At 73.6% G+C, this 56230-nt stretch carries 53 protein-coding genes and 1 pseudogene (1 of these 54 running past the window's edge); 12 read left to right on the forward strand and 42 right to left on the reverse strand.

Features of this window, described 5'->3' with window-relative positions:
- Window positions 1–18: 18 nt before the first annotated feature.
- From ACIQVD_RS20150 to ACIQVD_RS20160, 3 genes are all read left to right on the forward strand, one after another.
- On the forward strand, window positions 19–393 hold the full coding sequence (locus ACIQVD_RS20150) for a hypothetical protein (protein WP_400679656.1): 375 nt from the start codon (window positions 19–21) through the stop codon (window positions 391–393).
- A gap of 273 nt (window positions 394–666) precedes the next feature.
- Window positions 667–2121: an aminopeptidase P family protein gene (locus tag ACIQVD_RS20155; protein ID WP_402290874.1), complete on the forward strand. Its 1455-nt coding sequence runs from the start codon at window positions 667–669 to the stop codon at window positions 2119–2121.
- Between the two features lie 36 nt (window positions 2122–2157).
- Entirely contained in the window at window positions 2158–2790 is a 633-nt protein-coding gene (locus tag ACIQVD_RS20160; RefSeq protein WP_402290876.1) for an AAA family ATPase, read from the forward strand.
- A gap of 27 nt (window positions 2791–2817) precedes the next feature.
- Here ACIQVD_RS20160 and ACIQVD_RS20165 read toward each other — a convergent pair whose 3' ends face one another.
- A complete protein-coding gene (locus ACIQVD_RS20165) occupies window positions 2818–3837 on the reverse strand; it encodes a nitronate monooxygenase (RefSeq protein WP_400679649.1) in 1020 nt (339 codons plus the stop codon).
- Between the two features lie 104 nt (window positions 3838–3941).
- On the opposite strand from ACIQVD_RS20165, the gene ACIQVD_RS20170 reads away from it, so the two are divergent.
- A complete protein-coding gene (locus ACIQVD_RS20170; protein ID WP_402290878.1) occupies window positions 3942–4484 on the forward strand; it encodes a hypothetical protein in 543 nt (180 codons plus the stop codon).
- A 97-nt stretch (window positions 4485–4581) separates the two neighbouring features.
- Window positions 4582–5055, forward strand: coding sequence for a carboxymuconolactone decarboxylase family protein (locus ACIQVD_RS20175; protein ID WP_400679645.1), 474 nt, complete (start codon window positions 4582–4584; stop codon window positions 5053–5055).
- 280 nt (window positions 5056–5335) lie between these two features.
- Here the strand turns inward: ACIQVD_RS20175 and ACIQVD_RS20180 are convergent, their stop codons facing one another.
- The 3 genes from ACIQVD_RS20180 to ACIQVD_RS20190 form a co-directional block, all read right to left on the reverse strand.
- Window positions 5336–6235, reverse strand: a complete 900-nt coding sequence (locus ACIQVD_RS20180) for a helix-turn-helix domain-containing protein (RefSeq protein ID WP_400679642.1) — start codon at window positions 6233–6235, stop codon at window positions 5336–5338.
- Between the two features lie 137 nt (window positions 6236–6372).
- On the reverse strand, window positions 6373–7017 hold the full coding sequence (locus tag ACIQVD_RS20185; protein ID WP_400679640.1) for a response regulator: 645 nt from the start codon (window positions 7015–7017) through the stop codon (window positions 6373–6375).
- The gene (locus ACIQVD_RS20190) at window positions 7014–8399 is read right to left on the reverse strand and encodes a sensor histidine kinase (RefSeq protein ID WP_402290882.1); all 1386 of its coding nucleotides are present in this window, start codon (window positions 8397–8399) and stop codon (window positions 7014–7016) included. Before ACIQVD_RS20190 ends, ACIQVD_RS20185 begins: the two co-directional genes overlap by 4 nt.
- Before the next feature lie 178 nt (window positions 8400–8577).
- Here ACIQVD_RS20190 and ACIQVD_RS20195 point away from each other — a divergent pair, with 178 nt between their 5' ends.
- Together ACIQVD_RS20195 and ACIQVD_RS20200 are read left to right on the forward strand one after the other, a co-directional pair.
- On the forward strand, window positions 8578–9630 hold the full coding sequence (locus ACIQVD_RS20195; protein WP_402290884.1) for an FtsX-like permease family protein: 1053 nt from the start codon (window positions 8578–8580) through the stop codon (window positions 9628–9630).
- Window positions 9631–9665: 35 nt separating this feature from the next.
- Window positions 9666–10415 (forward strand): ABC transporter ATP-binding protein, encoded by a 750-nt coding sequence (locus ACIQVD_RS20200; protein WP_402290886.1) that lies wholly within the window; start codon window positions 9666–9668, stop codon window positions 10413–10415.
- Between the two features lie 63 nt (window positions 10416–10478).
- On the opposite strand, the gene ACIQVD_RS20205 is transcribed toward ACIQVD_RS20200, so the two are convergent.
- A complete protein-coding gene (locus tag ACIQVD_RS20205) occupies window positions 10479–11174 on the reverse strand; it encodes a winged helix-turn-helix domain-containing protein (RefSeq protein WP_402290888.1) in 696 nt (231 codons plus the stop codon).
- Between the two features lie 65 nt (window positions 11175–11239).
- On the opposite strand from ACIQVD_RS20205, the gene ACIQVD_RS20210 reads away from it, so the two are divergent.
- Window positions 11240–11911, forward strand: a complete 672-nt coding sequence (locus ACIQVD_RS20210; protein ID WP_400679633.1) for a flavin reductase family protein — start codon at window positions 11240–11242, stop codon at window positions 11909–11911.
- Between the two features lie 7 nt (window positions 11912–11918).
- Here ACIQVD_RS20210 and ACIQVD_RS20215 read toward each other — a convergent pair whose 3' ends face one another.
- The 26 genes and pseudogenes from ACIQVD_RS20215 to arc form a co-directional block, all read right to left on the reverse strand.
- A complete protein-coding gene (locus ACIQVD_RS20215) occupies window positions 11919–12632 on the reverse strand; it encodes a GntR family transcriptional regulator (RefSeq protein WP_402291059.1) in 714 nt (237 codons plus the stop codon).
- Window positions 12633–12762: 130 nt separating this feature from the next.
- On the reverse strand, window positions 12763–13152 hold the full coding sequence (locus ACIQVD_RS20220; protein WP_402290892.1) for a hypothetical protein: 390 nt from the start codon (window positions 13150–13152) through the stop codon (window positions 12763–12765).
- A gap of 113 nt (window positions 13153–13265) precedes the next feature.
- Window positions 13266–13619, reverse strand: a pseudogene (locus ACIQVD_RS20225) (ornithine cyclodeaminase family protein); the annotation flags it as partial.
- Window positions 13538–13732: a hypothetical protein gene (locus tag ACIQVD_RS20230; RefSeq protein WP_402290895.1), complete on the reverse strand. Its 195-nt coding sequence runs from the start codon at window positions 13730–13732 to the stop codon at window positions 13538–13540. The pseudogene ACIQVD_RS20225 and the gene ACIQVD_RS20230, both read right to left, overlap by 82 nt.
- An 11-nt stretch (window positions 13733–13743) precedes the next feature.
- The gene (locus ACIQVD_RS20235; RefSeq protein WP_400679628.1) at window positions 13744–14754 is read right to left on the reverse strand and encodes a proline racemase family protein; all 1011 of its coding nucleotides are present in this window, start codon (window positions 14752–14754) and stop codon (window positions 13744–13746) included.
- On the reverse strand, window positions 14754–16133 hold the full coding sequence (locus ACIQVD_RS20240) for an aldehyde dehydrogenase family protein (protein ID WP_400679626.1): 1380 nt from the start codon (window positions 16131–16133) through the stop codon (window positions 14754–14756). The genes ACIQVD_RS20235 and ACIQVD_RS20240 overlap by 1 nt, the downstream gene beginning before the upstream one ends.
- A gap of 73 nt (window positions 16134–16206) precedes the next feature.
- Window positions 16207–17214 carry a proline racemase family protein gene (locus tag ACIQVD_RS20245; protein WP_400679624.1) on the reverse strand — a complete coding sequence of 336 codons (1008 nt, stop codon included), beginning with the start codon at window positions 17212–17214 and terminating at the stop codon, window positions 16207–16209.
- A gap of 98 nt (window positions 17215–17312) precedes the next feature.
- On the reverse strand, window positions 17313–18176 hold the full coding sequence (locus ACIQVD_RS20250) for a dihydrodipicolinate synthase family protein (protein WP_402291061.1): 864 nt from the start codon (window positions 18174–18176) through the stop codon (window positions 17313–17315).
- Between the two features lie 432 nt (window positions 18177–18608).
- Entirely contained in the window at window positions 18609–20042 is a 1434-nt protein-coding gene (locus ACIQVD_RS20255) for an NAD(P)/FAD-dependent oxidoreductase (protein ID WP_402290899.1), read from the reverse strand.
- Window positions 20023–20331 (reverse strand): (2Fe-2S)-binding protein, encoded by a 309-nt coding sequence (locus ACIQVD_RS20260; RefSeq protein WP_100839294.1) that lies wholly within the window; start codon window positions 20329–20331, stop codon window positions 20023–20025. Before ACIQVD_RS20260 ends, ACIQVD_RS20255 begins: the two co-directional genes overlap by 20 nt.
- Before the next feature lie 91 nt (window positions 20332–20422).
- Entirely contained in the window at window positions 20423–21589 is a 1167-nt protein-coding gene (locus tag ACIQVD_RS20265) for an NAD(P)/FAD-dependent oxidoreductase (RefSeq protein ID WP_402290901.1), read from the reverse strand.
- Window positions 21590–21733: 144 nt separating this feature from the next.
- Window positions 21734–22627 (reverse strand): twin-arginine translocase subunit TatC, encoded by an 894-nt coding sequence (tatC, locus tag ACIQVD_RS20270; RefSeq protein ID WP_400679927.1) that lies wholly within the window; start codon window positions 22625–22627, stop codon window positions 21734–21736.
- Window positions 22628–22729: 102 nt separating this feature from the next.
- Entirely contained in the window at window positions 22730–22999 is a 270-nt protein-coding gene (locus ACIQVD_RS20275; protein ID WP_400679615.1) for a twin-arginine translocase TatA/TatE family subunit, read from the reverse strand.
- 131 nt (window positions 23000–23130) lie between these two features.
- A complete protein-coding gene (locus tag ACIQVD_RS20280) occupies window positions 23131–23286 on the reverse strand; it encodes a hypothetical protein (protein WP_158585321.1) in 156 nt (51 codons plus the stop codon).
- Window positions 23287–23298: 12 nt separating this feature from the next.
- Window positions 23299–23529 carry a zinc ribbon domain-containing protein gene (locus ACIQVD_RS20285; RefSeq protein ID WP_100839298.1) on the reverse strand — a complete coding sequence of 77 codons (231 nt, stop codon included), beginning with the start codon at window positions 23527–23529 and terminating at the stop codon, window positions 23299–23301.
- Window positions 23526–24491, reverse strand: a complete 966-nt coding sequence (locus tag ACIQVD_RS20290) for a helix-turn-helix transcriptional regulator (protein ID WP_400679612.1) — start codon at window positions 24489–24491, stop codon at window positions 23526–23528. The genes ACIQVD_RS20285 and ACIQVD_RS20290 overlap by 4 nt, the downstream gene beginning before the upstream one ends.
- Window positions 24488–25462, reverse strand: coding sequence for a helix-turn-helix transcriptional regulator (locus ACIQVD_RS20295; RefSeq protein WP_400679610.1), 975 nt, complete (start codon window positions 25460–25462; stop codon window positions 24488–24490). Before ACIQVD_RS20295 ends, ACIQVD_RS20290 begins: the two co-directional genes overlap by 4 nt.
- A 117-nt stretch (window positions 25463–25579) precedes the next feature.
- Window positions 25580–25951, reverse strand: coding sequence for an FKBP-type peptidyl-prolyl cis-trans isomerase (locus ACIQVD_RS20300; protein ID WP_035868835.1), 372 nt, complete (start codon window positions 25949–25951; stop codon window positions 25580–25582).
- Between the two features lie 59 nt (window positions 25952–26010).
- Window positions 26011–27291: an FKBP-type peptidyl-prolyl cis-trans isomerase gene (locus ACIQVD_RS20305; RefSeq protein WP_400679608.1), complete on the reverse strand. Its 1281-nt coding sequence runs from the start codon at window positions 27289–27291 to the stop codon at window positions 26011–26013.
- 113 nt (window positions 27292–27404) lie between these two features.
- Window positions 27405–28400, reverse strand: a complete 996-nt coding sequence (locus tag ACIQVD_RS20310) for an FKBP-type peptidyl-prolyl cis-trans isomerase (protein ID WP_400679605.1) — start codon at window positions 28398–28400, stop codon at window positions 27405–27407.
- A gap of 78 nt (window positions 28401–28478) precedes the next feature.
- Window positions 28479–29840, reverse strand: coding sequence for a Pup--protein ligase (gene pafA, locus ACIQVD_RS20315; protein WP_033212823.1), 1362 nt, complete (start codon window positions 29838–29840; stop codon window positions 28479–28481).
- A gap of 96 nt (window positions 29841–29936) precedes the next feature.
- Window positions 29937–30698, reverse strand: a complete 762-nt coding sequence (prcA, locus tag ACIQVD_RS20320; RefSeq protein ID WP_100839303.1) for a proteasome subunit alpha — start codon at window positions 30696–30698, stop codon at window positions 29937–29939.
- A 32-nt stretch (window positions 30699–30730) separates the two neighbouring features.
- On the reverse strand, window positions 30731–31576 hold the full coding sequence (gene prcB / locus ACIQVD_RS20325; RefSeq protein WP_100839304.1) for a proteasome subunit beta: 846 nt from the start codon (window positions 31574–31576) through the stop codon (window positions 30731–30733).
- Between the two features lie 189 nt (window positions 31577–31765).
- Entirely contained in the window at window positions 31766–31984 is a 219-nt protein-coding gene (locus ACIQVD_RS20330; protein ID WP_100839305.1) for a ubiquitin-like protein Pup, read from the reverse strand.
- Between the two features lie 97 nt (window positions 31985–32081).
- Window positions 32082–33593, reverse strand: coding sequence for a depupylase/deamidase Dop (gene dop, locus ACIQVD_RS20335; protein WP_400679599.1), 1512 nt, complete (start codon window positions 33591–33593; stop codon window positions 32082–32084).
- A 115-nt stretch (window positions 33594–33708) separates the two neighbouring features.
- Complete coding sequence (arc, locus tag ACIQVD_RS20340) at window positions 33709–35475, reverse strand: proteasome ATPase (protein WP_400679597.1); 1767 nt, start codon at window positions 35473–35475, stop codon at window positions 33709–33711.
- Between the two features lie 227 nt (window positions 35476–35702).
- Between arc and ACIQVD_RS20345 the strand changes: the two genes are divergently transcribed.
- Window positions 35703–35990 (forward strand): ferredoxin, encoded by a 288-nt coding sequence (locus ACIQVD_RS20345; protein WP_033255313.1) that lies wholly within the window; start codon window positions 35703–35705, stop codon window positions 35988–35990.
- Between the two features lie 43 nt (window positions 35991–36033).
- On the opposite strand, the gene ACIQVD_RS20350 is transcribed toward ACIQVD_RS20345, so the two are convergent.
- The 3 genes from ACIQVD_RS20350 to ACIQVD_RS20360 all read right to left on the reverse strand — a co-directional run bounded on the left by ACIQVD_RS20350 (window position 36034) and on the right by ACIQVD_RS20360 (window position 38987).
- Entirely contained in the window at window positions 36034–36606 is a 573-nt protein-coding gene (locus ACIQVD_RS20350; protein WP_402290909.1) for a hypothetical protein, read from the reverse strand.
- 164 nt (window positions 36607–36770) lie between these two features.
- Complete coding sequence (locus ACIQVD_RS20355; RefSeq protein ID WP_400679592.1) at window positions 36771–37739, reverse strand: tRNA (adenine-N1)-methyltransferase; 969 nt, start codon at window positions 37737–37739, stop codon at window positions 36771–36773.
- 45 nt (window positions 37740–37784) lie between these two features.
- Window positions 37785–38987 carry a site-2 protease family protein gene (locus ACIQVD_RS20360; RefSeq protein ID WP_402290911.1) on the reverse strand — a complete coding sequence of 401 codons (1203 nt, stop codon included), beginning with the start codon at window positions 38985–38987 and terminating at the stop codon, window positions 37785–37787.
- Window positions 38988–39144: 157 nt separating this feature from the next.
- Between ACIQVD_RS20360 and ACIQVD_RS20365 the strand changes: the two genes are divergently transcribed.
- A complete protein-coding gene (locus ACIQVD_RS20365; protein ID WP_400679587.1) occupies window positions 39145–40008 on the forward strand; it encodes a RecB family exonuclease in 864 nt (287 codons plus the stop codon).
- Complete coding sequence (locus tag ACIQVD_RS20370) at window positions 40009–40680, forward strand: response regulator transcription factor (RefSeq protein WP_100839311.1); 672 nt, start codon at window positions 40009–40011, stop codon at window positions 40678–40680.
- Window positions 40681–40752: 72 nt separating this feature from the next.
- Here the strand turns inward: ACIQVD_RS20370 and ACIQVD_RS20375 are convergent, their stop codons facing one another.
- The 3 genes from ACIQVD_RS20375 to metH all read right to left on the reverse strand — a co-directional run bounded on the left by ACIQVD_RS20375 (window position 40753) and on the right by metH (window position 47084).
- On the reverse strand, window positions 40753–42345 hold the full coding sequence (locus ACIQVD_RS20375) for an ABC transporter substrate-binding protein (RefSeq protein ID WP_400679583.1): 1593 nt from the start codon (window positions 42343–42345) through the stop codon (window positions 40753–40755).
- A 341-nt stretch (window positions 42346–42686) separates the two neighbouring features.
- Complete coding sequence (locus ACIQVD_RS20380; RefSeq protein ID WP_400679580.1) at window positions 42687–43403, reverse strand: HAD family hydrolase; 717 nt, start codon at window positions 43401–43403, stop codon at window positions 42687–42689.
- A gap of 177 nt (window positions 43404–43580) precedes the next feature.
- Window positions 43581–47084 carry a methionine synthase gene (gene metH / locus ACIQVD_RS20385; RefSeq protein ID WP_400679578.1) on the reverse strand — a complete coding sequence of 1168 codons (3504 nt, stop codon included), beginning with the start codon at window positions 47082–47084 and terminating at the stop codon, window positions 43581–43583.
- A gap of 278 nt (window positions 47085–47362) precedes the next feature.
- Between metH and ACIQVD_RS20390 the strand changes: the two genes are divergently transcribed.
- A complete protein-coding gene (locus tag ACIQVD_RS20390; RefSeq protein ID WP_402290915.1) occupies window positions 47363–48343 on the forward strand; it encodes a hypothetical protein in 981 nt (326 codons plus the stop codon).
- A gap of 190 nt (window positions 48344–48533) precedes the next feature.
- On the opposite strand, the gene ACIQVD_RS20395 is transcribed toward ACIQVD_RS20390, so the two are convergent.
- The 5 genes from ACIQVD_RS20395 to ACIQVD_RS20415 all read right to left on the reverse strand — a co-directional run.
- On the reverse strand, window positions 48534–50117 hold the full coding sequence (locus ACIQVD_RS20395) for a glycoside hydrolase family 13 protein (RefSeq protein WP_402290918.1): 1584 nt from the start codon (window positions 50115–50117) through the stop codon (window positions 48534–48536).
- 32 nt (window positions 50118–50149) lie between these two features.
- Complete coding sequence (locus ACIQVD_RS20400; RefSeq protein ID WP_282203573.1) at window positions 50150–51019, reverse strand: carbohydrate ABC transporter permease; 870 nt, start codon at window positions 51017–51019, stop codon at window positions 50150–50152.
- A 9-nt stretch (window positions 51020–51028) separates the two neighbouring features.
- On the reverse strand, window positions 51029–51895 hold the full coding sequence (locus ACIQVD_RS20405) for a carbohydrate ABC transporter permease (RefSeq protein ID WP_100839318.1): 867 nt from the start codon (window positions 51893–51895) through the stop codon (window positions 51029–51031).
- A gap of 63 nt (window positions 51896–51958) precedes the next feature.
- The gene (locus ACIQVD_RS20410) at window positions 51959–53359 is read right to left on the reverse strand and encodes an extracellular solute-binding protein (protein ID WP_400679570.1); all 1401 of its coding nucleotides are present in this window, start codon (window positions 53357–53359) and stop codon (window positions 51959–51961) included.
- A gap of 325 nt (window positions 53360–53684) precedes the next feature.
- A protein-coding gene (locus ACIQVD_RS20415; protein WP_400679567.1) for a discoidin domain-containing protein crosses the window boundary here: on the reverse strand, window positions 53685–56230 show its 3' portion. The gene runs 1753 nt beyond the window's last position; only the last 2546 of its 4299 coding nucleotides appear in the window; its start codon lies beyond the right edge, outside the window; its stop codon occupies window positions 53685–53687.

Consider the following 56230-nt stretch of genomic DNA (forward strand, 5'->3'; position numbering starts at 1 on the left):
AAGAGGTACTTGGAAAAAATGGCTGCTGTGGAAACCGCCCTCAAGGACATCATGAGCGCGATCGAGGGCACCATCGGCGTCGCCCTGGTCGACTACAACAGCGGTATGGCGCTGGGCACCGTCGGCGGCAGCGCGGAGCTGGACCTCAACGTCGCGGCCGCGGGCAACACCGACGTGGTGCGGGCCAAGCTGCGCGCGATGGAGCTGCTCAACCTGAACGAGGCGATCGAGGACATCCTGATCAGCCTCTCCACCCAGTACCACCTGATCCGGCCGCTGACCTCGCGCACCGGCAAGGGCCTGTTCCTGTACCTGGCGCTGGACCGCAACCGGGCCAACCTGGCGATGGCCCGGCACCAGTTGAAGCGGATCGAGGCCGACCTGGAGGTGTGACCCGCGCAGGGCGAGCAGGCCCCCGGTGGGAACGCGGACGGACGGCTCCGTCCCGCCGACCGGGGCCAGCGCCCGGGGGCGGCGGGGCAGCGAGGCAGCGGACGGTCTGCCGTTAGGCGGGGATGCGTCCCGCCCGGAGGTCTGGCCCGGTATGAGGTGTGACAGGTAACGTGGCAATGTGAAATTTCACTGTGCGGCGAGTCGGCCGGCCCGTCACCACCGCACACCCGGACCGCCCGGACCGCCCGGACCACCTCGGAGGAGCCCCCGCCGATGACCGACCAGCCCGCCCTGAACACCGGCAGCCACGACCTCCCCGTCAGCCCCGCCCTGGCCGCCCACATGACCGGCCAGTGGGCCGCCACCCCGCTGCCCGCCGACGCGCGCGTCCCCGGGTACGCCCACTTCCCGGGCCGCCGCGCCCGGCTCGCCGCCGCCTTCCCCGGCGAGCGGCTGCTCGTCCCCGCCGGGCAGTTGAAGGTCCGCAGCAACGACTGCGACCACCGCTTCCGCCCGCACAGCGCCTACGCCCACCTCACCGGCCTGACCGGCGAGGAGCAGGTCGGCCACGTCCTGGTGGTCGAACCGGACGGCGAACCCGTCCTGTACCTGCGCCCCCGCTCCGACCGCTCCGGCGGCTCCGGCGGCTCCGGCGAGTTCTACCGCGACCGCCGCTACGGCGAGTTCTGGGTCGGCCGGCGCGCCGACCTGGGCGAGGCCGCCCGGCTCACCGGCCTGCGCACCGCCCACCTCGACGACCTGCCCGAGCTGTTCACCGGCAGCGTCCCCACCCGGGTGCTGTCCGGCGTCGACCCGGTGCTCGACGCCCTGGCCGGCCGCCCGGCCGCCGCACACGCCGCCCCCGACGGCCGGCTGGCCGCCGCGCTCTCCGAACTGCGCCTGGTCAAGGACGCCTGGGAGGTCGAGCAGCTCCAGCTCTCCGTCGACCACACCACCGCCGGGTTCGCCGACGTCGTCCGCGCCCTGCCCGCCGCCCTGCGCCACCACCGCGGCGAACGCGTGCTCGAAGGCGCCTTCAACGCCCGCGCCCGCGCCGAGGGCAACGGCACCGGCTACGAGACCATCGTCGCCTCCGGCGCGCACGCCTGCGTCCTGCACTGGATCCGCAACGACGGCCCGCTGGACGCCTCGAAGCTGCTGCTGCTCGACGCCGGCGTGGAGACAGACACCCTCTACACCGCCGACCTCACCCGCACCCTCCCGCTCTCCGGCACCTTCGCCCCCGCCCAGCGCGACGTCTACCAACTCGTCCTGGCCGCCCAGGACGCCGCCATCGCCACCCTGCGCCCCGGCGCCTCCTTCCGCGCGTTCCACCGGGCCGGCATGCGCGTCATCGCCGAGGGCCTGGCCGCCTGGGGCCTGCTGCCGGTCCCCGCCGAGGAGGCCCTCCGGGAGGACTCCGGCCTCTACCGGCGCTACACCCTCTGCGGCAGCGGCCACATGCTCGGCCTCGACGTGCACGACTGCGCGAAGGCCCGCGCCGGGACGTACCTGGACGGCGTCCTCGAGGAAGGCATGGTCCTCACCGTCGAACCCGGCCTCTACCTCCAGCCCGACGACCTCACCCTCCCGCCCGAACTGCGCGGCCTCGGCGTCCGCATCGAGGACGACCTCGTCATCACCGCCGACGGGGCCCGCCTGATGTCCCACGCCCTCCCCCGCGAACCCGACGCCGTCGAATCCTGGATGGGCGACCTGCTCGGCTGAGCCGCCTCCCCCGGGACCCGCAGTAGAGTCCGGGGCATGCTCCTGTGGATCAACGGGCCCTTCGGCGGCGGGAAGACGCAGACCGCGCACGAGCTCCGGCGGCGGCTGGCCGGCAGCGTCGTCTGCGACCCCGAGCACGTGGGCTTCGGCCTGCACCGGATGACGCCCCCCGCCCTGCGCGGGGACTTCCAGGACCTCCCCGCCTGGCGGCAGGGCGTGTACGAGGTGCTGGACCGCGCCCTCACCGGGCACGACGGGACGGTGATCGTGCCGATGACGGTCGTGGAGCCCGCGTACTTCCGCGAGACCGTCGGCCGGCTGCGCGAACGCGGCCACGACGTCCGGCACTTCGCGCTGCTGGCCGAGCGCGGGACGGTGCTCCGCCGACTGCGCGAGCGCGGCTTCGGGCACGCCGTGGGGCTCCTCGCCGGGAAGGACGCCCCGCTGCGCCGGGAGAGCTTCGCCGTGGCGAAGCTCGACCTGTGCCTGGAGCGCCTGCGCGGGGACGAGTTCGCCGCGCACCTGTGGACCGACCGCCTCGGCGTCCCGCAGGTCGCCGACCGGATCGCCGCCGCCTGCGGGCTGGCGCTCGCGCCGAACACCGACGGCGCGCTGCGCGGGCGCCTGCGCCGGGCCTGGACGGGGGCCCGACACATCCGGTTCGACTGAGCCGCCGACGCCCCGCCGCCCCCGCTCTCACCCCGCGCGCAGCGCGTCCCGCCACAGGTCGCGGGTGACGTCCGCCGCCCCGCCCGTGCGGGCCCGGCGGTGGGCGGTGCCCGCCCACAGGTGCATCGCCGCCAGGTCGCCGCGGCGGCCCGCGGCCGCCCTGAGCGGCTGGGTGAGGTGGTGCACCTCCGGGTACGCCGCCGGGGCGTGCCCCTCGTGGCGGTCGGTGAACGCGTTGCGCAGCCCGCGCGCCGGGCGGCCGGTGAAGGCCCGGGTGACGGTGGTGGCGTCCAGTTCGACCAGGGCCCGGCGGTGCGCGGCGGACGCCCCGGACTCCGCGGTGCGCAGGTACGCGGTGCCGAGCTGCACGGCCGCCGCACCGGCCCCGAGCGCCGCGGCGATCGCCGCCCCGTCCCCCAGCCCGCCCGCGGCGATCAGCGGCAGCGCGGTCACCTCCCGTACGGCGGCCAGGAGTTCGAGCAGCGGAAGCGTTCCGGGCGGGTCCTCGGCGCGGTGCGTACCGCGGTGCCCGCCGGCCTCCGGGCCCTGGACGACGAGCGCGTCGAGGCCGAGCGCGGTCGCGGCCCGGGCTTCCGCGGGGCTGGTCACGGTGCCGACCTGCCGGATGCCGGCGGCCCGGACGGCGGCGGCCTCGGCCGGTTCGGGCAGCCCGAAGGTGTACGACACCCAGTCGACCGGGTCGCGCAGCAGCAGTTCGACCTTGGCGTCCCAGTCGTCGCGGTCGGCCGGGATCTCGGCGGGCAGTTCGACCCCCCACCGCAGCGCCTCGGGCCGCAGCCGCTCCCGGTAGGCGTCCACCGCCCCGGACGGTGCGGGCGGCCCGGGGACGAACAGGTTCACGCCGATCGGCCGGTCCGTCAACTCCCGCGCCCTCTGCACCTGTTGGCGCACCCCCTCGGCACTGCGGTACCCCGCCGCGAGGAACCCGAGCCCCCCGGCCCCGTTCACGGCAGCCACCAACTCGGGGGTCCCCGCCCCACCCGCCATCGGCGCCACGACCACCGGCACCGCCCACTCCGCACCCATCCCGCGCTCCCTCCACCGCCCCCCGCCCGCCACCCTACGCCGCCCCGCACCACCCCCCGGCCTGCCACCACGGCGCGAATGTTCCGACAGGCGGGAGGCACGTGGTGGACACCGACCGGGGCGGGCGGGCGGCGCCTCCGACCGCCTACCGCCACGTCGGCCCGCCGGTCATCCGCGCCGCGGCCCGCGACGCGCCGCCGGGCACCCCGGTCGCCTCGGCCGCGCAACTGTCCGACCGGCTCGGGCGGCAGCCCGCCCCGGCCGGGCCGTTCACCTGCACGGTCGGGACGGACGGGGTGCTGCGGCCGGCGGACCGGCGCAGCGAGCACGTGGCGTGCGCGGGCGGCGGGGCGGTGCCGGGCGCGGGTGAGGCGGAGTTCGCGCGGGCGGCGGACGGCGGCCACCGCGCGGTGGAGGCGTCGAACCCGTCGACCGGCTACTGCCCGGACACCGCGTGCCGGCCGGCCGTCGCGGCGGCGCTGGAGCGGGCCGGGGTGCGGCACCCGGGCGGGTTCACGTACGCGGCGGTGTTCCGGCGTTGCCCGGAGTGCGGGGAGACCTCCCTGACGCGGAAAGGGTTCTTCGTGTGCGTCTTCTGTGAATCCGAGCCGCCTGCGCGGTGGAACGCGGGCCCGCCGATAGCGTGACGGGCGTCACACCCGAGGGCTGTCACATCGGGGACGGCCGCGGGGTCAGACCTTCGAAAGCACGCGACGACCGTTCGAAGAACAAGGAGCCACCACCATGGACGCACGCCTCGACTACTTCGCCAACCCGCTCGGCGCGAAGTTCCTGAAGTACATCAACTCGGCCGGCCACGCCCTGGGCCTGTCGGCGCTCCCGATGTCGACCCAGGAGCTGGTGAAGATCCGCGCCAGCCAGATCAACGGCTGCGGTTTCTGCACCGACATGCACACCAAGGACGCCGCGCACGCCGGGGAGACCCAGCAGCGGCTCAACCTGGTCGCCGCCTGGCGCGAGGCCAAGGTCTTCACCGAGGCCGAGCGCGCCGCGCTGGAACTCGCCGAGCAGGGCACCCGGATCGCGGACGCCGCAGGCGGGGTCAGCGACGACGCCTGGGCGGAGGCCGCCAAGCACTACGACGAGGAGCAGCTGGCCGCGCTGGTCGGCCTGATCGCCCTGATCAACACCTACAACCGGATCAACGTGATCATCCAGCAGCCCGCCGGCGACTACGTGCCCGGCCAGTTCGCCTGACCCACCCCGCCCTGGCCGCCCCCGCCCCACCGTCGGGGCAGGGTGCGGCCGGTCCGGGCGGCGGCCGCGCGGGCGGGACGGTCGCAGCCGCCGGGTCGGCGACGGCCGGTCCGGCCCCGGGACGGGCGAGCAGCACGGTGGCCGTCGGCAACGGGGGCTCGACGGTGGACTCCGGCAGGGTGGCGAGGATGTCCTCCTCGCGCGCGAGGCAGCGGCGCATCGACGCCTTCCCCACCCCGCCCCCCGCCCCCGTCTCCGCAGCCCGCTCCGCAGGGGCGGGTCAGCCGGGGGTCCGCGCCACCGGTATCCACAGCTGCGCGGAGGACTCCCCCGGACCGTCCGGCACCGGCCGGACCCGCAGGATCTCCGGGCCGGGCCGGTACTCGTACGGGTTGGACGGCATCCACCGGGCCGCCACCTCGGCCCACAGCTGCTGCAGCGCCTGCGGGAACGGCCCGGTGTTCTCGAACACCGCCCAGCTGCCGGCGGGGCAGTCCAGCACGTCGAGGTCGGCGGGCAGGTCGTCCGCGTCCGCGCCGCTGACCACCGCGTGGTAGTAGTCGAGCAGGCTGCCCTCCGCGAAGCCGTCCAGGCCGTCCGGGCCCTCCTCCGGCAGCCGCACGGTCGCCGCGACCAGGCCCTGCGGGTCCTGGTCGGACAGGGCGGTGATCCGCCGCACGGTCTCCGCCGGGATGCCCCGGACGTGCTCGGCGATGTGCGGGTTGACGCCCTCGTGGACCAACGGGACCCGGGCCTTGCGGCCCACCACCCGGAACGCTTCCTTCTCCACGATGCGGTACCGCATGGTGGCACTCCCTTCGACGACGAGACGGAAGGAGAGCCGGGGCTGCGCGTTCAGCACCGCCCCGGAGCGCCGGGCCTCCCCGGGGCCGACCCCGTGCAGGGCCCGGAACGCCCGGGCGAAGGACTCCCCGGAGCCGTAGCCGTAGCGCACCGCGACGTCCAGCAGCGACGGCTCCCCGGCCAGCACCTCGGCCGCCGCGACGGTCAGCCGCCGGCGCCGCACGTACTCCGACAGCGGCATCCCCGCCAGCGAGGAGAACAGCCGCCGGAAGTGGTACTCCGAGGTGGCGGTGATCCGGGCCAGCTCGGCCACCTCCAGCCGCCGGTCGAGGTGCTCCTCGACGTGGTCCATCGCCTGGTTCAACCGCTCCAGCAACCCCGTTCCCCTTCCCTTTCCTTGCCACCGACCCTAGGCGGGGCCCGCACCCCCGCACCCGACATTCCCGGCCCGCTCCGGTCGGGTCCCCACCCGGGTCGGCGCCCGGCCCGGCCCCTGCCCGGGTCGGCGCCCGCTCAGCGTTCCGCGGCGCGGATCAGCCCGGCCGCGAGGCCGGCCGCGACGGCGGAGGTGCGGGAGTCGACGCCGAGTTTGTCGTAGATGTGCACCAGGTGGGTCTTGACGGTGGCTTCGCTGATGAAGAGGCGCCGGGAGATCCGCCGGTTCGGCAGGCCCTCGGCGAGGAGTTGGAGGATCTCCGCCTCGCGCGGGGAGAGCGAGGGCCGGCCCGCCCGGACGCGGCCGAGCAGCCGGGCGGCGACGGGCGGGGCGAGGACGGTCTCGCCCCGGGCGGTGGCCCGGATGGCGGCGGCGAGGTCCTCGGGCGGGGCGTCCTTGAGCAGGTAGCCGGTGGCCCCGGCCTCGACGGCGGCGAGGATGTCGGCGTCGGTGGAGTAGGTGGTGAGGACCAGGACGGCGGGCGGGTCGGGCAGCGCGGTGATCCGGCGGGTGGCCTCGACGCCGTGCATGCCGGAGCCCATCTGGAGGTCCATCAGGACGACGTCGGGGCGCTGCCCGGCGGGCAGTTCGGCGAGCAGGGCGAGCGCGGCGGCGCCGTCCGCGGCCTCGCCGACGGCGGTGGCCTCCGGCAGGTCCTCGACCACGGCGCGCAGTCCGCGCCGGACCACCGGGTGGTCGTCCACCACCAGCACCCGGATCACCGCCGCACCCCCGCGGGCAGGAACCGCCCGGCCGCCCGCCGCGCGCTGCCCGGCGGGCGTTCGACGGCGGGGCCGCCGGGGCCGGGTGCGGGCCCGCCGAGGCCGGACGCGGGCGCCGCGGGCTGGTCGACGGCGCGCAGCGGGAGCGCAGCGGCGACGGCGGTGCCCTCGCCGGGGGCGGACTCGACGGTGAGGGTGCCGCCGAGGGCGGCGATGCGCTCGTGCATGCCGTGCAGGCCGAAGGAGTCGGGGGCGGGCGCGGTGGCGGGGTCGAAGCCGGTGCCGTCGTCGTAGACGTCGAGGGTGACGGCGTCGTCGAGGTAGCCGAGGGTGACGGCGACGTGCGCGGCGGCGGCGTGCCGGACGGCGTTGGCCAGGGCCTCCTGGGTGAGGCGCAGCAGGGCGACCTCGGCCTCGACCGGCAGCGGGTACGGGTCGCCGTCGCGGTGGAAGGCGGCTCCGGCGCCGTCGGCGAGGCGGCGCAGCGCGTCGGGGAGGGTGGTGCCGTCGAGCGCGGGCGGGGTGAGGGCGTGGACGAAGCGGCGGGCCTCGGCCAGGTTGGCGGAGGCGGTGCGTTCGATCTCGCCGAGCAGCGGGGCGGCGGCCGGGAGGTCGGCGGCGCCCCGGGCCTCGCGGGCCAGCAGCACGATGCCGGCCAGGCCCTGGGCCAGGGTGTCGTGGATCTCCCGGGCCAGGCGCTGGCGTTCGGCGAGGCGGCCGGCCTCGCGCTGGCTGGCGGCGAGTTCGTCGCGGGTGCGGACCAGGTCCTCGATCAGCCGCTGGCGGGCCCGGCTCTCCCGGTAGAGGGCGGCGTAGCCGTACGCGGTGAGCAGCGCGACGGCGGCGCCGGCCAGCGGGCCGAGCACCTTGGCGGTGGTGAGCCCGCCGGGGGTGGTGGCCTGGGCGGCGAGGACGGCGGCGGTGAGCGCGGCCACGGCGGGCAGGGCGAGGCGCGGCGGCAGCACGTGCAGGCAGCCGAAGTACAGCGGGAAGGCGAGGTAGCTGAACTCGGGGTGCCGCAGGGTCAGTCCGATCCACAGCAGGGCGACGGCCAGCAGCCAGGCGCCGCCCAGGACGCGCGAGGCGCGGACCGGCCGCACCGCCCCGCCCGCCGCGTACAGCGCCGCCAGCGTGCCGGCGGTGGCCCAGCCGCCCGCGCCGAGCGCGCCGTCGGCGGCGGCCCGGGCCAGCAGCACGGCGAGCAGGGCGAGGAACAGGCCGTGCACGGCGAGGTTGGCCAGCCGCAGCGCGGGCGTCGGGCCGGCCGGCGCGGCATGTGGCGCGGCGTGCGCTGCGGCATGTGGCGAGGCGTGCAGCCCGGCCGCCGGCTCGGCCTGCGACGGGGCCTGCGGCGGGGGCGGCGGCGGTTCGGTACGGGGCACGCCTTCCGAGGGTACGGGGCGGTGGCGGCCCCGGACCGCGCCGCGGCATCAACCGTTCGATGGATTTCCGGGTGCACCCCTCGGCGGGTGGCGGCTCCGTCCGTCTCCCCGATGGCGGCGGGGCCGCCGCGGACCAGTCTGGAGTGGTCCGCTCCTCCGTCCCTCCGAAAGGTCTCCCGTGTTCGTCGCTCTGCGTGACATCCGTTTCGCCCGTGGGCGGTTCGCCCTGATGGGCGCGGTGGTCACCCTGATCACCACCCTGGTGGTGTTCCTGTACGGCCTGACCGGCGGCCTGGCCTCGGCGGCGTCCTCGGCGATCGCCGAACTCCCGGCGGACGGCGTGGTGTTCGGCGCCCCGGCGGGCGGTCCGGCGGAGGCGTCGTTCGCGGCCAGCACGGTCTCGCCGGCCCAGCGGGACGCGGTGGCGGCGGCGGGGGCGGGCGTGGTGCACCCGCTGGGCGTGGCGATGAGCCGGCTGACGGCGGACGGCGGGGCGGCCGCGGTGAGCGTGCTGGGCACCGATCCGGCGCTGCTGCCGCCCCTGGTCGCGGGCGCCGCCCCGGCGGACGGCGAACTCGCGGTCGGCGCCGACACCGCCGCCGCGTACCACCTGGCCCCGGGCAGCCGGGTCACCGTGGGCGCGCGGCAGTTGACCGTCTCGGCGGTCACCGCGCAGCGCTCCCTGTCGCACGCGCCGAGCGTGTGGACCACCCCGGAGACCTGGCAGCAGGTCTCCGGCCAGCACCAGCCCACGGCGCTGGCGGTGCGCGGCACCCCGCACGGCCTGCCCGCCGACCTGCTGGCCGTCCCGCTGGGCGACGCGCTGTCCGGGATCGACGGGTACGCGGCCGAGCAGGGCAGCCTGCGGCTGATCCAGGGCTTCCTGTTCGCGGTGAGCGCCCTGGTGGTCGGCGCGTTCTTCACGGTGTGGACGGTGCAGCGCCGCCCGGACATCGCGGTGCTCAAGGCCGTCGGCGCCTCCAGCGGCTACCTGGTGCGCGACGCGCTGGCCCAGGCGGCGGCCGTCCTGCTGGCGGGCGCGCTGCTCGGCGGGGCGCTGGGCGCGACCGGCGGGGCGTTCGCCTCCGCGGCGGTGCCGTTCGACGTGGGCGTGTGGACGGTCGCCGTCCCGGTCGGCGCGATGGTGCTGCTGGGCCTGCTGGGCGCGGCCCTCGCGGTGCGCCGGATCACCGCCGTCGACCCGCTGGCCGCGCTGGGCGCCCACCGATGACCCCCCGTCCCGCCCCCGTCCCGCAGGAGCCCCCCGTGACCGTCCCCGCCACCCCCGCCTCCACCGCTGCCACCCCCGCCACCCCCGCCTCCACCGCTGCCGCCGCCGTCCGCACCGGCCTCGCGCTGCACGGCGTGACGCTCAGCTACCCGGACGGCGAGAGTCGGCTGACCGCCCTGGACGACGTCGAACTGGCCGTCGCCCCAGGCGAGTTCGCCGCCGTCGCGGGGCCCTCCGGCTCCGGCAAGTCCAGCCTGCTGGCGGTCGCCGCGACGCTGCTGCGCCCGGACCGCGGCCGGGTGCTGGTGGACGGCGTGGACGCGGGCGCGCTGGGCGAGCGCGAACGTACCGCGCTGCGCCGCGAGCGGCTGGGCATCGTCTTCCAGCAGTCCAACCTGCTGGCCTCGCTGACCGCCGTCGAGCAGCTGCTGGTCCTGGAGTCGGTGCGCGGTCGCCGCCCGGAGCGGGCCCGCCGCCGGGCCGAGGAGCTGCTGGAGTCGGTCGGCCTGGCGGGCGGCAAGCAGCGCCGCCGCCCGCACCAGCTGTCGGGCGGCGAGCGCCAGCGGGTGAACATCGCCCGCGCGCTGTTCGGCAGCCCCTCGGTGCTGCTGGTGGACGAGCCGACCTCGGCGCTGGACCACGAACGCGGCGCCCAGGTGGTCGAACTGCTCGCGGAGGTGACCCGCGCCCACCGCACCGCCACCGTGATGGTCACCCACGACCGCGACCTGCTGGGCCGGGTCGACCGGGTCCTGGAGATGCACGACGGCCGCCTGACCGGCTGAGCACCCGGCACCGCCCCGGCCGCCCGGGGAACCACCCGGGGAGCCGACCGCGGACCCGACCGGTCAGCACTCCACCCCCAGCAGCCCGCGCAGCGCCGCCCGCCCGCCCTCCGTGACCCGCAGCGCCCGGCTGTCCGGGCGCCGCAGCACCCAGCCGGCGTCCACCGCGTGCCGGCAGAGCGCCGCGCCGACGGCGCCCGCCAGGTGCGGGCGGCGTTCGGTGAAGTCCAGGCAGGGCCGGACGGCGGGGCGGCGGCCGGGGCGGACGGTGATGCCGGTCGCGGCGAGCCAGTCGGCCCCGGCGGCGGTGAGGGAGAGCCCGTTGCGGTCGTCGAGCAGGCCGCGGGCGGTCATCGCGTCGGTGACGGCGACGCCGAGCGCCCCGGCGAGGTGGTCGTAGCAGGTGCGGGCGCGGGCGAGTTCGCCCTGCTGCCGGGCGGTGCGCAGCGAGCGGGCGGGCGGCGCGGGGGCGTCCCGGTCGCCGAACTGGGCCAGTGCCTCGACCAGTTCGGCGGCGGCCGGGCCGGACAGCCGCAGGTAGCGGTGGCGGCCCTGGCGCTCCTCGGCGAGCAGTCCGGCGCCGACCAGCCGGTTGAGGTGGCCGGTGGCGGTGGGGGCCGCGACCCCGGCGCGGCGGGCGAGTTCGCCGGCCGTCCAGGCGCGGCCGTCCAGCAGGGCGAGGCAGAACGCGGCCCGGGTCGGGTCGGCGAGCAGGGCCGCCGTCGCGGCGAGGGAGCGGGTGCCGGTCGGGGTGTCCATCCGTCCATCCTGCCGGGCGGACGCTTCGGCGCGGGCCGAAGCGTCCCGGTCCTACGGTCGGCGGCATGCGAAACGACCTTCCCCCGGCCCCCTCCCACCGCGTCATCGAGCCGCACGTCCTGTACTTCGGCACCCCGGTGGTGCTGCTGAGCAGCGTCAACCCGGACGGTTCGGCGAACCTCGCGCCGATCTCCTCGGCCTGGGCGCTGCACCGCACGGTGGTGCTGGGCCTCGGCCGCAACGGCTGGACGGCGCGCAACCTGGCGGCCCGCCCGGAGCTGGTGGTGAACGTGCCGGGGCCGGAGCTGTGGCGGCGGGTGGAGCGGCTCGGCGGCACCACGGGACGCCCGGACGCCCCCGGCGGACCGGACGCGCCGGACGGAGCGGAGACGCCGGAGACGCCGGACGGCCCGGTGTTCGTCCGGGACAAGTTCGCCCGCGCGGGCCTGACCGCGCTGCCCGGGCAGACCGTCGCCGCGCCGCGGGTCGCCGAGTGCCCGCTGCACCTGGAGGCCGAGGTGGTGGACCTGCGGCCGGACGCCACCGGGGAGTTCCGGCTGGTGGAGGCGCGGGTCCGGCGGACGCACGCGACGGAGGCGGTCATGGTGCCCGGCACCGACTACGTGGACCCGGCCGCGTGGAGCCCGCTGGTGTACAACTTCCGGCACTACTTCGGGCTGGGCCCGGAACTGGGCCACTCCGCCCGCAGCCGCACCGCGCGCGTCCCGCACACCTGACGGCCCGTCAGCGGGCGGGCAGCCGCAGCGCGCTCTCCGGCTCGGCCGGTTCGGTCCGGTCGCCGGCCGCCCACAGGTGGCGGACGTGGCCGAGGTGGCGGGTCATGCACGCCTCGGCGGCGTCCGCGTCGCCGGTCAGCAGCACGTCCAGCAGTTCCAGGTGCTCCTCGGCGGAGCTGACCAGCTCGCCCTGCTGGTCGAGCCGGTTGAGGCCGTACAGCCGGGAGCGCTTGCGCAGGTCGCCCACGGTCTCGACCAGGCGGGCGTTGCCGGCCAGCGCGAGCAGGTCGAGGTGGAACTGGCGGTCGGCCTCCAGGTAGCCGATCAGGTCGTGCTCGCGGGCGGCCTCGACGATCGCCACGGCCTGCGGGCGCAGCGCCTCCAGCTGTTCGGCGGTGGCGATCCGGGCGACCCGGCCGACGGTGGGGACCTCGATCAGGGCGCGGATCTCGGTGTACTCGTCGAGGTCCCGGTCGGAGAGCTCGGTGACCCGGAAGCCCTTGTTGCGGACCGCCTCGACCAGCCCCTCCCGGGTCAGGTCGAGCATCGCCTCGCGGACGGGGGTGGCGGAGACCCCGAAGTCGGCGGCCAGGGTCGGGGCGGAGTAGACCACCCCGGGGCGCAGCTCACCGGAGATGAGTGCCGCACGCAGGGCGTGGGCGACCTGGTCGCGCAGCCGCTCCTGGACGGAGATGAGGTTGCGGGGCTTGAGGTCGGCCATGGTGTTCCTCCGGAGGTTCAACAGGACCCCATTGTACAATGTCACGTTGCGGAGAGCGGACGCCCGGCCTTCGGTCGTGACTGTCCGTGTCGCCGCGCCGCCCGCCCGGACCACCCCGCCCCGCGCCGCGCTACCCCGCCGCCGACACCGCCGCCGACACCGCCGTCGACCCCGGCCCCGACACCGCCCGCCGCACGTACTGCGCCGCCGCCACCGCCAGATCCTGCCACGCCGTGCCGACGCTCTTGAAGAGCCTGGGACGATCATGGCCGACGGCAACCCCGCCCGTCACCAGTTCCACCGGATTCACCAGCCGCTCCGGCCCGGCCCCCGCCACCAGCAGGTCCCCGGCCTCGCGCAGCGCGACCGCCCGGGCCTCCACGAGCAGGTCGGCCCGGCCCACCGGGCGGGCGTCCACCAGGCGGGCGTCCGGCGCGTGCGAGCCGACCGCCGCGACCGCCGCCCGGTCCGGCACCAGCCGGCCGTCGAACAGCGGGGTGCGGGCGGTGGTGCAGCCCACCACCAGGTCCGCCCCGGCGACCGCCTCCGGCCCGCCGACGGCGCCGCGGCCAGGCCGAACCCGGCCGCGTACACCGCCACCTCCCCCGCGGGCCCCGGCCGCCGCGCCACCACGGTGACCCGCTCCAGCCCGGGCGGCACCGCCCGCAGCGCCGCCACGTGCCCCACCGCCCGCGGCCCGGCCCCGAACACCACCGGCTCCCGCGGGTCCGGCGCCGCCGGCGCCCGCAGCGCCGGCGCGGTGACCGCGGGCGTGCGCAGCACGGTCAGCGCCGCCCCGTCCAGCAGCGCGACCGGCCGCCGCGCGGGCCCGTCGAACCGCAGGTCCGCCCCGGCGATCCGCGGCAGCCCGGCCCCCGGGTTCCCTGGCGCCACCCCCGCGACCTTCACCCCGGCGAACCCCCGGCCGCCGCGGGCATCAGCAGCAGCTCCCCCGCCGGTACGGGCCCGCTCGCCCGCGCCGGGCACCCCTCCACGTCCGGCCCGCCCCGCAGCGCCCGCTCCAGCGCGTCGACGGCGGCGAGGTGGCCGAGGGTCGGCTCCAGGTGCTCGACCCCGACGGCCACCGCCCCGATGGTCACCGCCCCGACGGTCACAGCAGGAACCCCGGGCCCAGGGTGTCCTCGGGGTCGAGGACGAAGCGGTGCTCGCCGGTGCGGTGGGCCGCGCCGGTGACCTCGGTGACGACCGCGCCGTCCTGCGGGGCGCGGACCCTGCCGGTGAAGGTGGTGCCGATGACCGAGTCGTGCCGCAGGGTGCGACCCGGAGCGAGGGCGCCGTCGTCGGCGAGCAGGGCGAGGCGGGCGGAGGTGCCGGAGCCGCACGGGGAGCGGTCAATCCGGCCGTCGGCGAAGACGGTGACGTTGCGCTGGTGCGGGCCGGACGGGGTGTCGGGCAGTTCGTCGTACAGGATGACGCCGTGGAGGCCGTCGCGGTGGTCGGCGAGCACCGGGTGGCCCGCCAGCGCGGCGCGGACCTCCCGGCCGGCGGCGGTCAGGTCGGCGAGCCGGTCGGGGACGACGGACAGGCCGAGCGCGGCGGCGGGCAGCGAGGCGTGGACCGCGCCGGAGTCCGCCAGGTCGACGGCCACCGGGCGTCCGAGCACGGTCAGGTCGACCTTGCGGGCCAGCACCCGGGTCGGCACGTTGCGGAAGGTCACGGCGGTGGTGCGACCGCCGCGGCGGTGCACGGTGGCGCCGACCCGGCCGGAGGGGACGTCGATCCGCACCAGCGCGGTGCCGTCGTCGGGGGCGTCGACCAGGCCGGTGTCCACGGCCCACGCGCCGAGCGCCATGGTGCCGTGGCCGCACGCGGTCGAGTAGCCGTCCCGGTGCCAGAACAGGACGCCGAAGTGCGCCTCGCCGTCGTCCGCGGGAACGACGAACCCGCCGTGCGTGCCGGCGTGCCCGCGCGGTTCCCGGGTCAGCAGGCGGCGCACGTCGTCCAGCGGGCCGGGCCGCGGCGCGGTCGCGCTGCCGCCCGCGCCGATCGCGATCGCCCGGCGCTCGGCGACGGTGTCGCCGGGCACCGGCGGCAGCCCGGCGACGACGATCCGGAACGGCTCGCCCGCGGCGTGGTAGTCGACCGTGGAGACCCGGCCCATCAGTACTCCCCGGCGGGCAGCACGCTGACGGTGCGCGAGGCGGTGTAGAAGTCGAGCGCGGCCCGCCCTTGCTCGCGGGGGCCGTACGAGGCGCCCTTGGCGCCGCCGAACGGCAGGTGGAAGTCGACGCCGCTGGAGGGCGCGTTGATCCGGATCATGCCCGCGTCCAGGCGGTCCGCGGCGGCCAGCGCCACGTCCAGGGCGCGCGAGTGGACGGAGGTGGACAGGCTGTGCCGGGTGTCGTTGGCCAGCGCGACCGCCTCGTCCAGGTCGGCGGCGGGCAGCAGCACCGCGACCGGGCCGAAGAACTCCTCCGCCAGCAGCGGGTGCCCGGCCGGGACGTCCGCCAGCAGGGTCGGCTCCAGGAACCAGCCCGCCCGGTCGGCCCCGGCCCCGCCGGCCAGCACGGTCGCGCCGCCGGCCCGGGCGGTGTCGATCGCCCCGGTCAGCCGCTCCAGCGACGGCCGGCCGATCACCGGCCCGCAGACGGTGTCCGGGGCGGCCGGGTCGGCGGCCGGGGTCCGTCCGAGCGCCTCGGCCAACGCCTCGGCCAGCGGCTCGTACGCGTCGCCGACGGCGATCACCCGGCCGGTCGCGGTGCACTTCTGGCCCGCGTACCCGGCGATCGCAGCGGCCAGGTGGGCGGCGGCCTGCGCGATGTCGGCGTCGGGCAGCACCAGGGCGGCGTTCAGGCCGCCCATCTCGGCCTGCACCGGGACGCCGCGCCCGCTCGCCCCGGCGACCACCGCGCGGCCCACCCCGGACGAGCCGGTGAACGAGACCACGTCCGCGCTCCCGACCAGCGCCGTCCCCTCCTCGGCGCCGCCCGGGACGACGGTCAGCACGCCCGCGGGCAGGTCCGCGAGTTCGGCCAGCCGCAGCGCGCAGGCCACCGCCTCCGCCGACGGCTTGAGCACCACCGCGTTGCCGGCCGCCAGCGCGGGCGCGGCCTTCCAGGTCGGGATCGCCAGCGGGAAGTTCCACGGCGTGATCAGCCCGGCCACCCCGTGCGGGCGGCGGCGGGTCAGCAACAGGCCCTGGCCGGCGGCCGGTTCGTGCACCTCGCCGGAGGCGGCGAACGGCGCCTGCGCGTAGTAGCGCCAGATCGCCACCGTGCGGGCCACCTCGCCGCGCGCCTCGGCCACCGGCTTGCCGACCTCGCGCACCACCAGCGCGACCAGTTCCTCGGCCGCCGCCTCGACCGCCGCGGCGGCCCGGCCCAGCGCGAGCGACCGCCCGGCCGCCCCCAGCGCCCACCAGCCGCGCTGCGCCTCCCGCGCCCCCGCGACCGCCGCCGCGACGCCGTCGGCCCCCGTCGACGGCACCGAGGCCACCAGGTCGCCGGGGTCGGCGGGGTTGTACGAGTCGATGGTGCTCATGCTCAGGAACCTTCCATTGAACGTGAATTGACGGATCGGCACAGAAAGCCACCACCCCCGGCGGGCGGGCGCGCTACAGCAGGAAGCCCGCCGGGAACGGGTCCGTCGGGTCGAGGAAGTACTGCGCGGTGCCGGTCACCCAGGCCCGGCCGGTGACGGTCGGGACGACGGCGGGCAGCCCGGCGACGGTAGTCTCCTCGACCAGGCGGCCGGTGAAGGTCGTCCCGATGAAGGAGTCGTTGCGGAACTCGGCGCCGATCGCCAGCTCGCCGCGCGCGTGCAGCTGGGCCATCCGCGCCGAGGTGCCCGTCCCGCAGGGCGAGCGGTCGAACCAGCCGGGGTGGATGGCCATCGCGTGCCGGGAGTGCACCGCGTCCGAGCCGGGCGCGAGCAGCTGGACGTGGTGGCAGCCGTGGATGGACGGGTCCTCGGGGTGCGTCGGCCGGTGCCCGTCCGCGGCGTTGATGGCGTCCATCACGGCCAGCCCGGCGGCCAGGATCTCGTCCTTGCGCCCGCGCTCGAACGGCAGGCCGAGCCGTTCCAGCGGCAGGATCGCGTAGTAGTTGCCGCCGTACGCGAGGTCGTAGCCGACCGTCCCGTACCCGGGCACCTCCAGCTTCCGCTCCAGCGCCGCCGCGTACGAGGGCACGTTGCGGATGGTGACGCCGACCGCCGCGCCGTCCACCACCCGGACCTCGGCGACCACCAGCCCGGCGGGGGTGTCCAGCCGCACCGTGGTGACCGGTTCGACCACCGGCACCATGCCGGTCTCCACCAGCACGGTGGCCACGCCGATGGTGCCGTGCCCGCACATCGGCAGCAGCCCGGAGACCTCGATGTACAGCACCCCGAAGTCGGCGTCCGGCCGGGTGGGCGGCTGGAGGATCGCGCCGCTCATCGCGGAGTGGCCGCGCGGCTCGTACATCAGCAGCGTGCGGAACTCGTCGAGGTGCCGCTGGAAGTGGGTGCGCCGCTCGGCCATGGTGGCGCCGGGGATGGTGCCGAAGCCCCCGGTGACCACCCGGGTGGGCATGCCCTCGGTGTGCGAGTCGACGGCGTGGAAGACGTGGCGGGTCCGCATCGCGGTTGTTCTCTCCAGTCGGCTGTCGGCGGGTCCGGACCTCCGGCGGCCGGGCCGGCTCCCCTCCGGGGCCGACCCGAACCGCCTTGCGGCACGGGCTACTTGTGGCCCTCGGCGAGCGCCTTCCCGGTCGCGGCGCGCACCGCGGCCTCGACCTCCGGGACGAGCGGCAGGCGCGGGGCGCGGGTCGGACCGCCGGGGCGCCCGGCGAGGTCCATGGAGAGCTTGATGGCCTGGACGAACTCGGTCCTGGAGTCCCAGCGCAGCAGCGCGTGCAGCGAGCGGTAGAGCGGGACGGCGGTGGCCGGGTCGCCGGAGACGGCCGCGTGGTACAGCTCGGCGCAGGCGGCGGGCAGCGCGTTCGGGTAACCGGCGATCCAGCCGACCGCCCCGGCCAGGGCCAGCTCCAGCAGGACGTCGTCGGCGCCGATCAGCAGGTCCAGCCCGGGGGCCAGCTCGGCGATCTCGTAGCCGCGGCGGACGTCGCCGGAGAACTCCTTGACCGCGACGATCGAGCCGTCCGCGTGCAGCTGCGCCAGCAGCGGCGGGACCAGGTCGACCTTGGTGTCGATCGGGTTGTTGTAGGCGACGACCGGCACCCCGACCCGGGCCACCTCGGCGTAGTGGGCCCGCACCGCGGCCTGGTCGGCCCGGTAGGCGTTCGGCGGCAGCAGCAGCACCGAACCCGCCCCGGCCTCGGCGGCCTGCTCGGCCCAGCGCCGCGACTCGGCACTCCCGTAGGCCGCCACGCCGGGCATCACCCGGGCCCCGTCCCCGGCCGCCTCGACGGCGGTGGTGACGACCCTGGCCCGCTCCTCGGCGGTGAGCGTCTGGTACTCACCGAGCGAGCCGTTGGGGACGACGCCGTCGCAGCCGCTGTCGATCAGCCAGCGGACGTGCTCGGCGTAGGCGTCGTAGTCCACCGTGAGGTCGTCACGGAAGGGCAGCGCGGTGGCGACCATGATGCCGCGCCAGGGACGGGCGGGGTCGCGGGGGGTGCGGGTCACGGGGATCTCCCTCGATATGATGTGTGACATTTTATAAGTGGGCACCAGGGACCACAAGGCCCCCGCCACCACCGGGCGGCCCCACGGCTCCCCGGCCTTCGGCCGGAAGCGCCCCTCGGTACGTCCTCTCGGCCCGCCCGGCCGGAAGCCCTCACACCGGGGGTGCGCCCGGGTTCTCGACCGGCGCGGCGAGAGCGCGTGCCGGGCGGGCCCGGCCGCCGGCCCTGGGGCCTGTCTTCGAACCCCCGTCGTAGCCCTGCGGCGTCCGGTACGTGCTCTCGGCGGGCCGGGCGAAGGGCCTCGTACTGGACGTACTCGGCTCTCTGCCCGGTGCGGCGGGAGTGGGTGCCGGGCGTTGCGGGGCAGGCGGGGGTCTGAAGACAGGCCCTAGTCCGGCCCCGGCTCGGCCAGTTGCGCCAGCGGCACCGGACAGGACAGCGGTCGGCTGTCCGGCCGCCCGGCTCCGCCGCCGGACAGGCGGGCCACCGCGGGTCCGCACATCCGGCCCTGGCACCAGCCCATGCCGGCCCGGGTGAGCAGCTTGACCGTCCGGGCGTCGCCGGCACCGAGCCGTTCGACGGCCTCCCGGACCGCCCGGGCCGGGACCTCCTCGCAGCGGCAGACCTCGGTGTCGTCGGTGACCCAGCCGGTCCAGTCCGGCCCGGGCGCGTGCGCGGCGGCCATCAGCGCGGCGAACGCGCGCCGCCGTCGGCGGACGGCCGCCGCCCGGGCGGGGAGCGGGCGTCCGGCCACCGCGTGGGCGGCCAGCACGCCCTCGGCGAGCGCCAGGTCCGCGCCGCCGACGCCGCAGGTCTCCCCCGCCGCCCACAGCCCGGGCACGCTGGTGCGCTGCCGGGCGTCCACCGCCAGGGCCACCGCGCCGTCCGGCCCGGCGGCCGTCGCGGCGCCCAGTTCGGTGGCCAGCTCGATCTGCGGCACCAGCCCGTGGCCGATCGCCAGCGCGTCGCACCCGATCCGCCGCTCGCTGCCCGGCACCGGCCTCCACCGGGCGTCCAGCCGGGCCACCGTGACGGCGGTGACCCGGTCGGTGCCGTGCGCCTCGACCACCGCGCTGCCGCGGCGCAGCCGCACCCCGTGGCGCAGCAGCCGGGCGCCGTGCGCGGCGCCCTCGGCGAGTTTCCCGGGGTTGCCGGCCAGCACCGGCAGCCCGCGGACGTAGCCGAGGTACGAGGTGGCCTCCACGATCGCGGGGACCTCCGCCCCGGCCGCGACCAGCGAGGAGGCGGCGGCCAGCAGCAGCGGGCCGCTCCCGGCCACCACGACGCGTCGGCCGGGCAGCACCAGGGAGGACTTGAGCATCGCCTGCGCGCCGCCCGCGGTCACCACCCCGGGCAGCGTCCAGCCGGGGAAGGGCAGTTGCCGCTCGTGCGCGCCGGTGGCCAGCAGGACGGCCCGGGCCCGGACGGTGGCCCGGTCGGCCGCCCCGGGGCCGCGGGTGGCGTGCAGGCGCCAGGGCCCGGTGTCGTCGCCCGGGGCGCCCGCCTCCAGCGCCCAGACGTGGTGGCCGGCCAGGTGGTCGACCAGCGGCGAGGCCGTCAGCCGCTCGCGCAGCCGGGCGAACACCGTCCAGCCGTGGTGCAGCCGCTCCGGCCGGGCCGCGCCCAGTTCGGGGGCGGGGTGCCGGTAGTACTGGCCGCCGGGCCGGCTGCCCGCGTCCACCAGGGCGACCCGCAGGCCGAACCCGGCGGCGGCGTCGGCGGCGGCCAGCCCGGCGGGGCCCGCGCCGATCACGGCGAGGTCGTAGCGGTCGCGGCGCGGCCCGTCCCGGTGTTCGCGCGGCTCAGACTCCGAGGTCGGCATGGCCGTGCCCCTCCTGGGTGGTGACGGTGTCGCCGTGCTCGGCGGGCAGCAGGCACAGGCGCTGGTTGGGTCGGCCGTTGACGGTGGCCAGGCAGTCGAAGCACTGCCCGATCCCGCAGAACGCCCCGCGCGGACGGCCCCCGCGCCGGGTGGTGCGCCAGGCCGGCACGCCGTCGGCCCACAGCGCGGCGGCCAGCGTCTGCCCGGGCAGCGCGGGCACCGGGCGGCCGTCGAACCGGAAGGTCCGGACGGGGCCGGGTTCGGCCCCCACCAGGTCGAGCGGGTCCACGGCTACTCCTCCCCTTCCCGTACGTCGCACCGCACCGGCCACCCCGCGCGGAAGCCCGCGCACCGCCACCCGCTCACCCCGCGCCACCCGCTCACCCCGCGTCCTCGGCGCCCTCGGCGTCGTCGAACCGCTCCGGTCGGAACGGCGCCAGGTCCAACTCCGGCTCCGCGCCGGTGAGCTGGCGGCTGATCAGCAGCCCGGTGGCGGGTGCCAGCCCGATGCCCGCGCCCTCGTGCCCGCAGGCGTGGTACAGCCCGGGCGCCCGGACGTCGTGCCCGACGGCCGGCAGGTGGTCGGGCAGGTAGGGGCGGAAGCCCCGGTAGGCGCGCTGGACCTGGGCGGCGCGCAGCACCGGGAACAGCGCGGCGGCCTGGGCGGCGAGCCGGTGCAGCACCTCGGGGCTGAGGGTGCGGTCGAAGCCGACCCGCTCGCGGCTGGCGCCGATCAGCACCGGCCCGGCGGGGGTGCCCTCGACCACGGCGGAGGACTGGAGGCCGGCCGAGCCGGAGGCGACGTCGGCGACGTAGTCGGCGGCGTAGACCTTGTGCCGGACGATCCGCGGCAGCGGTTCGGTGACGAGGACGAAGCCGCGCCGGGGCAGCACCGGCAGGCGGACCCCGGCCAGCGCGGCGAGTTCGCCGCCCCAGGTGCCGGCGGCGTTGACCACGGCGGGGGCGGCGAGGGCGCGGCGGGCGGTGGCCACGCCGGTGACGGCGCCGCCGGGGCCGCGCAGCAGGCCGGTGACGGCCTCGCCGAGGTAGCGGTCGGCGCCGGAGGCGCGCAGCAGGTGGGCGGCGGCCAGCGCGGGCTGGACCTGGGCGTCCTGCGGGTACAGGTAGCCGCCGGGCAGGTCGGCGGCCAGGTGCGGTTCGAGCTCGGGCAGTTCGTCGGCGGTGACCGGGACGGCGGTCACCCCGGCGGCGCGCTGCTGCGCGGCGAAGCCGTGCAGCGGGTCGAGTCCGGCGGGGCCGGTGGCGACCACCAGGCCGCCCTTGGGCTCGTACTCGACGCGTGCGCCGAACTCGGCGGCGAGGTCGCGCCACAGGCCGGTGGAGAGCAGGGCGAGGTCGAGTTCCGGGCCGGGTTCCTTGTCGGAGACCAGCAGGTTGCCCTCACCCGCGCCGGTGGTCCCGCCGGCCACCGGCCCGCGGTCCACCACGGCGACCTCCAGGCCGGACCGGGCGGCGTAGTAGGCGCAGGCGGCACCGACCACGCCGGCCCCGACCACCACGACGTCGTAGGAGTTTCGCTTGAGCACCTCAGTAATATGTCACATGGCTCGAACTCCGGGCAAGGACTCCCTCCACCCGGTCGTCACCGCCCCCCGGAACGCCGAACGGCCCCGGACCGACGGGTCCGGGGCCGTTCACCGCCGCGCGGGGCTCGCCGCCCGCGCGCCCGGTCAGGTGATGTCGTCGATCTGGTCGCGGCGCGAGGCCGGGACCGGCGCGGGCGCCTCCACCGTCTCGACCCCGCCGACCGGCTCGGCGCCCGCCACGCCCTCGACCGTCAGGTCGACCCGGGAGGCCTCCTCGTCGCTCAGCCCGGCGTCGGGGTTGCGGGCGGCCTTGCGCTTGTCGTTGAGGAGCGCGACCCCGACCGCCAGGAAGTACAGCGCCCAGATCGGCGCGGCCAGCGCCAGCATCGACAGCGGGTCGGTGGACGGGGTGGCGAAGGCCGCGAACACCGTGATGCCCATGACCATCGCGCGCCACCAGCTGAGCAGCCGCCTGCCGGTGAGCACCCCGACCAGGTTGAGCATCACCAGGAACAGCGGCAGTTCGAAGCCCGCGCCGAACACCAGCACCATGCGGGTGATCAGGTCCAGGTACGTCTCCACCGGCACGATCGACTTGACGCCGTCGCCGACGAAGCTGATCAGCATCTCCGCGGTCAGCGGCATCACCACGTACGCGAGCACCGCGCCGGCCAGGAACAGCGGGGTGCCGACCAGCAGGAACGCCACCGAGTAGCGCTTCTCGTGCTGGTGCAGGCCGGGCGCCACGAACTTCCACAGCTGGTACAGCCAGACCGGGGTGGCGGCCACCGCGCCGGCCGTGAGGCTGACCTTCAGCATGACCGTGAACGGGGTGGTCAGGCCGATGTTGGAGATCTCCGCGCAGTGCTTCAGGCCGGCCGGCAGGGTGCCGTCCGGGTTGCACGCGGGCAGCGGCTCGATCAGGAAGTCCAGCAGCGCCTTGTGGTAGAACACCGCGACGATCGTGAAGAGGATGATCGCCAGCAGCGACTTGACCAGCCGGTTGCGCAGTTCGCGGAGATGGTCGGCGAGCGCCATCCGCCCCTCAGGGTCCTTGGCCGCTTTGCTCGTCTTGCTCAACCCGGTCCTCGAATCGTGCGCTCGTCGTAGTCGGTGTGGTGCGGGGCCCGACGCGGGCGTTCAGGCGGCCCGGTCGGGGCGGGGGGCGCCCGGGGCGGCCTTGACCACCCGTTCCGGTTCGGCGGCGGGCCGCGCGGCCGGGGCGGGGGCGGGGGCGGCGGGCGCCTGTCGGCCGGAGTCGAACTCCCGGCGCAGCGCCCTGCCCTCGCTCTTGAGGATCCGCAGCGAGCGGCCCAGGGCCCGCGCCGCGTCCGGCAGCCGCTTGCCGCCGAACAGCAGCACCGCGAGCGCCGTGACCAGCAGCAGCGAGCCGGGTGAAAGGAGTCGCATCCGCAGTGCACCGCCTTCCTCGTCCGGGAGGCAGGGCCCCCTCTCTGCGGGCGATGGTAGCCGCTCGGGGTGTCCGCGCGGGAACCCGGTACCCAACGATCGGGTACCGGTCACCGACCGTCCGGCCGTGGTCAGTCGCCCGCGGCGGCCCGCTGCAGCGCGCCGACCGCGCCGTCCACCTCGCGGGCCAGCGCCCGCACGTCCAGCCACAGCCGCAGCGCCAGCGCGCCGAGCACCAGCAGTCCCGCGGTGGACAGCAGGACGGCTCCGACCAGGGTCCAGTTCACGTGCGGTCCTCCCTATCCGTCCACCGGCAGCAGCCGCATGGTGCGCACGCCGGCCTCGGTGAGCGCGGCGACGATCTTCTCCCCGGCGATCTTGCGGACGACCGCTCCGCAGGCCGGGCAGGTGAAGCTGTAGAAGGTGCGCTCCTTGCTGGCGCCGAGCGCCAGCCGGAACTCGCGGGCCGGGAGCTCGACCTTCTCCCGGCACTGCGAGCAGTACACCTTGAATCTGGTGCCGTCGGTCACGTGGTTCCGACCTGTCCGTCCCGGTAGTGCTCCAGCGCGGCCAGCGCGGCGGTGCGGGCCTGTTCGGCGAGCTGGGCGGGGGCGGTGATCCGGCCGTCCCGGCCCAGCCGCAGGGCGAGCGGGCGCAGGCCGGACGGCTCGGCGGAGCGCAGGGTGATCCGCAGGCCGCCGTCGGGGAGCTCCTCGGCGCTGTCGTGGGTGTAGTACTCGGCGACCCAGCGGCCGCCGGGGCCGACCTCGACCACCACCTGCGGGTCCTCGGCGGTGGGGGCGACCAGCCCGGCGGACAGGTCGCGGGGCTGGAGCCGGGGCGGGTTGGCGGGTTCGTCGAGCACCTTGATCTCGGCGATCCGGTCGAGCCGGAAGGTGCGCCGGTCCTCGGAGGTGCGGCACCAGCCCTCCAGGTAGGTGTGGCCCTCGGTGACCAGCCGGATCGGGTCGACCTCGCGCTCGGTCAGCTCGCCGCGGCCGTGCGACCAGTAGCGCAGCCAGATCAGCCGGCCCTCGCTGAGGGCGCGGTCGATGTCGGCGAAGACGGTGCCCTCGGCCTCGAAGGTGACGCCGACCCGGGCCGCGGACTCGGCGTTCTCGCCCGCCGCGTCCTCGATCTTGGCGACCGCCCGGGTGAGCGCCTGCCGGTCCCGCTCGCGCAGGCCGGGCAGCCCGGCGACGGCTCGGGCGGCGACCAGCAGCGCGGTGGCCTCGTCGGCGGCCAGCCGCAGCGGCTGGGCGACGTCGTCCACGTTGTGCCACCAGATCCGCTCGCCGTCGGTGTCGATGTCGAGCAGGTCGCCGCCGCGGAAGGAGGTGCCGCACATCGGCAGCACGTTCAGGTCGCCGATCAGCTCCCGCTCGGTGATCCCGAACGCCCGCGCCACCTCGGCGACCTCGGCCCCGGGCCGCTCGCGCAGGTAGGTGACCAGCGACAGCATCCGGCGCGTCTGGTCGATCGCGTTGCTCATGCCTGCACCTCCGCGAGACCGGCGACGGCGCGCAGCCGGTCGATGACGTCGGCCCGCAGGTCCTCCGGGCCGATCACGATGACGTCGGGACCGTACTCGGCCAGGTCGGCGCCCAGGCCGTTGCCGTACGGGATGTCCAGCTCGTCCCAGTCGGCGTCGGCCGGCCGGGTCTCCAGCGCGCGCTGGCGCAGCGGGTAGGCGGCGCCCGAGCGCACCCTGACCCGGGCCACCGCGGTGGCGCCCTCGCCGGCGAACCGGGCCACCACGGCCCGGACGTCCACGTGCTCGGGCACCTCGCCGGTGAACGCGCCGGCCCGGGAGCGGACCTTGCCGGTGATCCGGGAGAGCCGGAAGACCCGGGCCGAGCCGCGGTCGCGGTCGTAGCCGGCCAGGTACCAGTGGCCGCGCCAGCACTCCAGCGCCCAGGGCTCCACCGAGCGCGGCTCGGCGGTGGCGGCGCCGGCCTTGCGGTAGTCGAAGGTGACCGGCCGGCGGTCCCGGGCGGCGGTGAGCAGCGGCTCGAACGCGGCCTCCCGGCCGGGGATCCGCGGCTCCAGCGCGCCGTGCTCGCGGTCCTCGGCGAACGGGACGCCGGCCGCGCGCAGCTTCTGCAGGGCGCCGCTGGCGGCGCCGGACATCTTCGCCTGCTGCCAGACCCGGGCGGCCAGCGCCAGCGCGGCGGCCTCCTCGGCGTCCAGCGCGATCTCGGGGAGCCGGTTGCGGTCGCGGCGGGCGAGGTAGCCGATCTCGCCGTCGAGCGCGTTCTCGTCCACGTCGATGATCAGGCCGAGTTCGCGCAGGTCGTCCTTGTCGCGCTCGAACATCCGGTTGAAGGCGTCCTCGGAGCCCTGTTGCCAGGCCTCCCGGTACGCCTCGACGGACTCGCGCAGCTCTTTCTTGGAGAGCGGACGGCGGGTGTTCATCAGGCACAGGGCGAGGTTCATCAGCCGCTCTGCCTTGGCGATCGCCATCGGTGACCCTTCCTCCGATCGGGGGTGACCCGCCTGACCGTACCGGTACGAGCACGTCCAGAGAAAGCCGAACCCCCGGCTCCTGGCGGAACCGGGGGTTCGGTGGTGCGTCCGAGGTCAGACGCCCAGCAGGTCCACCACGAAGATCAGGGTGGAGCCGGCCGGGATGAGCGGGCTCGGGGACTGGTTCCCGTACGCCAGGTGCGGCGGGATGATCAGCTCGCGCCGGCCGCCGACCCGCATGCCCTCGACGCCCTGGTCCCAGCCCTTGATGACCCGGCCGCCGCCCAGCGGGAAGCGGAAGGTCTGGCCGCGGTTCCAGGAGGCGTCGAACTCCTCGCCGGAGGCGAAGGTGACACCGACGTAGTGGACCTCGACGACCGCGCCGGCCTTGGCCTCGGCGCCGTCGCCGACCACGATGTCGCGGATCTGGAGCTCGGTCGGGGCGTCGCCGCCCGGGAAGTCGATCTCCGGCTTGGTCAGGCTCACGATTGCTCTTCTCGTTCGGTTGCGTGAACGGGACTCATCCTAGGCGCACCGACGGGCCGTCAGCTGTCGCCGCCGCCGACACCGGCGTCCAGGATGTCGACCACGAACACCAGGGTGGAGTTGGCCGGGATGCTCTCGCTGGCCTGGTCCTTGTAGCCCAGCGAGGCGGGGATGACCAGCTCGACCCGGCTGCCGATGTTCTGGCCGACGATGCCCTTGTCCCAGCCCTCGATGACGCTGCCGGCGCCGGTGGTGAAGGTGAACGCCTGCCCGCGGTCGAGCGAGGAGTCGAACTTCTTGCCGTCCTTGTACAGCGCGCCGGTGTACTGGACCAGCACCTTCTCGCCGGACTCGATCTTGCGGCCCTTGCCCTGGATCAGCACGTGGCTCTTCAGGTCGGTCGGGTCGGCGGCGCCCTTGGGCGGGGTGATGTCGGCGGGCTTGGTGCCGTTGTCCTTGACCTGCGGGAAGTCCGCGGGCGGCGGGGTCACGTCACCGGAGAGCACCGCGCCCGGCGCGGTGGCCTGCCGGATGTCCAGCACGAAGACCAGGCTGTCGGCGGCCCCGATGCCCAGCTGGCTGTTGCCCTGCGCGCCGAACGCGGCCCCGGGCGGGGCGACCACCAGCAGGCGGCTGCCGGCCTTGTGGCCCTCGACGGCGTTGTCCAGCGCCGGGATCAGCGACCCGCCGCCGGCCTGGTACAGCTGCGGCTTGCCGTTCTCCTCCCCGTACGAGCCGGGGATGTCCTTGCCGGTCTGCCAGTCCATCGCCGTGTAGTCGACGGTGACCCAGTTGCCCTTCTCCACCTTCGGGCCGTTGCCCGCGGAGAGCTCCTTGACCACGAACGTCCCGTCCGGGGCGTCCTTGGGCAGCGTGATGGCCGCCTTGGAGCCGAAGTCGCCGGCGACGGTCGGCAGCACCTTGGCGCTGTCCTTGATCGGCGGCACCGGCTCCTGGGTCGGCGTGTCCGAGGGAGCGGGGCTGGCGGCGGCCGAGTCCGCCTGCGCGGAGGGCTTGCCGTCGTCCTTGTTGACGTAGTACATCGTCACGCCGGACGCGACCAGCAGCACGGCCAGGACCGAGCCCAGGATCACGCCGAGCCGGCCCACCCCGCCCGGGTCCTCGTCGTAGCCCGCTTCGGAGAGCGGCACCTTGCGCTGGTTGGACGCGAAGACCTTCGGGGCCTCCTCGGCCTTCTCCCCGGGGGCCACCGGGGCGGTGGGCGGCGCCCACCCCGCCTGGGTCAGCATCTCGGCGGGGACGACGATCGACTCGCGGTCCACCGAGGGCTTGTTCCCGTTGGTGTCGGCCTCGCCCGGGCTCGACGCTTTCTCAGACATGACTCCCCATTCGACTCGCCCGACGACGCGTGTACCACTGGTGCGGGGCAGCAGTATGTCAGGTCGGCATGAGAGCGGGTCAGCCCGGCCCTCGCCCGGCTGTCAGGCGGTTCTCAGACGGCTTCCAGGATGTCGATCACGAACACCAGGGTGGAGTTCGCCGGGATCGAGCCGCTGGCCTGGTCGCCGTAGCCCAGCGACGGCGGGACCACCAGCAGCACCCGGCTGCCGACGTTCTTGCCGACCAGCCCCTGGTCCCAGCCCTTGATCAGGCTGCCGGTGCCGACCTGGAGGGCCTGCGCGCCGCCGTGGTTCCACGAGGAGTCGAACTGCTTGCCGTCCGTCCAGGTCACGCCGGTGTACTGGACCACCAGCGTCTGCCCGCTCTGCACCTGCGGGCCGGTGCCCTGGACCAGCACGTACTGCTGGAGGTCGGCGGGCGGCTGCTGGCCGGCCGGGACGGTGATGGTCGGCGCGGCCTTGCCGTTGTCCTTCACCTGCGGGGCGTTCGCGGGCGGCTGGGTGAGGTCCCCGGGGACGGTGGTGTCCTGTGGCAGCGTGCTCACCACGTCCAGCACGAACACCACGGTGTCGTCCTTGCCGACGCCCAGCGCGCTGGAGCCCTGGCTGCCGAACCCGGCGGCCGGCGGGGCCACCACCAGCACCCGGCTGCCGGCCTTCCGGCCCACCACGCTCTGGTCGAAGGCGGGCACCAGCTGCCCGCTGCCCGGCTGGTACAGCTGCGGCTTGCCGCCGGAGTCGTAGGAGCTGGACAGGTCCTTGCCGCTGGTCCAGTCCTTGACGGTGTAGTTGACGGTCACCCAGTCGTTCTTGTTGACCACCGCCCCGGAGCCCTCGCTCACGGTGCTCACCACGAACTGCCCGGACGGCGGCTCGGTGGGCAGCGTGATGGTCGCCTTCGAGCCGAAGTCCCCCGAGACGGTGGGCATCGGCGAGGCGGACGCCACCGGGCTCGGCACCTCGGCGGCGGAGGCCGAGGAGGCCGCCGGCGTCGTCGCGGTGGACTTCCCGGAGCCGCCCGAGCTGCTGCACCCGGCGAGCAGCGCGACGGTCAGGGGAACGGTGAGCAGGTAGGCGGTTCGACGCATGACGTCAGCCTATGACCCGATTCGTCCGGTCCGTCGGAGGCGCGGCGCGCCCCCGGCGGACCGGACCGGGCCGGCGGATCACATCCCGGCGATCAGCTTCTCCACCCGCTCGTCCACCGAGCGGAACGGGTCCTTGCACAGCACGGTGCGCTGCGCCTGGTCGTTCAGCTTGAGGTGCACCCAGTCGACGGTGAAGTCGCGGCGCTGCTCCTGGGCGCGCCGGATGAAGTCGCCGCGCAGCCGGGCCCGGGTGGTCTGCGGGGGCACCGACTTGCCCTGGAAGGTCAGCAGGTCGGTGGTGACCCGCTTGGCCTGGCCGTTCTTCTGCAGCAGGTAGAACAGGCCGCGGCGGCGGTGGATGTCGTGGTAGGCGAGGTCGATCTGGGCGACCCGCGGGTTGGACATGGTCATCTGGTGCTTGGCCCGGTACTTCTCGATCAGCTGGTACTTCATGATCCAGTCGATCTCGGTGCCGACCTTGGCCAGGTCCTCGCTGCGCACCGCCTCCAGGGTGCGGCCCCACAGGTCCAGCACCCGGGCCACCGTGCCCTCGTTGAGGCCCTTGCGGTCGGCGAACTCCAGCGCCTTGGTGTAGTACTCCTCCTGGATCTCCAGGGCGGAGGCCTCCCGGCCGTTGGCCAGCCGGACCTGGTGGGTGCCGGTCAGGTCGTGGCTGACCTCGCGGATCGCCCGGATCGGGTTCTCCAGCGTCAGGTCGCGCATCACCACGCCGGCCTCGATCAGCCGCAGCACCAGGTCGGTGGCGCCGACCTTGAGCAGCGTGGTGGTCTCCGACATGTTGGAGTCGCCGACGATGACGTGCAGCCGCCGGTAGCGCTCGGCGTCGGCGTGCGGCTCGTCGCGGGTGTTGATGATCGGGCGGGAGCGGGTGGTGGCGGAGCTGACGCCCTCCCAGATGTGCTCGGCGCGCTGGCTGACGCAGTAGACCGCGCCGCGCGGGGTCTGCAGCACCTTGCCGGCGCCGCAGATCAGCTGCCGGGTGACCAGGAACGGGATCAGCACGTCGGCCAGCCGGGAGAACTCGCCGTGCCGGGCCACCAGGTAGTTCTCGTGGCAGCCGTAGGAGTTGCCGGCCGAGTCGGTGTTGTTCTTGAACAGGTAGACGTCGCCGGCGATGCCCTCCTCGTGCAGCCGCCGCTCGGCGTCCACCAGCAGGCCCTCGAGGATCCGCTCGCCGGACTTGTCGTGGGTGACCAGCTCGGTGACGTCGTCGCACTCGGGGGTCGCGTACTCGGGGTGGGAGCCGACGTCGAGGTAGAGCCGGGCGCCGTTCTTCAGGAAGACGTTGCTGCTGCGGCCCCAGGAGACGACCCGGCGGAAGAGGTAGCGGGCCACCTCGTCCGGCGACAGCCGGCGCTGGCCCCGGAAGGTGCAGGTGACTCCGTACTCGTTCTCCAGCCCGAAAATTCGGCGGTCCATGTGCGACTCTTCTCTGTTCGAAGCTCGGTGGAACCCCTCGGTGGCGGTCGGTGGACCGGCGGGCGGCCCGCGCTGCGCGGCGGGCCGCCCGGGCGGTCATTCGGTGTCGGTGCTCGCGTCGCCCGCGCCGTCGGCGTCCTCGTCGGCGGCCGACTCGTCGCCGCTGAGCAGCCGGGCCAGCTGGCCGCCCAGGATGCGCTTGAACTTCCGCTGCTGGAAGCGCTGGCGGTCCAGGACGGCGACCTCCAACTGCTCCGGCGTCATGGCGCGGGGGCTGCCGCCGTTGGGGTCGCGGGCCAGGCCGTCGACCGCCAGCTTGAGCGCCTCGGCGAGGGTGAGTCCGGCCCGGTGGCGCTGGCCGAGGTAGTTGCCGATGGAGTCGGCGTTGCCGCCGACCACCACGGCGTTCTTCTCGTCCACCACCGAGCCGTCGGGGGTGAGCCGGTAGATCTGGTCGTCGGCGGGGGTGCGGCCCACCTCGGCGACGATCAGCTCGACCTCGTAGGGCTTCTCCCCGACCGAGGAGAAGATGGTGCCCAGGGTCTGGGCGTAGACGTTGGCCAGGCCGCGGGCGGTGACGTCGGCCCGGTCGTAGGAGTAGCCGCGCAGGTCGGCGTAGCGCACGCCGCCGATCCGGAGGTTCTCGAACTCGTTGTAGCGGCCGACCGCGGCGAAGGCGATCTTGTCGTAGATCTCGGAGACCTTGTGCAGGGCCCGTGAGGTGTTCTCCGCGACGAAGACGATGCCGTCGGCGTAGGTGAGCACGACCACGCTGCGGCCGCGGGCGATGCCCTTGCGGGCGTACTCCGCGCGGTCCGCCATGGCCTGCTGGGGCGAGACGTAGAACGGCGTGGACACCGCCGGTCTCCCTTCGGGTGGTTGAGGCGGACTCAGAGAAGCGGGGCCTGCGGGCCGTTGGGGTGCTCGCGGCGCCGGTCGGTGATGGAGACCGCGATCGCGGAGACCTCCGCCTCGGTGAGCCGGCGGAAGCCGTCCTCGGTGATCAGCGTGACGATCGGGAAGATCTTGCGGGCCAGGTCGGGCCCGCCGGTCGCCGAGTCGTCGTCGGCGGCGTCGTACAGCGCCTGGACGGCGAGGGTGGCGGCCTCGTCGCCGGTCAGGCCGTCCCGGTAGAGCTTCTTCATCGAGCCGCGGGCGAAGACCGAGCCGGAGCCGGTGGCGGCGAAGCCGGCCCGCTCCTCGGAGCGGCCGCCGGTGACGTCGTAGGTGAAGATCCGGCCGCGGCCGAGGTCGAGGTCGTAGCCGGCGAAGACCGGGACGACCGCGAGGCCCTGCATGGCCATCGCCAGGTTGGAGCGGATCATCGTGGTGAGCCGGTTGGCCTTGCCCTCGAACGAGAGCACGGCGCCCTCGATCTTCTCGTAGTGCTCCAGCTCCAGCTGGAACAGCCGGACCATCTCGACCGCCAGGCCGGCCGTGCCGGCGATGCCGACGGCGCTGTACTCGTCCGCCGGGAAGACCTTCTCGATGTCCCGCTGGGCGATGACGTTGCCCATCGTGGCGCGGCGGTCGCCGGCCAGCACCACGCCGCCGTCGAAGACCGCGGCGACGATCGTGGTGCCGTGCGGCGCCTCGACGGTCATCCCCTCGGGGAGGGTGCGCCGCCCGGGGAGCAGCTGGGGCGCGTGGCTGTCGAGGAAGTCCAGGAACGAGGAGGAGCCGGGGGTGAGGAAGGCGGCCGGCAGACGCCCGGTGCCACTGAGGTTGGCTTCCACACGTGTCCTTCCGGATCGAAGATCGAAAGTTGCTTGGTGCCCCGGACCCTACCCGCTTCCGGGGCCGGTTCCACGCTCTCCGGGGGAGCTGCTCCGAGGAGCTTCCGGCAACACGAGGCCGCAGGCGCGCTCAGGGCACACCTGCGGCGCTCGTGCTGCTCTTTTCGGTGGACGGAGGGGTTTCCCCTCTCACTCGCCGCCCTTCTGGACGAATCCGCGCACGAAATCCTCGGCGTTGGATTCCAGTACCTCGTCGATTTCGTCGAGTACCGAGTCGACGTCGTCGCTGAGCTTTTCCTGGCGCTCCTTGAGCTCGTCCGAGGCCTGCGTTTCCGCCGCCTGCTCCTCGGCCTCCTCGGAGGAGCGGTTGGCCCGCTGCTGACCGCCGCCGGTGTCCTTCTCCGCCATTTTCCTCACCCCGCTCGTTCGGTGTTCTCGTTCAACGCTGGCTGCTCACCGGAATGATTCCCCGTCCGGGAAACGTTCACCCTCGGTGATCGAAAAGTTACCCGCCGGAGAGGACGCGCACCAGGTCCTCGGCGGTGCGGCACCGGTCGAGCAGCTCCTTGACGTGCTCCCGGGTGCCGCGCAGCGGCTCCATGGTCGGGACGCGCTGGAGGCTGTCGTGGCCGGGCAGGTCGAAGATGACGGAGTCCCAGGAGGCGGCGGCCACGTGGTCGGCGTACTGCTCCAGGCAGCGGCCGCGGAAGTAGGCCCGGGTGTCCTCGGGGGGCCGGGTGACGGCGCGGCGCACCTCGTCCTCGTCGAACAGCCGGTCGAACCGGCCGCGCGCCTCCAGCCGGTTGTAGAGGCCCTTGTCGGGCCGCACGTCGCTGTACTGGAGGTCGACCAGCTGGAGCCGGGGGCTGTCCCACTCCAGGGCGTCGCGCTGCCGGTAGCCCTCCAGGATCTCCTTCTTGGCGATCCAGTCGAGCTGCCGGGACAGGCTCATCGGGTCCCGCTCCAGGCGGCCCAGCACGTCCTCCCAGCGGGCCAGCACGTCCACGGTCTGGTCGTCGGCGTCCTGCCCGTAGCGGTCCTCGACGTACTTGCGGGCGAGCTCGCAGTACTCCATCTGGAGCTGCACGGCGGTCAGCTTGCGGCCGCTGCGCAGCTGGACCAGCTGCTTGAGCTCCGGGTCGTGGGAGACCCGGTGCAGGGTGCGCACCGGCTGGTCGACGGCGAGGTCGACGGCGATGAAGCCGTCCTCGATCATCGACAGGACCAGCGCGGTGGTGCCGAGCTTGAGGTAGGTGGAGACCTCGGAGAGGTTGGCGTCGCCGATGATGACGTGCAGCCGGCGGTACTTCTCGGCGTCGGCGTGCGGCTCGTCGCGGGTGTTGATGATCGGGCGCTTGAGGGTGGTCTCCAGGCCGACCTCGACCTCGAAGTAGTCGGCGCGCTGGCTGATCTGGAAGCCGTGCCCGCCGCCCTCCTGCCCGATGCCGACCCGGCCGGCCCCGCACACCACCTGGCGGGAGACGAAGAACGGGGTCAGGTGGCGGACGATGTCGGCGAACGGGGTGGCCCGCTGCATCAGGTAGTTCTCGTGGGTGCCGTAGGAGGCGCCCTTGTTGTCGGTGTTGTTCTTGTAGAGCAGGATCCGCTGCCCGTTGGGCAGCTCCAGGGCGCGCTCGGCGGCCTCCGCCATGATCCGCTCGCCCGCCTTGTCCCAGAGCACCGCATCGAGCGGGTTGGTGACCTCGGGCGAGGAGTACTCGGGGTGGGCGTGGTCGACGTAGAACCGGGCGCCGTTGGTGAGGATGACGTTGGCCAGGCCGATGTCCTCGTCGGTGAGCTGGCTGGAGTCGGCCACCTCCCGGGCCAGGTCGAAGCCCCGGGCGTCGCGCAGCGGATTCTCCTCCTCGAAGTCCCAGCGGGCGCGGCGCGCCCGGTGCATCGCCGCCGCGTACGCGTTGACGATCTGGGACGAGGTGAGCATGGCGTTGGCGTTGGGGTGGCCGGGCACGGAGATGCCGTACTCGGTCTCGATCCCCATCACGCGCCGTACGGTCATGCGGCCCTCCTGACCTGTGGGTACTGCTGGGTACTGCTGGGCGGTGCCGGTGCAGACGCACCGTCCGGCTGCGGAGCCCTGCCGAGCGCCGCAGCCGGACGGGGTGGTGCGCGTGCTACAGGTACTGCCCGGTGTTGGCGACGGTGTCGATGGAGCGGCCGGACTCGGCGCCCTGCTTGCCGGTGACGAGGGTGCGGATGAAGACGATCCGCTCGCCCTTCTTGCCGGAGATGCGGGCCCAGTCGTCCGGGTTGGTGGTGTTCGGCAGGTCCTCGTTCTCCTTGAACTCGTCCACGCAGGCGGCGAGCAGGTGGGAGACGCGCAGACCGCGCTGGCCGTGGTCGAGGTAGTCCTTGATGGCCATCTTCTTCGCCCGGTCGACGATGTTCTGGATCATCGCGCCGGAGTTGAAGTCCTTGAAGAACAGCACTTCCTTGTCACCGTTGGCGTAGGTGACCTCCAGGAAGCGGTTCTCCTCGGTCTCCGAGTACATCCGCTCGACCACCGACTGGATCATCGCGGCGACGGTGACCGACACCGAGCCGTCGTGCTCCTTGAGGTCGTCCGGGTGGAACGGGAGGGTGTCCCGCAGGTACTTGGAGAAGATGTCCTTGGCCGCCTCGGCGTCCGGCCGCTCGATCTTGATCTTGACGTCCAGGCGGCCGGGCCGCAGGATCGCCGGGTCGATCATGTCCTCGCGGTTGGAGGCGCCGATGACGATGACGTTCTCCAGGCCCTCCACGCCGTCGATCTCCGCCAGCAGCTGCGGGACGATGGTGTTCTCCACGTCCGAGCTGACGCCGGAGCCGCGGGTGCGGAAGAGCGACTCCATCTCGTCGAAGAAGACGATGACGGGTGTGCCCTCGCTCGCCTTCTCCCGGGCCCGTTGGAAGACCAGGCGGATCTGCCGCTCGGTCTCGCCGACGTACTTGTTGAGCAGCTCGGGGCCCTTGATGTTCAGGAAGTAGCTCTTGCCCTGCGGCCGACCGGTCACCTCGGCGACCTTCTTGGCCAGCGAGTTGGCCACTGCCTTGGCGATCAGCGTCTTGCCGCAGCCGGGCGGGCCGTAGAGCAGGACGCCCTTGGGCGGCCGGAGCTCGTACTCCTTGAACAGGTCGGCGTGCAGGTAGGGCAGCTCGACCGCGTCCCTGATCTGCTCGATCTGGCCGGACAGGCCGCCGATCTGCCGGTAGTCGATGTCCGGGACCTCCTCGAGGACCAGCTCCTCGACCTCGGACTTCGGCACCACCTCGTACACGTAGCCGGAGCGCGGCTCCAGCAGCAGGGCGTCGCCCGCCCTGATCGTGACGCCGTGCAGCGGCTCGGCGAGCCGGACCACCCGCTCCTCGTCGGTGTGGCCGACGACCAGCGCGCGGTCGCCGCCCTCCAGCACCTCCTTGAGCGTGACGATCTCGCCGATCCGCTCGAACGCCATCGCCTCGACGACGTTCAGCGCCTCGTTGAGCATCACCTCCTGGCCGCGGCGCAGCTCGTCCAGCTCGACGCTGGGGCTGACGTTGACCCGGAGCTTGCGGCCACCGGTGAAGATGTCGGCGGTGCCGTCCTCGTTCTTCTCGAGGAAGGTGCCGAATCCGGCCGGCGGCTGTGCGAGCCGGTCGACCTCCTCCTTGAGGGCCACGATCTGGTCGCGGGCCTCTCGCAGGGTGGCGACGAGCCGCTCGTTCTGGGCGGTCACGCCGGCCAAGCTGTTCTGGAGCTCGACGATCCGCTCCTCAAGAACCCTTGAGCTGCGCGGAGAATCGGCGAGCCTGCGCCGCAGGACGGCGATCTCCTGCTCGAGGTACGAGACCTGTGCGGCCTCGTCGGACCCCCGTGCGGGCCTGCCGGCGCTGCGGTCGTAGTCGTCATCGTGGGCTGCCACGGTCCTCACCTCCTCCTGGGGGAGCTGGACGACCCAAACCTACCTGGCACCAGGGTCATGTAAACCCCTAGATCAGAAAGATGGATCGGGCGTGTCCGATGTCCGCCCCGCTCGCTTCCCCTCTGGTAGAGGAGATGCCCACCGCTCAACGGTTCAAAGCAGCGCGGATGTATCGTGACAGGAATGTCCCCGAATGCGGGGCGACCAGAGCAGAAACGGCAGGGGCAATGGCGGGGACTGGCGAGGCACTCGAAGTCTGGATCGACCAGGATCTGTGCACCGGCGACGGCATCTGCGCGCAGTACGCGCCCGAGGTCTTCGAGCTCGACATCGACGGGCTGGCCTACGTGAAGGGCGCGGACGACGAACTGCGCCAGCAGCCGGGCGAGACGGTGCCCGTGCCGCTGACGCTCCTTCAGGACGTGGTGGACTCGGTCAAGGACTGCCCGGGCGACTGCATCCACGTCCGCCGCGCGGCGGACGGCGTCGAGGTCTACGGGCCGGACGCGGACTGACCCGGCCGACCGGCCCGGCCCGGACGGCCGGGCTGACCGGCCCTCAGCTGCCGCGGACCGGCGTGGCGGTCTCGGTCTTCGTCCACGCCCCGCCGCCGGCCCGCTTCCAGGACAGCTCGACCTCCAGGTCGGGCGCGAAGCGCGGCACGTCCGGCGAGGAGTAGCCGCGGGCCCTGCCGCGGATCGAGCCGTCGCTGCGGATCGCCAGCTCGGTGACGGTCAGGCCCTCGGTGTCGGGCAGCAGCACGGCGGGCGGGCCGTCCGGTCCGACCAGGAACACCCCGTCCGGCGGAGTGCCCATGTCGGCCTGGCAGTGCGCGGCGGCGACGGTCACCGGGGCGCCGCCCAGCACCGCGGCCGTCCTCAGGCTCACCGCGACCGGGAAGGGCCCGCAGTCGAGGGGGAGGTCCGCCTTCGACAGGTCCGCCTCCGGCGGGGCCGCCGTCCCCGCCGCCGAGCCGGCCGTCGGCTCCGCGGCCGGCTGACCGGCCGTCACGGCCCCGGTCGCCGAGGTCGCCCCCAGCGCCCCGCCCACCACGGCCGCGCACCCCGCCGCGACCAGCACCCAGTGCTTCAACCCCGAGCGCGCGTGCCCGGGTATCCGACGCTCCGTCACCACGAGACTCCCCTTTCCGGTCCGCGCATCCTCGCACACCGGCGCGGGCCGTCGCCCGGCCGGGGCGCGGGGGCGTCCGCGCGGGCCGGGGAACGCCGACAGCCAGGTCGCGGGGCGGCAGTGACCCGCCGTTCCCGCGCGACCTGGCTGTCGGTGCGCTGCCGTTACTGCGGGAGTTCCCGCGCGTCGTGCGAGGCGGCCTCGCGCTGGGCCTTGCGGACGGCCGCGCGCTCGGCGAGCGTCAGCTCGCTCTCCGGGCCGGTCTCGTAGTCCTCGCCGTAGGAGCCCTTCGCGGGGCGGCGGCGGCGCAGCGGGGGCTCGACGCCGTCGGCGAGGCGGCGGGCGGTGAGGAGGAAGCCGGTGTGGCCGATCATCCGGTGGTCCGGGCGGACGGCGAGGCCCTCCAGGTGCCAGGTGCGGACCATGGTCTCCCAGGCCTGCGGCTCGGTGAAGGTGCCGTGCTCGCGCAGCGCCTCGACGGTGCGCGACATCTGCGTGGTGGTGGCCACGTAGCAGCAGATCAGGCCGCCGGGGACGAGCGCCTTGGAGGCGACGTCCAGGCACTCCCAGGGGGCGAGCATGTCGAGGATGACCCGGTCGACGTCGGCCTCGACCAGGTTGTCCTGGAGGTCGCCGACGGTGAGCTTCCAGGCCGGGTGCGGGCCGCCGAAGTAGCGCTCGACGTTGCCGCGGGCGATGTCGGCGAAGTCCTGCCGGCGCTCGTAGGAGGCGAGCATGCCGGTGTCGCCGACGGCGCGCAGCAGGTAGGTGGAGAGGGCGCCGGAGCCGACGCCCGCCTCGACCACCCTGGCGCCGGCGAAGATGTCGGCCATGGCCAGGATCTGCCCCGCGTCCTTGGGGTAGATCACGGCGGCGCCGCGCGGCATGGACAGGACGTAGTCGGGGAGCAGGGGGCGCAGCGCGAGGTACGGGACGTTGCCCGTCGTGCGGACGACCGTGCCCTCGGGAGCGCCGATCAGCTCGTCGTGCGGGAACGCACCCTTGTGGGTGTGGAACTGGTTCCCGGCCTGGAGCGTGAACGTGTAGTGGCGGCCCTTGGGGTCGGTCAGCTGGACCTGGTCCCCGACCTGGAAGGGCCCGCGTCGGCGGGCGGCACCGGTCGGTTCGGACATGGGGGCCATCCTACGGGAGCCGGGGGGCTGCCCCCGACCACATGATCAGTCCGCTCCGGCGGCCCGGCCGAGCAGCGCGGCGGTGAGCCTGCGTTCGAGGTCGCTGAGCGAGAGCACGCCGTAGACCGAGCCGTCCGGCCGGACCACCAGGTACTCGGTGGCGGGGGCGCGGCGCAGGACGTCGAGGATCTGCTCGCCGGCCAGGTCGACGGGGACGGTGAGGCCGGGTTCGAGGTCGCGGGAGACGGCGGTGACGGCGACCCAGGGGCGGCGGTGCTCGGGGACGGCGCTGACCGCGGACTCCTTGACCACGGCGGTCGGCTCGCCGCGGCCGTCGACCACCACGATCGCCCCGGCGTGCGCCTCGCGGGCCCGGCGCATGGCCTCGCCGAGGGGGGTGTCGGCGGGGACGTCGATGCTGCGGCGGGCCAGCTCGCGGATCCTGAGCCGGGGCAGCACCTCCTTGAGGCGGGCGTTGCGCAGCGAGTTCCCGGCGCCCTGCCAGATGATGAAGCCGAGGATCGCGGCGAGCACGCCGTCGACCATGGCCTCGGTGGCGGAGCGCTCGACGTCCTGCGAGGAGCTGAAGACCGGCAGGCCGAGGACGACGGCGACGGCCAGCGCGCGGCCGACCCAGACCGCCGCCAGGGTGCCCTTCATCGGTTTGCCGGTGCAGGCCCAGACCACGGCGCGCAGCATCCGGCCGCCGTCCAGCGGGAGGCCGGGGAGCAGGTTGAAGGCGGCGACCACCAGGTTGGAGACCATCAGCCCGGCGAGCAGCACGCCGGGGACGGTGGCGGGTTCGACGGCGCGCAGGCCGAGCCAGAAGGCGCCGCCGAGGGCGAGCGAGAGCAGCGGGCCGACGAAGGCGAGCCAGAACTCGCGCCAGGGGCGGTCGGCCTCCTTCTCGATCTCGGAGACGCCGCCGAGGAACTGGAGCTGGATGCGGCGCACCCCGAGCCGGTAGCGCAGGCCGACCAGGGTGTGGGCGAGCTCGTGGACCAGGACGGAGCCGTAGAAGGCGACGGCGAAGGAGAAGGCGAGCAGGTAGCGGGCGGCGCCGAGGTCGGGCAGGACGTCGGCGAGGCGGCTGCCGAAGATCCAGGTGATCAGCGCGGCGACCAGGAACCAGGACGGGGTGACGTAGACGGGCACGCCGAACGGACGGCCCATCAGGATGCCGCCGCGCGGCTGGTCGTCGGGCTTCGGCTTCGGCCTCTCCGGTGCCCGCCCCTCGGTGTCGTTCACCGTGCTCCTCTCTCGCCGTCCGCTGGTGCCTCGTACGCTACGTGATCTCCCGGCGGGAACGGCGGTGCCCCCGCTCTCCCCTTTCCCCGTTCCTGCTCTCCGACCCGTGCGCGGCCCGTCCGCCCGTGCTGTCGGTTCGGTGCAATAGGGTCGTGGCATGCAGCAGACCGACCCCTCGCCCGCCCCGCGTCCGGCCGCCCGGCCGACCGGGCTGTCGCCGTCCCGGGCGGGTGACTTCATGACCTGCCCGCTGCTGTACCGGCTGCGGGTGATCGACCGGCTGCCGGAGCCGCCGAGCGCCGCCGCCACCCGGGGGACGCTGGTGCACGCGGTGCTGGAGCGGCTGTTCGACCACCCGCCGGCCGAGCGCACGCCGGAGCGGGCGCTCGGGCTGCTGGGCCCGCAGTGGGAGCGGTTGCTGGGGGAACGGCCGGAGCTGGCGGAACTGTTCCCGGGCGCGCCGGAGGAGTTGGCCGACTGGCTGGCGGACGCCGAGAAGCTGGTGCGCCGCTGGTTCCGGCTGGAGGACCCGACCCGGCTGCACCCGGTGGAGCGGGAGCTGTACGTGGAGACCGCGCTGGCCTCCGGCCTGCTGCTGCGCGGGTACATCGACCGGGTGGACGTCGCGCCCTCCGGCGAGGTGCGGCTGGTGGACTACAAGACCGGCCGGGCGCCCTCGCGGGACTTCGAGGGCAGGGCGATGTTCCAGATGAAGTTCTACGCGCTGGTGGTGTGGCGGTGGCGGGGCGTGGTCCCCAAGCGCCTGCAGCTGGTGTACCTGGGCGGCGGCGGGGACGTGGTGACGTACGACCCGGACGAGGCCGACCTGCTCGCGGTGGAGCGCAAGCTGGAGGCGCTGTGGGAGGCGATCTCGGCGGCGGTGGCCACCGGCGACTTCCCGGCGACGCGCAACCGGCTGTGCGACTGGTGCGACCACAAGGCGTCCTGCCCGGAGTTCGGCGGCACTCCCCCGCCGTACCCGCTGCCGGTAACTGTGACCATTCCTGGCAAGGAGTCGTAGGTGACGATCCGTGTGCTGCTGGTGGACGACCAGCCGCTGCTGCGTACCGGTTTCCGGATGATCCTGGAGGCGGAGTCCGACCTGGTGGTGGTCGGCGAGGCGGGCGACGGGCAGCAGGCGCTGGACCAGGTCCGCGCCCTGCAGCCGGACGTGGTGCTGATGGACATCAGGATGCCGCGGATGGACGGCGTGGAGGCGACCCGGCGGATCGCCGGCCCGGACCGGGACGGCCCGGCGAAGGTGCTGGTGCTGACCACCTTCGACCTGGACGAGTACGTGGTGGAGGCGCTGCGGGCGGGGGCCAGCGGTTTCCTGCTCAAGGACGTGCCGGCCGAGGAGCTGGTGCAGGCGATCCGGGTGGTGGCGGACGGCGCGGCGATGCTGGCCCCGTCGGTGACCCGTCGGCTGCTGGACATGTACGCCACCAAGCTGCCCTCGGGCGACGAGGCGCCGCCGCAGGCGCTGACGGTGCTGACCGAGCGCGAGGTGGAGGTGCTGCGGCTGGTGGCGCGCGGGCTGTCGAACGCGGAGATCGCCGCCGAGCTGTTCGTCTCGGAGACCACGGTGAAGACGCACGTGGGCCACGTGCTGACCAAGCTCCAGCTGCGCGACCGGGTGCAGGCGGCGGTGTACGCGTACGAGAGCGGCCTGGTGCGCCCGGGCTCGCTGTAGCCGCGGGCGGGAGCGCCGAACGGCCCGCCGCCCCCTCGGGGGTGGCGGGCCGTTCGGCGTGCGGGCGGACCGTTACTTCGCGGTGCGGCCGATCTCCCAGAACCGGAACACGCCGCTGCTGTCCACGGTGGAGTCCACGCCGGTGATGGCGGGCTGGTAGACGTAGAAGGACTTGTTCTGGAACAGCGGGACCATCGGGACGGCGTCGGCCAGGATCTTCTGGATCTGGTCGTAGGCGCCGCCGCCGGAGCGGTCGGTGAGCTTGATCGAGTCCGGCACCAGCTTGCCGCTGATCTGCGGGTTGTCCCAGCCGTTGTGGAAGGCGCCGCCGCCGACCACCAGCGGGCTGATGTAGTCGTCGGCGTCGGAGTAGTCGGGGGTCCAGCCGACGGTGTACGCCTGGTAGCCGCCGTTCTTCCAGCCGGCCTGGAAGGCCGTCCAGTCGGGCTCCTGCTGGACGGTGACCTGGAACAGGCCGCCGTTCTCCAGCTGCTGCTTGACGGACTCCAGCTCGGCGGCGCCGGCCCGGGCCCGGGACCAGGTCAGGGTGAGCTTGACCGGGGTGGCGACGTGCGCGTTGGTGAGGATGCGCTTGGCCTTGGCCGGGTCGGGCTCGCCGTACTTGTCGAAGAACGCGGTGGTGTGGCCGGCCACGCCCGCCGGGACGATCGAGTAGAGCGGCTGCACGGTGCCCGCGTAGACGTCGTGGGAGATCGCCTTGCGGTCGACCAGCTGGGCGGCGGCCTGCCGGACGGCCTGGTTGCCGCCGGTCTCGTCCTTGGTGTTGAAGACCAGGTAGCGGGTCTCGCCGGAGGCGCCCTCGGCGACCCGGAGCTTGCCGGTGCCGGCCAGGTCGTCGCTCTTGATCTGGGCGGCCGCACTGGGGTCGAGGCTGTTGTCGGTGAGGTCGACCGCGCCGCTGTCGAGGGCGGACTTCAGCTCCTCGGGCTTGTCGAAGTAGCGCACCGCGAACTTGCTGTTCTGGAGCTTGGCGGTGCCCTGGTAGCCGGAGTTGGCGCTGAGCAGGACCTTGCTGGGGGCCTTGCCGTTCATCTCGACCGAGTCGATCTTGTACGGGCCGGAGCCGACCAGGGAGCCGTTGCCGAGCAGCTTGTCGGCCGGGAAGACCTGGTGGTCGACGATCGAGCCGGCCGCGGAGGCCAGCTTGGCCGGGAGCACCGCGTCGGGGCTGTCCAGGTGGAAGGTGATGTCGCGGTCGCCGGAGGTCTCCACCGAGGCGATGGTGGACAGCAGCGAGGCGGGACCGGACGGGTCGTCGATCTTCTTGACCCGGTCGATCGAGAACTTGACGTCCTGGGCGGTCAGCGGGTGCCCGTTGGAGAACTTCAGGCCGCTGCGCAGCTTGCAGGTGTAGGTGAGCGCGTCGGCGCTGGTGAACTGGCAGGACTCGGCGGCGTCGGGCTGCGGCTCGGTCGCGCCGGAGGGGAAGCTCAGCAGCGACTGGAAGGTGTTGTTGAGGATCAGCCAGGAGCCCGCGTCGTACGCGCCGGCCGGGTCCAGCACGCTGGTCACGCTGGTGGTGCCCATGGTGATCGTCTCGTTGCCACCGCCGCCGGCGACCTTCTCGACGGAGGCGCAGCCCGCCGCCGTGGTGGCGACGAGGGCGGCGCAGCTGAGCACGGCCAGGCGGTTGGGCGTCGTCATGCGGGGTGGTCTTCCTCACTGCGTGCGGCCGGCTGTCGCCGGTGGCCCGCCGTCCGGCGCCTGGGTGTGGCGGCGGTGGCGGGTCTGGTACGGCCCGCGTGCGCGCCCGGTACCCGGTTTTTCGGGTGGGGCGGCGCGGGGACTGGTGCGGCCTTAGCGTGCCACATCGGTCCCGGAGGGTCACCGGGCGTACGGCGGGCGCGGGCGCGCGGTTCGCAGGGCCTTGTCCGCTCAGCCGACGAGTTGTCAGCCAATGCCCGTTTTCGCCCGCGCGGCCGGATACGGTCCGCGTACCACCGAACGCGGAACGAAACCGACAAAGGGGGTGAGGGAGACGAACCTCACACCCCGCCTCGCACCCGGGCGCCGGCCAGGGTGCGCAGCAGGTCGAGGTCGACGTGCTCCAGCGAGGGCAGCACCAGGCGGCCGGGGGCGGGCTCGATCGGGGCGATCGAGGGGATCGCGATGACCGGGCAGCCGGCCGCCTCGGCGGCGGCGACGCCGGTGGGGGTGTCCTCGACCACCACGCAACGGGCCGGGTGGGCGCCGAACCGGGCGGCGGCGGCCAGGTAGGGGTCGGGGTGCGGCTTGGTGCGGGCGACCTCGTCGCCGGCCACGGTGAAGGCGAAGTGCCGGGCCCCCAGGCTGCGCAGCACGATGTCGATGATGTGCCGGTGCGAGGCGGACACCAGGGCGGCCGGGACGCCGTGCGCGGCCAGGGTGTTGAGCAGCCGCTCGGCGCCGGGCATCAGCGGGACGCCGCCGGCCAGCAGGTCGACGAAGCGCTGGTTGATCAGGACGGTCAGTTCGGCGGGGCTGAGGGTGACCCCGGTGCGGGTGATCAGGTAGTCGATCACCCGGGTCATCGGTCCGCCGACCACGTGGGTGCGGTCCTCGGCGGTGAGGCGGTGGCCGAGTTCGGCGAACAGGTCGACCTCGGCCTGCCACCAGAAGTCCTCGGTGTCGACCAGGGTGCCGTCCATGTCGAGCAGGACGGCGTGCAGGCCGCCGTCCTCGCCGTCTCCGCCGATGCGGACCGGGGTCGAGACCGTCGTCATGCGCGCCGTCCTTCCTGGTGGGTGGCCCGGCGCGGTGCGGTTGCGGCGCGTCCGGGGATGGCGCGGGCCGGCCCGCTGGTCTGCGGACCGGCCCGTTCAGGATCATCAAGAATACGCCCGCCCGGTCGGATTGCACCGGGCGGCGGCGGGGCGAACGGATGATCTCCGGTTGAAGGTCTAGCGCGCGTTGAAGTACTTGGCCTCGGGGTGGTGGAGCACGATGGCGTCGGTGGACTGCTCGGGGTGCAGCTGGTACTCCTCGGAGAGGATCACGCCGACCCGCTCGGGGCGCAGCAGCTCGGCGATCTTGGCCCGGTCCTCCAGCTCGGGGCAGGCGCCGTAGCCGAGCGAGAAGCGGGCGCCGCGGTACTTGAGCGCGAACATGTCGCGCACGTCCTGCGGGTCCTCGTCGCCGAAGCCCAGCTCGTAGCGGACCCGGGCGTGCCAGAACTCGGCCAGCGCCTCCGCCAACTGGACGGACAGGCCGTGCAGTTCGAGGTAGTCGCGGTAGGAGTTGTCGGCGAACAGCTCGTTGGCGGCCTCGGAGATCCGGTTGCCCATGGTGACCACCTGGAGGCCGACCACGTCGCGCTCGCCGGACTCCTCGGGGCGGAAGAAGTCGGCCAGGCAGAGCCGGCGGCCGCGGCGCTGGCGGGGGAAGGTGAACCTGGTCAGCTCGGAGCCGTCCTCGCGGTACAGGACCAGGTCGTCGCCCTTGGAGTTGGCCGGGAAGTAGCCGTAGACCACGGCGGGCTCCAGCCAGCCCTCGGTCTGCAGCCGGTCCAGCCAGCCGCGCAGCCGCGGGCGGCCCTCGGTCTCCACCAGCTCCTCGTAGGACGGGCCTCCGCTGCGGCCGCCCTTGAGGCCCCACTGCCCCTTGAACAGGGCGTCCTCGTCCAGCCAGGAGGCGTAGTCCTGGAACGGGATGCCCTTGATGATCCGGTCGCCCCAGAACGGCGGGACGGGGATCGGGTTGTCGACGGCCACGTCGGAGCGGATCTGGCCGAGGTCGGCCTCCTCCGGCTCCTCCACCTCGACCCGGGCGTGCCGGCGCTTGCGCAGCTCGGGCAGGGTCGCGCCGGGCACGCCGCGCTTGATGCCGATCAGGGCGTCCATCAGCCGCAGGCCCTCGAAGGCGTCCCGGGCGTAGCGGACCTCGCCGTCGTAGATCTCGTGCAGGTCCTGCTCGACGTAGGCGCGGGTGAGGGCGGCGCCGCCGAGGATCACCGGGAAGTCGGCGGCCAGCGCGCGCTGGTTGAGCTCCTCCAGGTTCTCCTTCATGATCACCGTGGACTTGACCAGCAGGCCGGACATGCCGATCACGTCGGCCTTGTGCTCCTGGGCGGCCTCGACGATCGCCGACACCGGCTGCTTGATGCCCAGGTTGACCACGTTGTAGCCGTTGTTGGACAGGATGATGTCGACCAGGTTCTTGCCGATGTCGTGCACGTCGCCCTTGACGGTGGCCAGCACGATGGTGCCCTTGCCCTCGCTGTCGGACTTCTCCATGTGCGGTTCGAGGTGCGCGACGGCGGCCTTCATCACCTCGGCGGACTGGAGCACGAACGGCAGCTGCATCTCGCCGGAGCCGAACAGCTCGCCGACCACCTTCATGCCGGACAGCAGCGTGTCGTTGATGATCTCCAGCGCCGGGCGCTCGGCCAGCGCGGCGTCCAGGTCGGCCTCCAGGCCGTTGCGCTCGCCGTCGATGATCCGGCGCTGGAGGCGCTCCTCCAGCGGGAGGGCGGCCAGCTCCTCGGCCTTGGACGCGGCGCTGGAGGCGGCGGAGACGCCCTCGAACAGCTGGAGCAGCTTCTGCAGCGGGTCGTAGCCCTCGGCGCGGCGGTCGTAGACCAGGTCCAGGGCGGCCTGCCGGCGCTCCTCCGGGATGCGGTTCATCGGCAGGATCTTGGCGGCGTGCACGATCGCCGAGTCCAGGCCGGCCTCCACGCACTCGTGCAGGAAGACCGAGTTGACCACCTGGCGGGCGGCCGGGTTGAGGCCGAAGGAGATGTTCGACAGGCCCAGGGTGGTCTGCACGTCCGGGTGGCGGCGCTTGAGTTCGCGGATCGCCTCGATGGTCTCGATGCCGTCGCGCCGGGACTCCTCCTGGCCGGTGGCCAGGGTGAAGGCCAGGCAGTCGACCAGGATCGAGGACTCGTCGATGCCGTACTCGCGGCCCAGCTGCTCGATCAGCCGCTCGGCGATGGCGACCTTGGTCTCGGCGGTGCGGGCCTGGCCCTGCTCGTCGATGGTCAGCGCGATCAGGCCGGCGCCGTGCTCGCGGGCCAGCGCGGCGATCCGGCCAAACCGGGTGTCGGGGCCGTCGCCGTCCTCGTAGTTGACCGAGTTGAGGACGGCCCGGCCGCCGAGCATCTCCAGGCCGGCCTTGAGCACCGGCGGCTCGGTGGAGTCCAGCACGATCGGCAGGGTGGAGGCGGTGGCCAGCCGGCCGGCGATCTCGCGCATGTCGGCGACGCCGTCGCGGCCGACGTAGTCCACGCACAGGTCGAGCAGGTGGGCGCCCTCGCGGATCTGCTCGCGGGCGATCTCCACGCAGGTCTGCCAGTCCGCGGCGAGCATCGCCTCGCGGAACTTCTTCGAACCGTTGGCGTTGGTGCGCTCGCCGATCGCCAGGTAGGAGGTGTCCTGCCGGAACGGCACCGCCTGGTACAGCGAGGCGGCGGCCGCCTCGGGGTGCGGGTCGCGGGCGGTGATCGGCAGGCCCTGGACCCGCTCGACCACCTGGCGCAGGTGCTCGGGGGTGGTGCCGCAGCAGCCGCCGACCAGGGCCAGGCCGTAGTCGCGGACGAAGCCCTCGTGCGCGTCGGCCAGCTCCTCGGGGCTGAGCGGGTAGTGCGCGCCGTCCTTGGTGAGCACCGGCAGGCCGGCGTTCGGCATGCAGGAGAGGCCGACCTTGGCGTTCTTCGCCAGGTAGCGCAGGTGCTCGCTCATCTCGGCCGGGCCGGTGGCGCAGTTCATCCCGATGAAGTCGATGCCCAGCGGCTCCAGCGCGGTCAGCGCCGCGCCGATCTCCGAGCCCAGCAGCATGGTGCCGGTGGTCTCGACGGTGACCTGGGCGAGGATCGGCAGGTTCACCCCGGCCTCCGCCAGGGCGGCCTGGCAGCCCAGCACCGACGCCTTGGTCTGCAGCAGGTCCTGGCTGGTCTCGATCAGCAGCGCGTCCGCGCCGCCCGCGATCAGGCCCGCCGCGTTCTGCCGGAAGCCCTCGCGGACCACCTCGAAGGTGGTGTGGCCGAGGGTCGGCAGCTTGGTGCCCGGGCCCATCGAGCCGAGCACCCAGCGGGTGCGGCCGTCCTTCGCGGTGAAGGCGTCGGCCACCTCCCGGGCGATCCGGGCACCGGCCTCGGACAGCTCGAAGATCCGCTCGGGGATGTCGTACTCGCTCAGCGCCCAGTGGTTGGCGCCGAAGGTGTTGGTCTCCACGCAGTCCACGCCGACCGCGAAGTACGCCTCGTGCACCGAGCGCACGATGTCGGGACGGGTGACGTTCAGGACCTCGTTGCAGCCCTCCAGCTGCTGGAAGTCCTCCATCGTCGGCTCCTGCGCCTGGAGCATGGTGCCCATCGCACCGTCGGCCACCACCACCCGGGTGGCGAGTGCCTCGCGCAGGGCGTCGGCGCGGTCCTGCTGGGCGGACGTGGGTACAACGGTGGCCATGTGGCTGCTCCCTGAGTGCGACGGCTGTCGGCTATGCGCTCCCGCTGGACCGGGGACGCACCCCGCCAGGGTATCGGTCCCACCCCGGCCGGACGGAACCCGTTTCGAATCCTGGGCGGCCTTGTCCACCGGAAGGGAGCACGATCATGCCCGCTTCGGGGGAACAGAGCCGGTGGAAGCGCGCCGCGCGCACCCCGCGTGCGTCCGAATGGCGGACACTGCCGGCCCGGGCGCGCCGCCGCTGGCGCGGGCGCACCCGGTGGAGCCGGCCGCGCCGCGTGCTCACCGCGCTCGGCACCGTCCTCGCCCTGCTCCTGCTGCCGGTGCTCGGCGGGGCCGCCGCGCTGCGCTGGGAGTACGCCGGCGACCCGGCCGCGGACGCCCGCACCCGCGGCAAGGACGCGATCTGGCTCGGCCACGCCTGGGTCGACGGGCGGCGCACGCCCGAGGAGCTGACCGCGCTGGCCGCGAAGGTGCGCAGCACCGGCATCCACGACCTGTACGTGCACACCGGGCCGCTGGCGCACGACGGCTCGCTCGACCCGGCGCTGGCGCCCGGCGCGGCGGACTTCCTGGCCCGGGCGCACGCGGCGATGCCGGGGGTGCGGGTCCAGTCCTGGCTGGGCGACGTGGTGGCGCCCGAGAAGGAGGGGCTGCACCTGGACCGCCCCGACGCCCGGGACCGGATCACCGGCGCCGCGCGGCAGATCCTCGACCTGGGCTTCGACGGCGTCCACTTCGACCTGGAGCCCGTGCACTCGGGCTCGGCCGGGTTCCTCGCCCTGCTCGACCAGGTGCACGCGCTCACCGCCGCCCGGTCGGTGCCGCTGTCCATCGCGGCCCCGCAGATCGATCCCGTCCCGGGGCTGGGGCGGGTCGCCTTCGCGCTCAGCGGGCACGGCAAGTACTGGTCCGCGGCGTACTTCGCGGCGGCGGCCGGGAGGGTCGACCAGGTCGCGGTGATGTCGTACGACACCTCGATGCCGGTCGAGTCGCTGTACGGCGGCTACGTCGCCCGGCAGACCTCGCTGGCCCTGGCCCACACCCCGCCGGGCGTCGACCTGCTCATGGGACTGCCGGCCTACTGGGCCGACACGCCCACCCACCGCGGCGCCGCGGAGACCGTCCGCGCGGCGGTCCGCGGCGCACGACTGGCCCTCGGCCCGAACGGCCGGCGGAACTTCGGCCTCGCCCTGTACGTGGACTTCGCGGCCACGCCGGACCACTGGGAGGCGTACCGGGACGGCTGGTGCAACTAGCTGCGCGAGCGCGGAAAGCAGGGGCGCGGGGAACTGCGCGCGGCGGGAGTCGCACGTCAGCGAGGTCGCGGGGCAGGGCAAGTGCTCGTCCTGCGTCGCGATCCGGCTGTGCGTGCTCGCTCGGCCGCGCAGTTCCCCGCGCCCCTGCTTTCGCGCCCCTGGTTTCGCGTCTGCCGTCCTGCTCCAGGTGTTACCTGAGCCAGACCGCCGTGTCGGTGGGGAGGTGGCCGTCGGTCAGTTCGCCGGAGGCCAGCAGGATCTCGCCGTCGAGCGGGAGCGGCGAGGTGGAGAGGTTGACCAGGCAGCGGACGTCGCCGCGGCGGAAGGAGAGGACGCCTTCGGGGGCGTCCTCGGCCCAGGCGAACTCGCCGCGCAGTTCGCGGCGCAGCCGGATGCCCTCGCGGTAGAGGGTGAGCATGGAGGACGGGTCGCCGTGCTGGGCCTCGACGGTGAGCGGGGCCCAGTCGAGGGGCTGCGGGAGCCAGGGGTCCTTGCCGTCGCGGGTGAAGCCGTAGGGCGGGTGGGTGCCGCTCCAGGGGATCGGGACGCGGCAGCCGTCGCGGCCGGGGTCGGTGCCGCCGGAGCGGAAGTGCATCGGGTCCTGGAGGGTGTCCAGCGGGAGGTCCTCGACCTCGGGCAGGCCGAGTTCCTCGCCCTGGTAGAGGTAGAGCGCGCCGGGCAGCGCCATGCTGAGCAGGGCGGCGGCGCGGGCGCGGCGGCGGCCGAGGTCGAGGTCGGTGGGGGTGCCGAAGGACTTGGTGGCGAACTGGAAGCGGGTGTCCTCGCGGCCGTAGCGGGTGACGGTGCGGGTGATGTCGTGGTTGGCGAGCACCCAGGTCGCGGGGGCGCCGACGGGGGCGTGCGCGGCGAGGGTGGTGTCGATGGACTCGCGCAGCGCGGCGGCGTCCCAGGGGCGGGCCAGGAAGTCGAAGTTGAACGCGGTGTGCATTTCGTCCGGGCGCAGGTAGCGGGCGAAACGCTCGGCGTCGGGGACCCAGATCTCGCCGATCAGGACGCGTGGCGGGCTGTAGGAGTCGGCGACGGCGCGCCAGCTGCGGTAGATGTCGTGCAGGTCGTCGCGGTCGACGTAGGGGTGCGGGCGGCCGGGTTCGACGTCGGCGAGGTCGGGGTCCTTGGTGAGCAGGCCGGCCGAGTCGATCCGGACGCCGGCGGCGCCGCGGTCGAACCAGAACCGGAGGATCTCCAGGTGCTCCTCGCGGACGGCGGGGTGGTCCCAGTTGAGGTCGGGCTGGGCGGCGGCGAACAGGTGCAGGTACCACTGGCCGTCGGGCAGCCGGGTCCAGGGGCAGCCGCCGAACTCGGACTTCCAGTCGTTGGGCGGGAGTTCGCCGTCCTCGCCGCGGCCCTCGCGGAAGTGGAACAGGTCGCGCTCGGGGCTGCCGGGGGCGGCGGCGAGGGCGGCCCGGAACCAGGGGTGCTGGTCGGAGACGTGGTTGGGGACGATGTCGACGATGGTGCGCAGGCCGAGCTGCTGGGCCTCGTCGATGAGCAGTTCGGCCTCCTCCAGGGTGCCGAAGACCGGTTCGACGCCGCGGTAGTCGGCGACGTCGTAGCCGCCGTCGGCCATCGGGGAGGGGTACCAGGGGTTGAACCAGATGGCGCCGACGCCCAGTTCGGCCAGGTAGGGCAGGCGGGCGCGGACCCCGGCGAGGTCGCCGACGCCGTCGCCGTTGCCGTCGGCGAAGGAGCGGGGGTAGACCTGGTAGATCGCGGCGTCGCGCCACCACTCGGGGGTCGCGGGCTGATGTGCCACGGCGGGTTGTCCTTTCGGGAGGTGACGGAGCGTCAGCCCTTGACGGAGCCGGCGGTGAGGCCGGACATGATGTTGCGCTGGAAGATCAGGAAGAACACGACGGTCGGCGCGGAGGCGATGGCCAGCGCGGCGATGATCACGTTCTGCGGGACGCCGGTGGAGAGCGAGGTGATGCCGATGTTGAGGGTCTGGTTCTTCGGGTCGGTCTGCACCAGCAGCGGCCAGAGGAAGTCCTTCCAGACGTTGACCACGGCGAAGATGGAGACCACGCCGAGGATCGGCCGGGACATCGGCAGGACGATCGACCACAGGGTGCGGATCGGGCCCGCGCCGTCGACCGAGGCGGCGGCCAGCAGCTCGTTCGGGATGGAGTCGAAGAAGCGCTTCAGCAGGAAGATGTTGAAGGCGTTGGCGACGGTGGGCAGCCAGATCGCCCAGGGGGTGTTGACCAGGTTGACGTGCAGCAGCGGCAGGTCGAGCACGGTCAGGTACTGCGGGACGATGAGCACCGCGGAGGGGATCATCAGGGTGGCCAGCATCATGCCGAGGATGACGTTGCCGAGCACCGGGCGCAGCTTGGAGAGCGCGTAGGCGGCGGCGACGTCGAAGACCAGCTGGAAGGCGAGCGCGCCGAACGCGTAGTAGAGCGTGTTGAACAGCAGCCGGCCCATCCGCATCTTCGACCACGCTTCACCGTACGTGTCGAAGTGGAGGGACGTGGGGAAGAGCGTCGGCGGGTTCTGGATGACTTCCTGGGTGGTCTTGAGTCCGCCGGTGACCAGCCAGTAGAGCGGGCCGAGGAAGACCAGGGTGAAGCCGACCACGACGACGGTCAGGACGGTCCAGTAGGCGATCTTCCCGCCGCGGCGGTTGAGCTGGGTGTCGGATATCAGGGTGCGCACGGCGGCCTCCTAGTCGTTGTCCCGGGACAGCCGCACGTACACCGCGGAGAAGGCGGCGAGGACGAGCAGCAGGACCAGGCCGAGCGCCGAGGCGGCGCCGTAGTTGTTGAAGTTGAACGCGTACTGGTAGATCAGGTTGACCACGGTGGTGGTGGAGCCCTGCGGGCCGTTGCCGCCGGTGAGCAGGTAGGGCTCGACGAAGACCTGCATGGTGGCGACGATCTGGAGCAGCAGGAGCAGCGAGAGGATCAGCCTGGTCTGCGGGATGGTGACGTGCCAGATCCGGCGGAAGAGGCCGGCGCCGTCGAGTTCGGCGGCCTCGTACAGTTCGCCGGGGATGGTCTGCAGCGCGGCCAGGTAGATCAGGGTGGCGCCGCCCATGTTCATCCAGGTCGCCGCGATGACGACCGAGATCATCGCGGTGTCGGCGGAGTTGAGCCAGGCCGAGGTCGGCAGGTGCAGGAAGTGCAGGATGCTGTTGAAGAGGCCGTAGCCGGGGTCGTAGAAGTACTTGAACAGCAGCACGGAGGCCACCGGCGGCATCATCACCGGCAGGTACACCAGCACTCGCAGGTAGCCCTTGGCGTGCCGTAGTTCGTTCAGGACGATGGCGACCGCGAAGGGGACCGCGAAGCCCAGCACGAGGGCGAGCACGGTGAACAGCAGGGTGTTGCGCCAGGCCTGCCAGAACGCCGGGTCCTGGGTCAGCAGGTGCAGGTTGTCCAGGCCGACCCAGCGGGTGTGGCCGCGCTTGGTGCGCTGGAAGCTCATCACGATCTCGCGGATCATCGGGTACCACGAGAAGAGGGCGAAGCAGAGCAGCGCGCCGAGCAGGAAACCGTGCGCGGTGATGTTTCGGCGCAGTGTTTGCCGCATGGGTGTCTCCGAGGGGGGAATCGGGGCCGGGGCCGGCCTGTGCGGCCGGCCCCGGTCGGGGTGTTACTGGAGGCTCGCCAGGACCTGGTTGACCTGGGTCTCGGCGTCGGAGAGGAGCTTGTCGACGCTGGCGTTCTTGTCGGTCAGGACACCGGAGACGGCGTTGTCCAGGACCTTGTAGATCTGCTGGGCGTTGGCGGGCTCGGTCTTGCCGGGGACCGCGGTGTTGATGAACGGCGCGTAGTTGGCGACCGGGACGGTGGCGTCGGCGGCCTTGGCCTTGTTGTCGGCCTCCAGGCTGGCGCCGGTGAAGAAGGCGGGCTGCGGCAGGCCGACCGGCAGGCCGTCGGCCTTGTTCCGGGAGTACTGGAACTGGCCCTTGCCGATGGTCAGGTACTTGAAGTTGATCCAGGCGATGCCGGCCTTGATCTGGTCCGGGGTGGACCCCTTCTTGAAGATGTAGTCGTTGCCGCCGAGCAGGGCGCCCTTGCCGCCGATCATCGGGCCCATGCCGTAGTCCTCGTACTTGCCCTTGAGGGTCTGGACCATGTACGTGATGTCGTCCGGGGCGCCGATGTACATGCCGAGCTTGTCGGAGGACATCTGGGTCATCAGGTCGGGCCACTTGAGGCCCTGGGTGGCGCCCATCGAGTTGTCGGTCCAGCGCATGTCGTACAGGTTCTGCAGGACCTGCTTGCCCTCGGGGGTGTTGAAGGCGGCCTTCTTGCCGTCCTCGGTGGTCATCGAGCCGCCGAGGCCGTAGAGCTCGGCGGTGAAGTGCCAGCCGCCCTGGTTGGTGGCGCTGTAGTCGCCGTAGCCGTTGACGCCGTTGCCGAGCGCGGCGATCTTCTTGGCGGCCGCGCGGACCTCTTCCCAGGTCGTCGGCGGCTTGTCCGGGTCCAGGCCGGCCTGGGTGAAGAGCTTGCGGTTGTAGAGCAGGCCCATCTTGTAGTTCGAGGTGGGCAGGCCGTACAGCTTGCCGTCCGACTTGAGGGTGGCCATCACCGACGGGTCGATGTCCTTGAGCGCCGGGACGCTCTTGTCGTTGACGTAGGCGCTGATGTCCTCGGCGCCGTCGGCGTCCAGGATCTGGTTCAGGTCGGTGAAGTAGCTGTAGTAGACGTCGGTCTGGGTCTTGCCCTTGAGCTGGGCGGTGAAGGCCGGCGGCTCCTCGCAGGGCGTGGCGTCCTTCGAGTTGACGGTGACGTTCGGGTACTGCTGGTTGAACGTCTTGATGTCGTCTTCCCACTGCTTGCGCTCGGCGGCCTTGGTGACCGGGGGCTCGCAGTCGATCGAGATGGTGACCTTGGTGTTCGGGTCGAGCGGCGCCGCGGCGTCCGCGTTGCCTCCCTTGCTGCCGCTGTCCGAGGAGCCCGAGCTGGACGAGCAGGCCGCGGCGGTGAGCGCCAGGCCGGCCGCGGCGACCAGGGCGACGGATCTGCGGAGGAGCCGGTCACGGTTCATGGGGGGTGGTCCCTTTCGAGCACAGGAGGGCAGCGCGCAGCAGACGGCAGGCGCCATGGAAGCCCGTTGGTTTGCGGTGGGGATGTGCCGACTACTTAAGCAGTCGCCGCCAGGTTGCCACAAGATGTCGACGGTATTTCGCAAAAACGTGACTTTCGCTTGCGCGGACCGTGACATAGCGACTCCAGGAACGCGTCAGCGGCCCGCAACGGCCCCACAGGGGGGCGTCACGGGCCGCCGGTACGCAGCCGGGCTGCGAGCACGCCGGGACGGGGCACGACGGCTGTCAGGGGCCGCGTGCGCCCCGTCCCGGGGCAGGGGGGTCCTACGGGTTGACGGTGATGTGCAGCGTCGAGGTGGTGTTCTGGATGTCCTTGTAGTTGTTGCTCAGGGTCAGGTGGTTGAAGGTGACGTCACCGACCGCCGGGCCCTGGCCCGCCTCCGGCATCTCGTTGGCCCACAGGCCGTAGCCGGACTTGGCGTCGAAGGCGTCGCCGCTCTTCTGCGCCCCGGTGATCGAGACGTTGGTGAAGACGGTGTCCTTGATCGGGTTCTGCGGCTGACCGCCCACGTAGTTGGTCTGGAACATGATGCCGCTGTAGGTGGGGTCGACGATGTCCACGTCGCTCACCCGGATGCCCTGGAACACCTTGGAGGCGGAGAACACCCAGATCGCCGGGAAGACCTGCGAGCCCCAGAAGTGGCCGCCGGCCCGCACGATCGAGATGTTCTGCAGGTTCGTCGGGTCCGTGCCGAAGCCGTTCATGGCGTAGCCGAAGTCCAGCGAGGAGATCGTCACGCCCGAGTAGCAGAGGGTGTCCGCGATGTAGATGTTGCGGAAGGTGTTGGCGTAGCCGCCGTACACCGCGATGCCCGCCGCGCGCCAGGTCAGGATCGAGGTCAGGTTCTGGAACACGTTGTTCTTCTCGTCCGCGCCGCCCGCGTCGATCGCGGAGAACAGCGCGAAGGAGTCGTCACCGGTGGCCCGGGCCTCGTTGTTGGAGACCAGGTTGTCGGTCGAGCCGTTGGTCATGTTGATGCCGTCGGCGAAGGTGTCCCGGATCCGCGAGTTGGTGATCGTCATGAAGTCCGTGTTGGCACCCCAGTACATGCAGACCATGTGCTCGGTCCAGATGTTGTCGATCGTGATGTTCGCGACGTTGGCGAAGTCGAACACCTTGCCGGGGCCGTCGATCCGCGAGGTGTAGTTGCCGAAGTAGGCGAACCCGCTGAAGGTCGAGCCGTTGGCGGTGGCCTCGGCCCGGAAGCCGACGTCGGTGTTGGACTGGCTGGTCGGGGCGTAGAAGCGGGTGAACCACGGGCCCGCGCCGACGACCTTCACCGGCTTGCCGTAGACCTGGAACTTGTTCGCGGTCTGGTAGTCGCCGGCCGGGAGGTAGACGCCGACCAGGGTGCCGGTGGTGTCCATCCGGACCTTGTCCAGGGCCGCCTGCACGTCGCCCTGCGCGAAGCCGGTCGGGACCACGTACTTGGCCGGGTCCGGGTTGGCGACCTGGGTGGCCTGCTCCAGGCTGACGAAGTCGATCGCGTACTGCGAGGTGTTCGCCGAGTCCTTCTGCAGCTTGATCTTGTGACCGGCCGGGACGGTGGTGCCCAGCAGGACGTTGGCCTCGTCGTAGATGTGCCGCGGGCTGCCGGCGCTCGGGCCGTTGCCCGGGGCGGTCTCGGAGCCGTACAGCCAGGCGTACTTGGAGGTCAGGTCGATCGCCTTGAGGAAGGTGCCGTCGACGTAGACGTTCAGGGTGGCGTTGGTGCCGTCACCGCCGGCCGCGTCCGGGATGGAGAACCGGGTGACCAGGGTGTTGGTCGCGGCCTTGGTGGTGAACTCCACCGAGGAGCCGGTGGTGTTCAGCGTGACGGCCTTGCGGCCGGACGCCTCGCCCGCCACGTCGCCGATGGTGCGGTTGGGGCCGACCACCTGGGCGCCGCCGGCCAGCACGCCGTCCTCGGCCTCGTAGTTGTCGAACGGCAGGTTGGCGCCGCGGCCGACGTACAGGGACTGGGTGGAGGTGTTGTTGGTCTGCTTGACCGGCAGCTCGTTGCCGTCGTTGGCGATCACCGTCTTGACGGTGTAGCGGCCGTTGGCGGCGGTCCAACTGCCCAGCGAGACCGGGCTGCTGGTGGCGCCGGGGGCGAGCGTGCCGCTGTACGCGCCGGTCAGGGTCTTCAGCACGGTGCCGGTGGTGGCGTCCGAGACGGTCACCGTGATGCCGTGGCTGCCGGAGGCGCTGGCCACCGTGCCCTGGTTCTTGACCGCGACGGTGAAGTTCACCGCGCTGCCGTTCGCCGGGTTGGAGGGCGACCAGGTCGAGGGGGCGGCGACCAGGTCGGAGGAGGCGACCTGGTTGACCGTCAGCGGGCCCGCGGCGGTGAACGAGTTGTTGGTCTCGTCCTGCTCGATGACCTTGTTGTCCTCGTCGACCTTCGCGGTCAGCTGGTAGCTGCCCGCGTTCTGCGCCGGGATCTGCGCGGAGACGGTGGTGGAGGCACCGGCCGCGAGGGCGCCGACGTTGGCCGAGCCGACCTTGGTGGCGCCGAGGTAGAAGTTCACCGAGGTGGCGCCGGAGGCGTTGGTGCCGGTGTTCTTCACCACCGCCGACAGGGTCGGGGTGTCGGTCTCCACGGGGGTGGCCGGGTTGCTGCTCACCGAGGTGACGGTCAGGTCCGGGTTGGGGGCCGGGACGCCGATCACCTGGAACTCGGCGGCCTGGGCGCCGCTGGAGCCGGAGTTGGTGGTGAACTTCAGCTGCACGTCGGCGACGGTCGCGCTCACCGGGATGGTGACGGTGTTGCCGCTCGCCGGGTCGAAGCTGTAGCTCTTGGCCGCGACCAGCGTGCTGAAGCCGCTCG

The organism is Kitasatospora sp. NPDC090308 (assembly GCF_044769485.1).
Lineage (GTDB): Bacteria > Actinomycetota > Actinomycetes > Streptomycetales > Streptomycetaceae > Kitasatospora > Kitasatospora fiedleri.

Bases quoted from the DNA above. Each gene is read 5' to 3' on its own strand.
- ACIQVD_RS20310 (WP_400679605.1), bottom strand. From the start codon at position 28,400: ATGCGTCGAACCGCCTACCTGCTCACCGTTCCCCTGACCGTCGCGCTG.
- ACIQVD_RS20155 (WP_402290874.1), top strand. From the start codon at position 667: ATGACCGACCAGCCCGCCCTGAACACCGGCAGCCACGACCTCCCCGTC.
- ACIQVD_RS20175 (WP_400679645.1), top strand. From the start codon at position 4,582: ATGGACGCACGCCTCGACTACTTCGCCAACCCGCTCGGCGCGAAGTTC.
- ACIQVD_RS20235 (WP_400679628.1), bottom strand. From the start codon at position 14,754: ATGGGCCGGGTCTCCACGGTCGACTACCACGCCGCGGGCGAGCCGTTC.
- ACIQVD_RS20380 (WP_400679580.1), bottom strand. From the start codon at position 43,403: ATGACGACGGTCTCGACCCCGGTCCGCATCGGCGGAGACGGCGAGGAC.
- ACIQVD_RS20295 (WP_400679610.1), bottom strand. From the start codon at position 25,462: ATGGCGATCGCCAAGGCAGAGCGGCTGATGAACCTCGCCCTGTGCCTG.
- ACIQVD_RS20160 (WP_402290876.1), top strand. From the start codon at position 2,158: ATGCTCCTGTGGATCAACGGGCCCTTCGGCGGCGGGAAGACGCAGACC.
- ACIQVD_RS20330 (WP_100839305.1), bottom strand. From the start codon at position 31,984: ATGGCGGAGAAGGACACCGGCGGCGGTCAGCAGCGGGCCAACCGCTCC.
- ACIQVD_RS20290 (WP_400679612.1), bottom strand. From the start codon at position 24,491: ATGAGCAACGCGATCGACCAGACGCGCCGGATGCTGTCGCTGGTCACC.
- dop (WP_400679599.1), bottom strand. From the start codon at position 33,593: ATGACCGTACGGCGCGTGATGGGGATCGAGACCGAGTACGGCATCTCC.
- ACIQVD_RS20210 (WP_400679633.1), top strand. From the start codon at position 11,240: ATGCGAAACGACCTTCCCCCGGCCCCCTCCCACCGCGTCATCGAGCCG.
- ACIQVD_RS20215 (WP_402291059.1), bottom strand. From the start codon at position 12,632: ATGGCCGACCTCAAGCCCCGCAACCTCATCTCCGTCCAGGAGCGGCTG.
- ACIQVD_RS20275 (WP_400679615.1), bottom strand. From the start codon at position 22,999: ATGCGACTCCTTTCACCCGGCTCGCTGCTGCTGGTCACGGCGCTCGCG.
- ACIQVD_RS20245 (WP_400679624.1), bottom strand. From the start codon at position 17,214: ATGCGGACCCGCCACGTCTTCCACGCCGTCGACTCGCACACCGAGGGC.
- ACIQVD_RS20205 (WP_402290888.1), bottom strand. From the start codon at position 11,174: ATGGACACCCCGACCGGCACCCGCTCCCTCGCCGCGACGGCGGCCCTG.
- ACIQVD_RS20345 (WP_033255313.1), top strand. From the start codon at position 35,703: ATGGCGGGGACTGGCGAGGCACTCGAAGTCTGGATCGACCAGGATCTG.
- ACIQVD_RS20365 (WP_400679587.1), top strand. From the start codon at position 39,145: ATGCAGCAGACCGACCCCTCGCCCGCCCCGCGTCCGGCCGCCCGGCCG.
- ACIQVD_RS20375 (WP_400679583.1), bottom strand. From the start codon at position 42,345: ATGACGACGCCCAACCGCCTGGCCGTGCTCAGCTGCGCCGCCCTCGTC.
- ACIQVD_RS20165 (WP_400679649.1), bottom strand. From the start codon at position 3,837: ATGGGTGCGGAGTGGGCGGTGCCGGTGGTCGTGGCGCCGATGGCGGGT.
- pafA (WP_033212823.1), bottom strand. From the start codon at position 29,840: ATGGACCGCCGAATTTTCGGGCTGGAGAACGAGTACGGAGTCACCTGC.
- ACIQVD_RS20355 (WP_400679592.1), bottom strand. From the start codon at position 37,739: ATGTCCGAACCGACCGGTGCCGCCCGCCGACGCGGGCCCTTCCAGGTC.
- tatC (WP_400679927.1), bottom strand. From the start codon at position 22,627: ATGGCGCTCGCCGACCATCTCCGCGAACTGCGCAACCGGCTGGTCAAG.
- ACIQVD_RS20255 (WP_402290899.1), bottom strand. From the start codon at position 20,042: ATGCCGACCTCGGAGTCTGAGCCGCGCGAACACCGGGACGGGCCGCGC.
- metH (WP_400679578.1), bottom strand. From the start codon at position 47,084: ATGGCCACCGTTGTACCCACGTCCGCCCAGCAGGACCGCGCCGACGCC.
- ACIQVD_RS20405 (WP_100839318.1), bottom strand. From the start codon at position 51,895: ATGCGGCAAACACTGCGCCGAAACATCACCGCGCACGGTTTCCTGCTC.
- ACIQVD_RS20305 (WP_400679608.1), bottom strand. From the start codon at position 27,291: ATGTCTGAGAAAGCGTCGAGCCCGGGCGAGGCCGACACCAACGGGAAC.
- ACIQVD_RS20240 (WP_400679626.1), bottom strand. From the start codon at position 16,133: ATGAGCACCATCGACTCGTACAACCCCGCCGACCCCGGCGACCTGGTG.
- ACIQVD_RS20410 (WP_400679570.1), bottom strand. From the start codon at position 53,359: ATGAACCGTGACCGGCTCCTCCGCAGATCCGTCGCCCTGGTCGCCGCG.
- ACIQVD_RS20250 (WP_402291061.1), bottom strand. From the start codon at position 18,176: ATGGTCGCCACCGCGCTGCCCTTCCGTGACGACCTCACGGTGGACTAC.
- ACIQVD_RS20150 (WP_400679656.1), top strand. From the start codon at position 19: ATGGCTGCTGTGGAAACCGCCCTCAAGGACATCATGAGCGCGATCGAG.